Consider the following 46499-nt stretch of genomic DNA (forward strand, 5'->3'; position numbering starts at 1 on the left):
CCCCATGGGCGGCCCGCATGCCAGCACCGCCCCGGCCCCAGAACCACAAGGAAGTCCGGCCCATACAACGCACCACACACATAAAATACCGCAGGCTGGGTGTACGCCACGACCATGGCATTTGCGCCGCACGGCGGCCCCCGGTAGGGTAAGGGGCTTTGCATTCGCACCGCGACGGTTGTAAGTCCGGGGCTGCTTGTGTCACGCGTTACAGACGGATTTTGGCCAGAATGTCACTGAACAGCCCTCAGAGCGGTACAACAACAACGAGCGAGAGCGCCAATGTCCAATGGGGCGGGCGGTTTGCCGGTGGCCCCTCAGACATCATGATGGCCATCAACGCCTCCATCGGGTTTGACAAGGCCCTGTGGCGGCAGGATATCCGCGGCTCGCTCGCCCATGCTGCCATGCTCGCCCATGTCGGGATTATCACCCCCGAGGACGAAGCGGCCATCCGCGCCGGGCTGAACGAAATTGGGCAGGAAATCGAAGCAGGCCGGTTCGATTTTTCCGAAGTCCTTGAAGACATTCACATGAATATCGAGGCCCGCCTGTCCGACCGGATTGGCGAGGCGGGCAAGCGCCTGCACACCGCGCGCTCGCGCAATGACCAGGTCGCGACCGATTTCCGCCTGTGGGTGCGTGATGCCATTGACGGGCTGGACCAGCAGGTAGCCTCGCTCATGCGCGCCCTAGCCCGCCGGGCCAGCGAGCACGCAGCAGACCCGATGCCGGGCTTTACTCACCTGCAAACCGCGCAGCCCGTCACTTTCGGCCACCATCTGATGGCCTATGTGGAAATGCTTGCCCGCGACAGGGGCCGTCTGGCCGATACGCGCCGCCGCCTGAATGAATGTCCGCTGGGTTCGGCCGCACTCGCTGGCACCTCTTTCCCCATCGACCGGCGCATGACAGCCGAAGCACTGGCCTTCGACCGCCCCACGGCCAATTCGCTCGATGCGGTTTCCGACCGGGACTTCGCTCTGGAATATCTCTCGGCCCTGTCCATCATGGCCATGCACCTCTCCCGCTTTGCGGAAGAGATTGTCATCTGGTGTTCCTCGCCCTTCTCGTTCATCCGCCTGTCCGATGCCTTTACCACCGGCTCCTCCATCATGCCGCAGAAGCGCAACCCCGATGCCGCCGAACTGGTGCGCGCCAAGACAGGCCGCATTACTGGCAGCCTTGTCGGGCTGCTGACGGTCATGAAAGGCCTGCCGCTGGCCTATGCCAAGGACATGCAGGAAGACAAGGAACCGGTGTTTGCCGCCACGGATGCCGCCGCCCTTTCCCTTGCCGCGTGCGATGGCATGGTGCGCGACATGACCGCCAACACGGCGCAGATGCGCGCTCTGGCAGGCTCGGGCTACTCCACCGCCACCGATATTGCGGACTGGCTGGTGCGGGTGCTGCGCGTGCCTTTCCGCACGGCACATCATGTCACCGGGCGGCTGGTCGCCAAGGCCGAGGAAAAAAATATTGGTCTGGCTGACCTCAGCCTTGCTGAAATGCAGGCAGAAGAACCCGGCATTACCGATGATATTTACACCGTCCTGACTGTCGATGCCTCGATCGCTTCGCGCACCAGCGAAGGCGGCACGGCTGCTGACAATGTGCGAGCACAGGCCGCACGCTGGCTGGCCACACTGGACAGCACCACCACACCGGACAGCCACCCATGACCCTGCGCTTGCTGATTGGCCTTGCCCTGAGCACGGCCCTGCTCCTGCCGCTGGCCGCCTGCGGCAAAAAAGGCCCACCGCGCCAGCCCGGCCCAGAGGACAAGATCATCTATCCGCGCACCTACCCGGCACCGGATTAAGCTGGCGCCACACCGTTTTTCTCACCTGTCCTGCCCCTTACTTCAATCCAAGGCCCTACACGCCTCATGGCTGATCTTTCCGCCCCTACCGGCACAGACCCCACCCTGCCGGAACTGCTCCGCACCCACCCGCAGCTCAGCATGACGCCCACCACAGGGCTGATGTTTGAAGGCGTGGCCCTGAACGCCATAGCCGATGCCGTTGGCACCCCCTGCTGGGTCATGGGAGCAGGCACATTCAAACGCCGCCTGCGCCGTCTGGATCAGGCCATGCGCGATGCCGGGCTTGATGTGTCCATCCATTACGCCGTGAAGGCGAACGACCATCTGGCCATGCTCTCGCTCGTCGGGCGTGAAGGCCATGGGGCGGATATTGTCAGCGGTGGCGAGTTGGCCCGCACGCAAAAGGCAGGCATACAGGCCGGGCGTGTTGTGTTTTCGGGCGTGGGCAAGACCGATGCCGAGCTTGAGCAGGCCATTGCGCTGGATATTGGCCAGATCAACGTCGAAAGCGCTGAAGAACTCGATATCATTAGCGCCATTGCAACCCGCCTTGGCCGCATTGCGCGCGTGACCCTGCGCGTTAACCCTGATGTAGATGCGAAAACGCACGCCAAGATCACAACCGGGCTGGCCGCCAATAAATTCGGTATTCCTTTTGATGACGCGGCCGCCCTGTATGCCCGCGCGGCCAGCCTGCCCAGTATCGAGGCACGGGGTTTCGCTACACATATCGGCAGCCAGATCCTGTCCACTGGCCCTTACCGCGCCGCCTATGCCCGCGTTGCGGAACTAGTGAAAACCGTACGCACCGCAGGGCAGCGCGTGACCCATGTTGATTGTGGTGGCGGGCTGGGCATTGCCTACCGAGCTGAAGCCGAAGGCCAGCCCGAAGCCCTTGCAGCCGCCATCCGGGCTGAGCTGGGTGATCTGGGTGTCAAACTGGCGATAGAGCCGGGCCGCTGGCTGGCTGGCCCCTCGGGGGTTCTGCTCAGCAGCGTGATCCTGCGCAAGGAATACGGCATGCAAACCCCCTTTGTGGTGACGGACGCCGCAATGAACGACCTGCTGCGCCCCAGCATGTATGATGCATGGCACGGGATTGTGCCTCTTGCACCGCACAGTCTGGGCCAGCCCTGCGCACCCACGCATGTGGTCGGCCCGGTTTGTGAAAGCGGAGACACCTTTGCGCGTGACCGTGCCCTGCCCCCATTGCCACGGGGCGCGCGCGTCGCCATTCTGGACACCGGGGCTTACGGGGCGGTGATGAGTTCAACCTATAACAGCCGCCCTCTAGCGTCCGAAGTTCTGGTTGAAGACGGAGAATGGACGGTGATACGTCGCAGGCAGACCGTGGAAGAACTCTGGCAGGATGAAACCGTGCCAGCCTTTGCAGGCGGAACCATGTAAGCATGGGCGGCGTGCATGACAGCCTGAACGCCCCGAACACCCATACCGGGCCACATGCCGCCCGTCTGGCTTCGGTGCGCCGTCATGCGGCCCTTGTTCTTTATGTCGAGCGGGTATGGCCTGCGGTTCTGCCGGTTCTGGCAGCACTGGGCCTGTATGTGCTGGCAGGTCTGTGCCGCCTGCCGCAACACCTGCCAGACTTTGCCCGCTGGCTGATTTTACTGGGTTTTGCGGGCCTGTGTCTGGCCTATCTGCGCCGCCACCTGCGCGCTCTGCCTGCCATACCCCTCTCGGCCATTGACCGGCGGATCGAAAAAGCATCCGCCCTACCCAACCAGCCGCTGGCCGTGCTGGAAGATCAGCCGGTACCGCTCTCCACTGACGCCGAACGCACGCAAGCACTCTGGCAGGCCCATCAAGCCCGCAGCCTTGCGGCCCTTGAGCACCTGCGCGCAGGCTGGCCCGGCCTGCTGCCCGCCAGCGCCACCGCGCGCGCCGCCATGGGCGGGCTGCTCGGCTGCCTGTTCATTGCCACCCTGCTGGCCGGTTCCGCTGCACCGGGGCGGATACTTGCCGCCTTCATTCCCGGCCGGGATGACCCGGATGTGCCGCTGCCACATATCGAAGCGTGGATTACCCCCCCCTCCTACGCACCGGACGCCCCGGTTTTTCTTGGCGTAAACCAGAACCCCGCCAACCCACCGCGCATTGCACAGGCTGCACGGCTGAGCGTGGTTGTATCCGGCATGGCATCCGCCCCCACCCTGAGCGGCCTACATGGCGCGGTGCTGGACAGCCAGAGCGTGCAGACGCTTGACGCCCATAGCTGGAAACTGAGTGCTACAATCGAACAGGGTGGTGTCATCCGCCTGCGCGGGCGCGGACGCACCCTCGCCCTGTGGCCGCTGACCGTCCTGCCCGATGCAACCCCCAAGGTGGAATGGGGCGAATCCCCCGGCCCTCTGGCGGGCAGATGGCGCACACGCCTGCCCTATCAGGCCAGCCACGCCTATGGTCTGTCTGAACTGAGCGTTGTCCTGCACGCTGCCCACCCAGCACGGGGCGCTGATACCGCGCGCACGCTCACACTGCCCGTGCCCCTGACCGGACACCCACGCAGCGTACGTGGCGCACTGACACCCGACCTGTCGGAAGACCCATGGGCAGGCAGTGAAGTCGCGGGCCAGCTTGTCGCTCGCTCCGTCAGTAATCAGACTGGTGAAAGCCGCACCGTTACCTTCAAGCTCGGGGCACGCACCTTCCACTCCCCTCTGGCGCGGGCCGTGCTTGATGTGCGCAAACGTCTCGCTCTTGGGCAGGAAACCGCTGCTGATGCGGCGGGCGACCTTGACGCACTGGCCGACGCCCCCGGCCCCATCCAGAATATCACGGCCCTTTCTCTGAACCTCGCAGCCATTGTGGCCCTGCTGGACAACCCGCATGAAGACCCGCGCACGGCGCAGGATGGTGCCACCAACCTGCTATGGGACCTGGCACTCGATATAGAAGACCGCCGTTCGGGCGATACCGCCAGCGCACAGGCCTCGCTTGACGTGCGAGCCGCACAGGCGGCAGTGGCCCAGCAACTCGCCCGCCTGCACGCTCCCCACCCGGCGGACAAACAGGACGGTACACAAAACGGCGACGGGCAGGCTGAACTGGAAGAGCGGCTAAAAACCCTTTCCGATGCCATTAGCCGCAAAATGCAGGCTTTGGCCGACAATGCCCTGCGCAACCACACCGCCATACCGGACCTGCCCGGCCTGACCGCCGCGGGTAACAAGGCATTCTCACACCTGATGCAGCAGTTGCAGTCCGATGCCGCCAACGGCCATGCCGAAGATGCCATGAAGCGCCTGCAGGATATGGCAGACGCTACCGAACGCATGCGCAACGCCACCCCGCAGGATCTGGCCGCCATGGCTCAACAGATGGTGGCGCGCCAGCAGGCGCATGAGCAGATGGCAGCCCTCAAGGACGTAACAAACCGCCAGCTTTCGCTGCTGGATCATGCGCAGGCGCGACTTGAAGGACCAAAACGCGCACCTGCCCCCCCGCAGGATGACGGAACCGATGGCGATGCGCAGGAAGACGGCGCGCCGCTTGACCTCGCGCATATGCCCACATCCGAACTGCTCCGCCGGCTGGGCCTGCCAACGCCACCCGGCGCGGATGATAACCACCCCTTCCCTGACACTCCTTCCGGTCATGAACCGTCCAGCACACCGCCAGACCCGGCACTGGCCGAAGCGCAGGCCGCTGCCCGCCGGACAGAACGCGGCACACAGCACGCTCTGGAACGCGCGGTGGAAGAACTACAAAACGAAATTCACGACCTGACCAGTAAAAGCCCCGAGGCGCTGGGGGAAGCCCGCACACAAATGCGCGCCGCACGCAAGGCGCTGGCTGACGGCAACGACGCCGATGCCGCCAGCGCCGAACAGAAAGCCCTCGATGCCCTCCGCCAAGGCCGCCAGCAGATGCAGGAAGCCATGAAGGGCAGCCATAACAACAATGCGCCAAGCTTCCTGCCCTCCTTTGGCGGTCAGTCCGAAGGGGGCAGCCCCGGCCAGCAGGGCCAGAGCGCGCAGGGCGAAAACGGCGAAGGCACCCCTACGGATACCGATGACGGCGCGGATGATCAGGACAGCACAAACGACCAGCGTGACCCGTTGGGCCGCAAGCTGGGCGAAGGTCAGGATCAAGCCCCCGATGACGGCAGCACCCATGTGCCCGACACGGTAACACGCCAGCGCGCGCGCGAAATCGAGCAGGAACTGCGCCGCCGCGATTCCGACAGAACACGCCCTCCTCAGGAACTGGAATATCTGGACCGGTTGCTCAAACCGTTCTGATAAAATCGTTCTGATGCAGGCCCGATGGCCAGGGCACACACGCAATGTAAAAGGACACCCATGGCGCGTTTTCTGGTTACAGGGGGGGCTGGCTATGTCGGCAGCCATGTGGTGCTGGCCCTGCTGGATGATGGTCATGACGTAACCGTGCTGGACAGCCTGCGCACAGGACACCGGCAGGCCGTGCCCCCGGCAGCCACCTTCGTTCAGGGTGATCTGGCCGATGCCGCTTGCCTTGAACGGGTGCTCTCCTCCGGCCCATGGGATGCCGTACTACATTTTGCCGCTCTGTCGCTGGTGGGCGAAAGCATGCAGAATCCCCTGCTGTACATGCAGGCCAATGCGGGCTGCGGCTTCGCCCTGATTGATGCCTGTGTCCGCCATGGCGTAAAGCGCTTTGTGTTTTCCTCCACCGCCAATCTGTTTGGCTCGGCAGGGAAAGCGCTTATTGACGAAGACACCCCCATCGACCCCGGCTCCCCCTATGGGGAGAGCAAATACATGGTTGAACGCGCCCTACACTGGGCGGACAGAATTCACGGGCTGAAAAGTGCCTGCCTGCGCTACTTCAACGCGGCAGGGGCCGACCCGGCTGGTCGCGCGGGAGAGGACCACAGGCCTGAAACCCACCTCATTCCGCTGACTATTGATGCCGCTCTAGGCCGCCGCGCCGCACTCAGCCTGTTTGGCACGGACTACCCCACGCCCGACGGCACCTGTGTGCGTGACTATGTGCATGTAACAGATCTGGCCCGCGCGCATCTGGCGGTGCTGCCCCTTCTGAATGAGCGAAGCGTGGTGTTTAATATCGGCACCGGTCGTGGACACTCAAACCGCGAAATTATCGACGCCGTAGAGCGGGTTAGCGGACATCCGGTTCCATGGCACGCCGCACCACGCAGGGAGGGAGACCCGGCAAGCCTTGTTGCCAGCCCCGCACGGTTGATGGCCGCAACAGGCTGGGCACCAGAGTTCACGCGGATCGATCAGATTGTGGAAACCGCCTTCCTGTGGCGCCAGGCCCACCCGGACGGCTATACCAGTCAGTAACCTGGCATACAGGAGTCCCCGCTATGTTCGCCATGCGCCTGCACGCCCATCATACGCCCCTGCAATGGGAGGAATTGCCCGACCCCATACCGGGCGCGGGTGAAATCCGGGTTAAGGTTCTGGCCTGTGGCGTGTGCCGCACGGACCTGCATGTGGTTGATGGCGAACTGCCCCACCCCACGCTGCCCATTATTCCGGGACATGAAATCGTGGGCCGGATCGACCAGCTTGGCCCGGGTGTGGAGGGGCTTTCCATTGGGCAGCGTGTGGGTATTCCGTGGCTGGGGCATACCTGTGGGCATTGCCCCTATTGCGCTAGTCATCACGAAAACCTGTGCGACGCCCCTGAATTTACTGGTTTCACCCGCAATGGTGGCTACGCCACGCTGGCCATAGCCGATGCTCGCTTCGCCTTTCCTCTGGGGGATAGTGGTTCCGATGTGGAACTGGCCCCCCTGCTCTGCGCGGGGCTGATCGGCTGGCGCGCCTTGGGTAAGGCGGGCGATGCTAAAACAATCGGGCTTTATGGCTTTGGGGCCGCCGCGCATATTCTTGCTCAGGTGCTGACATGGCAGAAACGCCCGTTTTACGCCTTTACCCGCCCAGGTGATACGAAAACACAGGACTTTGCCCGCTCGCTAGGCGCGCAATGGGCAGGTGGTTCGGATGAACTGCCCCCCACGCCACTGGATGCCACCATTATCTTCGCCCCTGATGGCGGGTTGGTGCCAGCCGCACTCAAGGCCGTTCGCAAGGGTGGTCGTGTCGTGTGCGCGGGTATTCATATGAGCACCATTCCCGCTTTTTCCTACGATATCTTGTGGGAAGAGCGTGAAATTGTGTCCGTCGCCAATCTGACGCGTGAGGATGGGCTGGAATTTCTCTCACTGGCACCAAGGATCGGTATCCGCGCCACAACAACACCCTATGCTCTAAAAGACGCTAACACCGCGCTGGATGACCTGCGCCACGGCCGTTTTGATGGCGCGGCCGTGCTGGTGCCCTGAACCGCCGCCTACAATGCCACGGCAGGCTGTGCCGTGGCGAAGGGGTTTGAATCCGGCTCAAACGGGCTGTTTTCTACGTCACAGGCAGCCAGAATAGCGCTGAGCAAGCCGGGAAAGCGGGTGTCGAGTTCCTGCTCACGCAGGCTGTTCATGTGGGTGACCCCCACAACCTCTGTCCGCACCAATCCCGCCGCACGCAGTACCGCGAAATGATGCGAAACCGAGGATTTTGGTCGCCCACCCTGCAACGGCGCACAGGGCTGGGGCTGCAAGGCAGCCAGACGCCGGACAATGGACAGGCGGAACGGATCTGACAGGGCGTGCAGAATCTGGGTTACGGTAAAATCCGCAGCGCAGGGGTGATCATACTGTTTCATCTATGGGCCTATCGTTTATCCACTTGCCTAAACCAATAGTTCCATTAATATCGAACTATTGGCCCCGCACGGCCTGATCCTGAAGGAATCCCTCATGCCTAACTTGTTCGACTCCTACTCACTCAAGGGTAGCACACTCCGTAACCGGATTGCAGTCGGCCCCATGTGCCAGTACATGGCGCAGGACGGCGTACCCAACGACTGGCACAGCACACATTACACCTCCCTTGCACGTGGCGGGGCTGGACTGGTGACCATTGAGGCCACGGCGGTTTCTCCCGAAGGGCGCATCACCCCCAACTGCCTTGGCCTTTGGAACGACACGCAGGCAGAAGCCTTTGCCCCCATTGTTGCAGCCATGCACAAGGCCGGGACCGTGCCGGGTATCCAGATCGCGCATGCCGGGCGCAAGGCCAGCGCCAACATACCATGGGAAGGCGACAACCATATCGCGGCTGATGACCCGCGTGGCTGGCAGCCCATCGGCCCTTCAGCCATCGCTTTTGGCGCCCATCTGGACCGCGTACCGCAGGCGATGACGCTGGAAGACATTGCCCGTGTGCAGGCCGATTTTGTCCGTGCAGCCGAACGGGCCCGTGACCTCGGCTTTGGCTGGCTGATGCTCCATTTCGCCCATGGCTATCTGGCGCAGAGCTTCTGGTCCGCCCATTCCAACCAGCGGACAGATGCCTATGGCGGCAGCGTTGCCAACCGTGGCCGCTTCCTGCTCGAAACCCTGCGGGCCGTCCGTGCCGTATGGCCGGAAGATCGGCCGCTCTGCGCGCGTTTTGGCATCATCGAGTTTGATGGACAGGATGAGGAAACCCTGAGCAACTCGATCGACCTTATGCGGCAGATGAAAGCCGAAGGGCTGGATTTCATGGAAGTCAGCATCGGGTTTTCCACCCCGGATGCCAACATTCCGTGGGGGCCTGCCTTCATGGCGCCATATGCCCATCGCACCCGGCAGGAAACCGGGCTGCCTGTCAGCACATCATGGTATATCAGCGAAGGTCGTCAGGCAGATGCCCTGATCCGCAACGATATTCTGGATATCGCCACGATGGGTCGCCCTTTCCTGGCCAACCCACACTGGCCACATGAGGCCGCACGCATTCTGCACGCCAAGAATGCCGGGGATGTTCTGCCGCCTTCCTACGCTTACTGGCTGAGCCGCTACCAGTAACGCGCGGCTTTAAAGCCCCCTAAAAAACCATAACGGCGCGGCTCCCTGCCGCGCCGTTTCTGTATCCGCACTACCTGCCTTACGGCTTGTCTGCCGCCTGCTCTGTCGGCATGCCCACACATTCCTTAGCCGTCGGGAAGGCCCGTGTGCGTACGGCCTGCGCATACTCTGCCGCCGCCTGCTCTATATCAGCGCCCAGCGAAGCAAAGGTTTTAACAAAGCGTGGCGGCGTTGCGGTAATGCCCAGCATGTCATCCACCACTAGCACCTGCCCGTCACAAGCTGGCGATGCGCCGATCCCGATGGTGGGAATGGACAGTTTTTCCGTAATGGCGCGTGACAGCGGCTCCAGAGTGCTTTCGATCACGACCGAGAACGCCCCGGCCTGCTCCACGGCCAGCGCATCGCGCAGAACCTGTTCGGCTTCATCGCCCCGGCCAACGGTGCGAAAGCCACCATGTGCATGCACGGCCTGCGGCTTAAGGCCGATATGGCCCATGACCGGAATACCCCTTTCCACCAGAAACTGGATGGTTTCGGCCATTTCCTGCCCGCCTTCGAGCTTGACGCCCCCTGCCCCCGTGCGCGCCATGATCTCGGCTGCCGAACGGAAGGCCTGCTGCGGGCTTTCCTGATAGCTGCCAAAGGGCAGGTCCACCACCACACAGGCCTTCTGGCTCCCGCGCACGACAGCCTGACCATGGGCCACCATCATGTCCAGCGACACCGCCAGCGTGGAATCCATGCCATACACCACCATACCCAGTGAATCGCCCACCAGAAGCATGTCGCAATGGGGGTCAAGCAGGCGTGCCATGGGGGCGGTATAGGCTGTCAGCATCACAATGGGCGCTTCCAGCGCTGCGATGGAGCGCGGTGTGTGCCGCCTGACTATCTGCTGTTTGCTCATCGCTCCATCATCCCTTGTTATATCATCCATCAACAACCAGCCGCAGCTTTTGCCCGAAGCACTCCCCCTGTCCACCCCGGTGTGACCAAAAAACCGTGTGAACGGGCCATGCCCCCCCAGCCAAGCCCCTTAAATCGCAGGAAATAAAAACAATCCGTCATACGGCATTGACAAGGCCACGCTCAGGCTTTAGGTCAGTCTCCACACGATGGAGGGGTGCCCGAGTGGCTAAAGGGGGCGGACTGTAAATCCGCTGGCGTACGCCTACGTTGGTTCGAATCCAACCCCCTCCACCATGTTTCCCATTAAATTTAAAACTAATCATATTACGCCCAATACTATTGGGTAATAATATTAGTCATTAAAAAACTAATGAGTCTGCGATATGAAGAAAATATCGATCATTTTATTATCAATAATGGTGCTCTCGCTATATGCGGTGCTTTCGTTCCATATTTATGCCCCTTTCCAATCCGACTACAGTGAAGGATGGAATGCTAGCCGCCAAGTAATGGTCCTGAATAAGATTCCATTATACAACGCCCCCCCCTATTTTACCGCGACAAACTACCCGCCTCTCTGGTTTTATATAGTTTCTACGCTAACAACTCTCTCAGGTTACAGCCCCAACCTGATCGGACGCCTCGCATCACTCGCCTCCCTTCTGGGTCTCGCGGTCTTAGCCGCTCAACTTACACGAAATATAACCGACAGCTATCGCTCTGGCATAATAGCCGGATTATTGTTTTTGTTATTGTACGCAATCGAAGTTCCTGTTCGCGTCGCAGAAAATGACCCTCAACCTTTGGGTATGGCCCTAGAAATGCTAGGGCTTATTCTTGCCATTTCCAGCCGTGAGCACGACAGACGTTTATATATATCAGCAATATTGTTTGCATTATCCGTTTTCACAAAACCCAATTTAATCGGCATTCCAACTGGAGTAGGAATAGCTTTACTGGCAAATCGCAATTGGAAAAATTTTGTCATATGGTGCGCAATTGGCATTGTATCAGCTATTTTTCTTTATTTTATTGCAGTAACCCATGATGGTTCATATTTTTTTGCTCATCTATTTTTCCCGCGTGTTTACAGCCTACAAGAGGCATTTCATAAAGATATTCGTTTTATTTTAAGACGAAATGCTCCATTCATTGCCCTCGCAGCAATATGGTGCTGGCGATACAGAGCCAATCAAAACAAGCGAATTCTTATTTCTGCGTGGGTTTTCACCCATCTTTTTGCACTATATTTTTCTGGCGGAGATGGAGTAGATTTCAATATATACTTCGAATGCCTTTGGTTAGACAGCGTTTTGGCTATTATATCTCTATCTACCTTTAAAAAGGAATGGAAAATATTTAATAAATCAGCATTGAAAATATCTATATTGATATGCGCATCTGTTTTGGTCATGCGTTTTTCTGACTGCATGGCAAATAATATTGTGAAATGGTGCAACATCACATCAGATACAGAAGATTATATACGTGCAGAAAATATATTGCACAATATACACGGCAATATCGTTTGCGAAAATCTACTTATGTGTATCAATTCTGGCAAACCATCTATCTTTGATACTTATTTTTTACGTAGCCAGATAAAGAAAGGACTTTATCCGCAAGATATGATGGAGAAAATATTAAGCCTCCCCACCACTGAGGCAATTGAAATTGGTGACACCAATATCGCACCTGACCCTAAATATCGTTACAGCAGAGTATCCGAGGGCGTTAGAGATTTTCTACCCAGTCACTATGAAAAAATTTATCAGACACCCAGCATTATGATATGGATTCGCAAAAAAGAGAACTAAAAATAAGCACACATTGCTCCACAATTACTGTGGAGCAATACATCAAAACCGTCCTGAATTAATCGTGACTTTCATTCCGGATAAAACTTTCCACATGGTAGCGTGGTCTTTTTTTCGTTTCTAAATAAATTTTCCCGATATACTCTCCGATAATACCCAACGAAAGCATCTGCACACCCCCCATAAAGAAAATAGCCAACACAATAGATGACCAACCGTGCACAGTATTCCCAGAAAACTTCATAAAAAATACATAAATTATCGCAAAAAATGCAAAAATGCAGATACATGCCCCTAAAGCGGAAATGAATCTCAATGGAAAAACAGTTAACGATGTAATACCTTCTAAGGCCAATGCCAGCATTTTACGAAGAGGATATTTTGACTCCCCAGCGGTACGAGCATGTCGAACATAGAAAACTTCTGTAGATGCAAAACCAACCATAGGGACTAAGCCACGAATATAAACATTATGCTCAGGGTAAAGAAGCAATGCTTCCAAAGCTCGTTGGCTAAGAAGCCGAAAATCAGCATGGTTATGAACTTGCTCTATGCCCATCTTAGACATAAATCGATAAAAACTTAGAGCAGATGTCCGTTTAAACCATGTATCTGCTTGTCGATTTTCTCGAACGCCATATACCACATCGTAACCAGAGCGATATGCTTTCACCATACTACGTATCGCGTTTATATCATCCTGAAGATCAGCATCAATACTGACAACTGCATCAACCATTTTACAAATTGAAGATAATCCAGCCAACAAGGCAGATTGATGCCCCTCATTTCGAGAAAGCTTAAGTCCCTGGACACACGAACTATCAGACACTGCCTTTTGTATTAGTTTCCATGTAGCATCTTTACTTCCATCATCTACAAATAGAATAAAGCTTCCTGCTTGGATCAAGCCATCCTTCATCATATCCGCAAGGATAACCGTAAGTTCTCTTAAACAATAAGGAAAAATTTCTTCTTCATTGTAACAAGGAACAACGATTGCAAGTTTAGGCACCGAACGAAATAATGCAGACATCGACGCTAAGTTTCCGACACAAAAGACCATAAAATTTCAAAGTTATTCTAACACTTTTGGCCTCATCAAGCGACATTTTCTTTTTCAAAAACCTGCACACATTCCAAATCAATGAACAAGCCGCTCAAACATCAAGTAATCATTAGTAGAAATATCATGATTTATATAATAACTTCTATAAAAACCAGAAACCTTCGGATGCAACCCGATATAAAGTGCCGATAAATCAAACGCAAATAAGAAAACTATTATAAAAACCTTCATATCAACCAAACACTCCCACCATACCATGAAAAACTAACAAAAATTCGTAGCAAAAAAAGTATCGCAAAAATATACGCTAAAAAAAATCCGGATCTGGAAATTACCAAATAAGCCAAAAACTGAATAACGAGGGGGTTCCCAAAAAAATACCGTTCGACGGAAATAACCCCAGTAGAAATAGACAGCACTGCAGTGATAGCCATTAAGAATGCATTCACGCCCCAGCGCAATACGCACATCCCCCACACAGTGACCAAAACTGTCACGCAATAAAATAAGCTAATAAAATTACCATCGAAAGCGGACTTAACTATATTATATAAAAAGAAATGGAAGTCTTTACCCCATGCTATTTCAACATGCTTAAATGCAAATCCATCTCCCATCACATGAAAGAGGTATACAACATAAACGGACAATCCCGCACCGCTACCAGCAAGCAATAACAGACTATCCGTTATCCGCTTCCGCTGGATGCGAACAATAGAAAAACTATTATGCTCACCATCTTTTCTCAGCAACCACCAGATAGCGAGCGCACCCCCCATAAGGAAGCCTGTAGGCCGAGACATAGCTAATAAAAAACACAAAAAAGTCGAAAAATTCGTTTTATTTTTTCTCAATGCAACAATTGCACCCATCAACAAAAAACCATAAACAGCTTCTGAATACTGGGCATAGTACCAAATATTAAATGGGCATAAAATAAAAAATAAATAAAAAATAAACTTACTTACTTTTATTTCTCTAATTTTTAGATCAATCCAACACAAAACCACAATAGCTGGCCAAAGAATAATATTGATTAAAAATCCACTCAACCCAATACTAATATCAAAATATTTCGTCATTAAGTAAGTTAACAATGGGTATAGCGGAAAAAATGCCCAATTTGCCTGTGCAGGTCTAAAATCATCATACAATCGAGGTATACTTGAGTAACCGTTGCGAGCGATGTCTTGATACCAGAAACAATCCCACCTGCATGATGCAGCGACAATCCCCCCCCACCGCAAGGAAATAATTTCCTGAACTCCCAATGAAAGGGCATATATTAATATTAACGAAATATAAAAATACACCGGATTAATTTGAAAATTATCTATGATATTCTTTATATTTTTCATCTATCATCAACCAAAAAATTTGAGCACTTTCCATATGCGTGCTTTGGTTTCACCATCCAAAATTATAAATACTTCACTTCATGATTTTAAGAGTTTTACTTTAAGTGAATTAACAAAAAAGCTTGGATCAGTTGAACTGAGCCCTCTGATCCAAAGCCTAAACAATAACTTCAGCCTTACAGAACCCGACCTGCAACGGTTTTGAGTTTTGCAATCAGTTCCGGGTCACGCTTTTCGGGGGCAGTAATCACTGCGTATTCCAGTGAGCGGTCGCAGCCTGCATGGCAATGCGGACGGGCACTGCTGCCAAGGGCCGGGATAACCGCCTTAACCAGCGCCTTAGCCTTGGCCGAATTCGCCTGCATGATTTTAACCACGCTATCCACACTCACATTATCATGCTCTGTGTGCCAGCAGTCATAATCCGTCACCATGGCCACGGTGGCGTAGCAAATCTCAGCTTCGCGGGCGAGGCTTGCTTCGGGCATGTTGGTCATGCCGATAACGGAGCAACCCCATGTACGGTAGAGTTCGCTTTCCGCGCGGGTCGAGAACTGCGGGCCTTCCATAACCAGATACGTGCCGCCGCGCGCCACATCGATACCCAATGCGCGGGCCTGAGCTTCCAACGTGTCACCCACGCGGTTGCACAGCGGATCAGCCATGGAAACATGGGCTACGCAGCCTGTATCGAAAAAGCTTTTCTCACGGGCGATCGTGCGGTCGATAAACTGGTCGATCACAACAAAAGTGCCCGGCGGCAACTCTTCCTTGAGGGAGCCCACGGCAGACAACGAGACAATATCTGTCACGCCGGAAATCTTCATCGCGGCAATATTGGCCTTGTAGTTCAGCTTCGTGGGCGGAATGGGGTGGCCCCGGCCATGGCGGGGCAGAAACACGCAGCGCACGCCATCAAGCCGCCCGAACAGCAACTGATCCGAAGGGCTGCCCCACGGGGTTTCAACCGTGCGCCATTCCTTGTCCTGCAGGCCGTCAATATCATACAGACCCGAACCACCGATCAGGCCGATGACGGGTTCCACGGTTTCATTTTCTGACATGTGACCAGATTCTCCGGGTAAGGATCATAAACAGGGCCGCAAGAAAGCACAGATACAGCCCCGCGCCCACTCCCAGCCTGCGTCGCTCGTCCTGATGGGGGGCTGAAACCCACGCCAGAAAGGTGGTTACATCACGCGCTTGCTGGGCAACGGTTGCCGGTGTGCCATCTGCATACTGCACCGCGCCTTCATGCAAAGGAGGTGGCATGGCGGTAAAATTGGCGATGCCGTAAGGGTTTCTGAACCCCTTACCCTCCTGCCATTGGGCACCGGGGGCATAGCCTGTCAGCAGGCCATAAATGCGCGAGGCCCCGCCGGGTCGCACCATAACAATACGGGAAAGATCAGGCGGCACTACTCCACCATGCGCCGCCCGTGCTGCTGCCGGGCTGACATAGGGAGACAGAATCCTGTCATCGGGCCGGGCCGGACGGCGCTGCACGCGGCCTTGCGCATCCAGCCCATCTGCTATCTGGCGCGTGGCGGCCAAAGCCTGAATATCCTCTGCTTTCAGCCCTATGCCCGCAAGGTCGGAAAAATGCACCTGCTCCATGCCATGGCAGGCAGAGCAGACAGAAGCATACACAGCATAGCCACGCTGGACGGAAGCCAGATCGAAATGCCCTAGCGGACCACTGAACGACCATGCAGGAGCTGCCCCCGGCTTACCGCCTTCCGCCGCCGCCATACCGGGCACCCCCAGCAGCAACACGCCTACAAGGGCCAGCCACTTCCGACGCAGCAGGCTGGAAGACACCCGCGCCACCACAAAGCGGATCATGCGCAGGTCTCCTTTTCCTCGTCATCCTGCGTCAAGGGCAGGCCCTGCCCGCCCAGCCATGGTAGAAACAGCAGAAAATAGGCGTAATACACGCCAATAGCCACACGCCCAGCCAGAAGCCACGCACCCTGCGCATGGTGCCGCCCGGCACAGGCGGCCACAACAGCCGCCCCAACCAGCAGCGCCAGCGCCAGCAGACGTACAGCCGCACGCTCTCCAACACGCCCGCCCCTGTCCAGCCATGGCACGGCAAACAGCATGGCCACGGCCCCTCCGGCCAGCAGCACGCCGCCAAGCTGGTCGGGCACAACCTGCATCATTCCGTAAAAAGGCAGGAAATACCATTCAGGCTCGATATCGGTAGGCGTGTGCAGCGGGTTGGCGGGGCGATAATTGGCGGGTTCGGCAATCAGTTCCGGCCACAGGCCCATCACCAGTACAAAAGCCAGCGCCACCAGCACTACGGCCAGCATATCCCGCGCGGTAAAATAAGGATGGAACGGCAGCATACCGCCCCGCGCCGTAGGCTGCTGGCCAGACGGGCTGGAACTCCCACGTTTATGCAGCACCGCCACATGCAGTGCGATTGCGCCCACAATCACAAAGGCCAGCGCGAAATGCAGCACAAACATACGGTGCAGCGTGGCCGTGCCGGGGCTATCGCCCCCCAGCACCACCCGCCCCAGCCAGCCCCCGACCAGCGGCAGGGTGGCCACGGCACGCCCAGCTACATCCGCCCCCCAGTAGGACATCTGCCCCCATGGCAGCACGTACCCCGCAAAAGCAGTGATCATCAGCATGGCCATTAGGGCGCAACCAGTACCCCACACCGCACGGCGCGGAGGCAGGTAAGCCCGGTAATACAGACCGCGCAGGATGTGGACATACAATGCCGCCATGCAGAACGAGGCCCCGGTCATGTGCATGGCCCGCAGCAGCCAGCCATAGGGGATGCGCCGCTCGATACTCTCGACACTGGAGAATGCCAGCCCTGCATCTGGCGTGTAGGTGAGCGCCAGAAAAAGACCGCTGGCCAGCATGAGCCCCAGTATGGCTACAAGCACCGCGCCGAATGTCCACAGCCAGTTCAGATCAGCGGGCAAAGGCAGGTCGGCATAGGCCCGCGCAAAGGCCAGAGGCCCGGCATCGGCCTGCTGTGCGCCCGCGTTCCCCTGCTGCCAAGATGGCGTTTCATCGGCCATGCGGCTCTACTCCCTGCATCCGCCGCACCATGGCTGGCGGGCTTTGGGTATTAACGGCGAATTGAGCGGTCTTGCAATGACCCGCCGGGAAGGGCACCCCTACACACACTCTGCCGGGGCGCGAGTCCGCACCGGCCCACAGGACACACAACGGAAGAATGACACGCCATGACAGCCGTCCAACCCGCCTCCGTGCCGTCGCATGATCTGCTGAGGGACTCAGCGCGCGCGTGGTTTGAAACCCTGCGTGACCAAATCTGCGCCGCATTTGAACAGATTGAGGACGAAGCACTGGCGCAGTCCAGCCCTACCCTGCCGGGCCATGAGACCGCAGGCCGTTTCGAGCGGCAGGCATGGCAGCGCCCGACTGAAGACGGCACGCCGGGCGGTGGTGGCGTCATGAGCGTCATGCGCGGCCGGGTGTTTGAAAAGGTGGGGGTAAATGTTTCCACCGTGCAGGGCACGTTTTCCCCTGAATTTGCCGGTACCATCCCCGGCGCGTCAGACAATCCGCATTTCTTTGCAACAGGGATCAGTCTTGTGGCGCATATGTGCAGCCCGCTGGTGCCTGCGGCCCATTTCAACACCCGTATGATCATTACCACGCAGGGCTGGTTTGGCGGTGGCGGCGATATTACGCCCATGTTCCCCGCGAGCGAAGCGGCACAGGACGATGCAGCCCAGTTTCATGCAGCTTTCGCCAAGGCCTGTGCGGCGCATGACCCGGAATATTATCCGCGCTTCAAGGCCTGGTGCGACAAGTATTTCTACCTCCCCCACCGTGATGAACCGCGCGGACTGGGCGGGATTTTCTACGACCGTCTGGACACCGGCAAGGCCGATATGGACTTTGCCTTCACCCGCGATGTGGGGCTGGCCTTTCTGGATTCCTATCCGCGCATCATCCGTTCACGCATGATGGAACCTTGGACGCCCGAACAGCGCGAGGCCCAGCTGATCCGCCGGGGCCGGTATGTGGAGTTCAACCTCCTGCATGACCGGGGCACGCTGTTCGGGCTGAAAACCGGCGGCAATACCGAAGCCATTCTCATGAGCATGCCCCCCGAGGTCAAATGGCCCTGAGCCTGTCTGCCTGAGCGCCTTCATTGATACCCCGCGCAGGCTGCATCGCCCTGCCCTGACAGGCCGCGCAGAATCATGGTGGATAAATCTGCCGTGATTCTGCCGCCAATCTGGCCTACACTGCGTCAGAATGTCAGAAAAGGATCGTAAACGCTTGCCTGCCCCCGACGGAACCCGCTGCTTTTTCTCTCATGCCACAAAGATGGCCACAGATATGTCGCGCCGGTTTTTTCTTGGCGGGCTGGCAAGTGGCGCGGGAGCTGGCCTGCTTGCACCCGCATTTACGGGCAATGCGGCCCGGGCTGATAACAGCCTGAACGACTCCCTGCCAGCGCAGGCCAGATCACAGACACAACTGATTGTGGCGGGCACCCCGGAAACACCCTGTGGCCGGTGGGCCTCCCTGCTTACCCCGCTGCTGGAGGAAAGCCTCCAGCGCCCGAGCCCCTTCACCCTCAGCCACGCTCTGGGGTGGGATGGTGTAACCGGGGCCAACCTGTTCGATGCCCAGCAACAGGCCCCCGATGCCCCAACCGCCCTCATGGCACCGGGTACGGTCATGCTGGCCTCCATGATGGGCGATACGCGGGTCCATTATGATTATGAACGCTGGCTGCCCGTCTTCATGACCTGCCAGCCCAGTGTCACCATCGGGCATGTGTCGCTGCACCTTTCCTTCGGGGCCCTTTTAGGTAACCGCAAGACACGGGTGGCGGTCTCTCGCCCTACCGGGCCGGAACTCCCCACACTGCTAGCATTCGACCTGCTTGGCCTGCGTCCCCAGCCCATAAGCGGCTATGCAACGCCCGAAAGCGCCATGGACGCGCTCTATGCCGGCACGGTGGATGCAATACAGATCCCGCTGGACAGAGAATACGAAGCTCGCATTGCCACACTGGCCAAGCAGGGTTTTGTGCCATTGTTCATCAACACACCAAACGCCCTGCCGGTTTCCGAACCCACGCTGCCCCCCGGCTTCATGACCGTGCTGCAACGTGAACGCCGGAAAATGGCGCTGGCACCTCTGGCCAGTGCGTGGCAGGCACTGGCAACCGCCAGCAGTATCAAGGCCGTGCTGCTACTGCCCCTACTGACCCCGCCCGCCGCCGTTGCCCGGTGGCGACATGCGGCAGAAATCAGCGCAACACGCCCGGTGCTTGTAAACGCTGCGGCAGAAAACCGCGAAAGCATGAAAACCGGCGCGACCTGCATGGCGCTCTATAACGACACCATGCCCGATGTCAGCCTGATCATGGCCATTCGGCGCTGGCTGGCACTCAACCTGCCCCGCTGGCGCGACACCACGCACAACGGCTGAACAGATAACGCCTGAAGCCCCCTGACGCTTCAGGCTTTTGGGCCGTTTTTCCTGCGCCGGAGCAGAACACGGACAGAGCCTTTATTGCCAACATGCGGGTAAGCCAGCCCCAGAATTCTGGAGCGGATTTCCGGTCGTTCAAGCCACATGGGTAATTCGCGCCGCAGGACACCACCCTCTTGCCCCGAGCCAAGCCCGGTAATAATTTCAACACAGCGCGCATCGCGCCGGGTGGCTACGTCCAGAAACTCCATCAACCGGCGGAAAGCATCCTGCGCCACCATACCATGCAGATCCAGCCGCAGATCCGCACGCATGCCGCCCTGAGAAAAACGCCGCCAGTTATAGTCATCCACACCGGGCTGGCGCTTGCCGATCCTGTCTGCTGGGGCAGGCACCAGCGCCACCCGCACGGCAGGGCCCGGCACTCCGGCAAACCCCGTGGCCAGAAGCTCCTCCATGGATACACTAGCGCCTACGGCCTGCCCGCCCGGCATGGTGGCCTCAGACTGCTCCGGCAGAACACCACGCCGGAGCGCTTGAGGCGCCATATCCGGTAAAAGCTGGCGTTCGCGCCCGGTTTCCGCCTGCCGTGTATCCGCGCCGGGCGGCAGACGCCGGGCAGAGCGCAGGGGCGCTACATCGCGCGCCACCAGCGCCCAGAGCGCGCGCTCATCCTCTCTCAAGCTTCTGCGTCGTCCCGCCACGTTGTCTCCACCCCGGCCTTGGGCCGGTTCGTGTGCCAAATGATCCGGGCGCGACACAAACAAAAAACGGCCCGAACAGCTAGTGTATCACCCGCCGTCGAACCGTTTTTCAAGGCCAAAGGGCCGGAACAATGTGTTCCGGCCCCTCAACACCGCCTTATCAGGGCTTCATATCCGCCAGAGAATGCCCATCATAACGCCCCGTCAGGGTTTTGAGGAACGCCACGATATCCGTAACATCCTGCTCCGACGGGTTGGCATCGGGCGTCTGGTAATGAGCCATCTTGCGCACGGCTTCTTCCAGCGTGTTCGCGCTGCCATCGTGGAAATACGGCGCAGTCTGGTCGATATTGTGCAGGTTGGGCACCACGAAGCGGTAACGGTCGCCATCCGCATGGGTTACGGTGTAGCGCCCTTCATCCGCATCGGTTACCGGGCCACCACGATCCTTGAAGTAATCCCCTTCCAGACCCATGGCTTCATAAGCACCACCGCCCAGACCAATGCCGCTATGGCAACCAGAGCAGCCAATAGCCTTGAAACGCTCATAGCCACGGATCGCCTGCGGGCTGATCGCATCCTTCTTGCCCTTCAGGTAGTCATCAAACGGGCTGTCAGGGGTGATCAGGGTTTTTTCAAATTCCGCAATCGCCGTCGTAATGCTCTGCTGGTCGATCGCTACCGCAGGGCCAAACGCCGCCTTGAACAGACCTGCGTATTCGGGGTCGCCGTTCAGCTTGTCTGCAACTGCGCCCCAGTCATGCGAGCCCATTTCCACCGGGTTCATGACAGGCCCCGCAGCCTGTGCTGCCAGATCAGGCGCACGACCGTTCCAGAACTGGGCGATCTTGAAATAAGCGTCATAAACGCTGGGAACGTTGATCGGCCCTTTCTGCCCGCCAATGCCGGTTGCGGTTTTCAGATGATCCACCCCGCCGCGGTTCAGGTCATGGCAGCTTGCACAGCTCAGACCGTTATCACCAGACAGTTTGGTATCGAAAAACAGCTTGCGACCCAGCACGACCTGCGCGTTGTTGACAGCAATCTGCTCCGGCACGGGCCGGACAGGCTCACCAGCAAAAGCAGGGGCTGCCCCTGTATCTGCATAGTAGCGCTCACGGGTGTCGCGCACCCAGGTCAGCACGGCCTGCCTGTCGGCATTGGACAGATGGGCGTGCCAGTGCATCAGCAGATACAGCGTGGGCGGCATGCGGTTCTGGACAATGACTTCCTCGATGCGGGACAACTGCTCCTCGCTCGGGGGCACGCCTTTTTCAAAAGCCTCCAGAACAGGCTCTATACGGAAATGCCTGCGGCCCTGCACCAGATCCTTTTCCATCAACTGGTTGGCAACCGGCACATGGAAATAGAACGGCAGTTCACGCCCTGTGGCATGACAGTAATCGCACCGTGCATCGCTCAGCACATTGAAAGCGGCCAGTGCCACAGGGTTCTTGTTCGTGGGCGAAACCGCCGTGAGACGCGGGGCTGTCTCATGATCGAAATGCTGCAAAAAGGCGACAACCCCGCCATATGCAACAACTCCCGCTCCGACCAGACCAACAATTATCCGTTTCAAAACCCGCGCTCCCTCGTCTATTTGAGCGCCCTGTCAGAGCGCTCCCCCCGGCGTGCCTGATGCCGCCATGTGCTTGCATGGAGGACTCTGCTGGTCGCGGAATGAAATGTCAAAACGATTATCTTGGTCATAATCATTGAACAATTCGATAACAAACCAGCCTCCTTATTCCTGACACCATCTCAACCCATTGCGCATAATATTAACACAGGGCTGACATAAAAGTATTCGATCGTGTTGCTGACAATGCGGAGCACACAAACCATTCAAATCAAATCCTTTTGCAGCGAGAAAAACTGTCCGTAAAAAAAACATGTGAATTTTTTTCTACAGACCCCCTGTATATAAAAAATAAATTCATAGCATATGCCACTAGACAGCCGGGGATATTTGATTAAAAAGCCCCAGCACCATCTAGGGACTGCCTAAATACACAGGCGTTGCTCCCTCCACCCAGTTACGAACCGCTGCAACCCCATCATCCTGACGGGAAACCATTCCTCGTATCCGCCGCACATGCCTCAACCAAGGAGCCACACTCAATGCTGAAATCATTGCCGGGCGGATGGGCAGACGCAAAATCGACCCTGTCTGCCATTGAACGCTCGTTTGCGATCATTGAATTTGATCCGCAGGGAAAAATCCTGACCGCCAACGAAAATTTCTGCACCGCTACCGGTTACCGGCTTGAGGAAATCCGCGGACGGCACCACAGCATGTTTGTCGAACCGGATTATGCCAAAACGCCCGAATACGCGGCGTTCTGGAACAAGCTGGCAGACGGAATGTTCGATGCGCAGGAATATGTCCGTATTGGCAAGGATGGGCAGGAAGTCTGGCTTCAGGCGTCCTACAACCCGGTGAGTGACATCTCTGGCAAGGTGTACAAGGTGGTCAAGGTCGCCGCTGTCACCACGGATGCCGCCATCAGGGCAGCGGATACACAGGGCAAACTCGCGGCTATTTCACGCGCGCAGGCCATGATCGAGTTCACGCCAGATGGCCGTATTCTCGACGCCAATGACAAGTTTCTGCAAACCATGTCCTACGACCGCAGCGAAATCGTAGGCAAACACCACAGTATGTTTGTCGAACCCGGCTTTGCGGACAGCGCGGACTATGCGCTCTTCTGGAAAAAAATTCAGGCGGGTGAGTTCGTATCCGACGAGTTCAAGCGGATTGGCAAGAACGGCAAGGTTGTCTGGCTTCAGGCCTCTTACAACCCGATTTTTGACCACAAGAACCGGGTCATAAAAGTTGTCAAATTCGCCAACGATGTCACCAACCGTGTGCGCACCATCGCCGATATTGGCAGTGGTCTGGACAAACTGGCGCACTGCTCTCTGGCGCACCGGCTGGATAACGCGGTTGATCCCGCCTACCAGACCCTCTGCACCGATTTCAATTCCGCCATTGAAAATCTGGAACAGACGATCACCACTTTATCCGATTCGGTCGATATCGTAGGCAACGGGGCGCATGAAATTGCCGCCGCGTCGAACGATCTGGCCCGCCGCACGGAAAGGCAGGCCGCCAATCTGGAAGAAACCGCCTCCACCCTGAACCAGATCACCACAACCGTTGGCCACACTGCCGAAGGCGCTCGGCATGCAGCTCAGGCCGCGTCCACCGTGCGGGCCGATGCCGCACAGGCCGGAAACGTGGTCAATGACGCCATTCGCGCCATGGAGCAGATCAAGGAAACATCCAGAAAAATTTCCCAGATCACTGGCATGATCGAGCAGATCGCCTTTCAGACCAACCTGCTCGCCCTCAATGCAGGGGTAGAAGCCGCGCGTGCGGGTGAGGCAGGCAAGGGCTTTGCTGTTGTGGCAGCAGAGGTGCGCACACTGGCACAGCGTTCGGAAACCGCCTCAAAAGACATCCGCAACCTGATTTCCAACTCCGCCACCCAGATCGACCGGGGTGCGACGCTGGTGAGTTCAGCGGGGGACGCCCTGCATACCATTGCGGGGCAGATGGTCCAGATCGATACGCTGGTTTCGGAAATCGCTAGTGGTGCGAACGAGCAGGCCACAGGTCTGGGGCAGATCAATGAGGCCGTAAGCCAGCTTGATCAGGTTACCCAGCAGAATGCCGCCATGGTCGAGCAGGCCACGGCCTCGGCCAATAGTCTGGGGGCAGAAGCCAAAAACCTTATGGATCTGATAAGCCAGTTCCATACCGGGAGCGATAAACTATCTACCCTCGCCCCCACTCTCATGACGCAGCAGCGCGTGCTGGCTTCGTAAGCAGCAGACTTTTCTACCCGGCTTTGCGGCTTTCGCGCAGCCGGGCGCGGGCCACGTCCACATACTGGGGGTCAAGCTCGATCCCCGTTCCCTGACAGCCCAGCTTCTGGGCTGCTAGCAGGGTCGTGCCTGTGCCCATAAACGGGTCGAGCACAACGGCATGCGGCTGACCGTGCAGCAAAATGCACTGCTCGGGCAAGGCGACGGGGAATGTGCCGGGATGGTCGAATTTTTCCGCCCGGCCCCTTACCGTTTCATACGGAATAAACCACGCATCACCCCGGCAGCGACGGTCCTGACTATGCCCACGCCGGGTGATGTTGGACTTGTCCTTGTACGGCACGCCCGCGGCCAGCCTGTCGAGCATGACCTCTCCATCGCGCGTGAAATGAAAGATATGCTCATGCCCACGATGCAGGTAGCGCTGGCTGTTCATGGGCTTGAAATGACCGAAGCTGTCCTGCCCCACGGAAATGGATTTCACCCATGAAATATGGTTTTGCAGGGCAAACAGTTCACGCAGGCGCACAGCCAGCTCGAACGGCAACCATGGCTGGGTAGAAGACCCCGAGATATTGAGAAAAAACGACCCATCCGGCTTCAGCACACGGCGAAGCTGCGCTGCTACAGCCACCATCCAGTCCAGATAGTCTTCCTCGCCCCGCTGGTCTTCATAACTGCGGTAGGACAGTCCGATATTATAGGGGGGTGAGGTAACGATAACATCGACCGAGCCTGCCGCCATACGGCGGAGCACGCGCAGACAGTCACCAAGCACTATCTGCTGCTGCCCAACCCGATAACGCCTGACACGCGCGGGAGCCTCCGCCGGAGCACCACTGGCCTCGGTATCAGCCTTCACGCACTGCGTGCCGCCGCAAGACGCCAGCCATTGCCGCTCCCGCCCATTACACGCTCAAAGGTCCACAGGTCAGAAAATTCGGTCACGGCATCGGTGCCGGTGGCGGGCTGACCTTCACGGTCAAGCACAAGGCTGATCTGGTCGGAAACAATACGCACATCAATAGCGGCGGTATTGACCCCGTCACGCGTGTTCAGCCGCACATCTTCAATGGCGAGGGAGCGCAGGGCCTTGATTTCCGTACGCTGCTTTTCACCGGCCTCATCACGCGCCTTGATGGCGGCATCAAAGGTCTCGTACACGGCAGGCACCAGATAGGTCTGCAACACGGTACGGTTCCCTTCCGCATAGGCCATGACAACCTGCGGGAAAACCGTGCGTACATTGGCCAGAAACGGCTGGGGCGCAAAGGTGGCGTCCTGCTGGGTCAGGCTTTGCAACAACTGCCCAACCCGCGTGCCGGGGGTGGGAATATCATAGGCCACCGTCGAGGGTTCTGGGGTTTCAACCGGGGCATCCACCACGCGGGCCAGCATATCCGGCCGGGGTACAATTGGCAGAGGGGGAGCCTGCAGGCCTACCTTCTTGCCCAGCACACTCCGCAGGCGCAGCACCAGAAAAGCCGCCACCAGCGCCAGAAGCACCAGATCCACCGGGAAATGACCGGAAGTAAAAAACATCTCTCTTGTGTCCACCATCATCTCTGGAACGGCGCACCGCCATAGCCTTGCGGTATGGCCGCAACCCGTTCCTAACACATAGTCACACTACCGGGCTGACACAATGCCGCCGTGCCGCCAGCATGGTTCCACCATACCTGACAAGCCATACCACGCAACCAGTGATACGGGGCAACCAAGGGCAGCCCGGCCGTTCATATCCGCCATGATAAACCGCTGCATGCTCCGTAAGGGCGTAACAGGCGCGCCATGGCCCGGCCTGCCGGTTGGCGAAGGCGCGCAGGCGTGCTACCGCAGAAAGGTCTAAAGCCGACAGCAGGAAAATCGATAGACCATGTCTGAAACAGCACAGCCCACGCCGCCCGCACTGCCGCTTTCCGTCAACCTGCAGTACACGCGCGACCTGTCGTTCGAGGTTCCCGCAGGCGCTGAAATTTTCGCCACCCTGCGCAACCAGCCCCAGATTGGCGTGAACATCGACGTGCAGGCCAACCGCCTGCAGGACGACCAGATGATTTACGAGGTTGTCCTGACCATCAAGACCGAAGCCAAGGAAAGCCCCGAGACCGAAGGCGGCGCGCCCGGCCGGACCGTTTTCATTGCAGAACTGGTCTATGCCGCCGTTGTCACCCTGACCAACCCGCCGCAGGAACTCATCGAGCCGATCCTGCTGGTGGAAGTGCCACGCCTGATCTTCCCCTACGCGCGCAACATCATCAGCGATGTCACGCGCGATGGCGGCTTCCCGCCCATCGTGCTGCAGCCGATCGACTTTGTCGCACTCTGGCAGGCCCGCCGTGCAGAATTCCCGCAGGCTGCCGGTAACGCCTGATCCCGCACGGGTCATACGAACCGAAAAAACCCCTCCCCCTTGCCGGGGAGGGGTTTTTTATTACCCGCCGCTTCTCTCAAACCGTTAACGCCGGACCTGTTCCAGTGCTGCCAGCATGGAGTGCGCATCGGGCCGGGCTGCAACAATAATCGGCCCCTGCCAGCCCAGCGCCCGCACGCCCTGTTCAATCGCGGGAGAGAGCACAAGCGCCACAGTCCTGAGTGCTGCTGCGCGCAACGCGCCACCCCGTAGGCCAGCAAGCCAGCTTCTGGCACTTTGGGCGGAAAAAAACGTAACAACTTCAATACTGCCCGCCAGCAAGGCCCCGGCAACATCAGGCGGCGGGCTGCGCACAGGGCGGGTCTCATAGGCAATGCGGCGCAGAACCCGAAATCCATCGGCCCGCAAAGCCGTGGCCAGCGCACCACCCTGCCCTGCGCCACAGGCCAGCAATAACGGCCCCGTCTCAGGGGCAAGGCTTTGACGCAGCAGCATCACCAGAGCCACGGCATCACCATCCGCACTGTAAACCTGAGTAAACCCGGCAGCGCGGGCACGTTCGGCCGTGCGAGCTCCCACGGCAAAGACGGGCACCGCAAGGCTGATCCCCATAGGGAGAGCCTGCGCCACCGCGGCTACGGCTTGCCCGCTTGTGAGCAGCAGGGCCGCTACGCGCCGCCCCGGCCCCTCCGCCCCGCCAGAAACCATGCTGCGCGGGCGAACAACAAGGGCGGGCGATGCGTAAGCGCGCCACCCGGCCTGTTCCACCGCTGCCAGCGTTTCCCCCAGACCGGGCTCCGGCCGGGTAATGACTATGCCCCGGCTCACCCTACCCGGCAGGAAAAAACCGGACAGCCACTCATGCCGAGATCGTTTCCTCGAAAATATCATCCGGGCTGTCGCGCCGCAGGCTACGGCCCAGTTCATGCCCGAGCCGGGCCGCATCTTCTGGCGCGCCGCTGATAGCGCGTTTCAGAAGGAACGAGCCATCCTCGCGCGCGACAAGCCCGGTCAGGTGCAGTTCGGGCGCACCACCAGCCACAACCGGAATAAGCTGGGCATACCCACCAATAGGTGTTCGGCACGACCCATCAAGCTCGGCCAGCAAGGCGCGCTCGGCCGTGGCGACGGCACGGGCCTCGTAATCCTCGATAGCAGACAGCAGTTCGCGCAGTTCGATATCGTCCTCACGCACGGTCACACCCACAATGCCCTGCCCGGCGGCTGGCACCATCATGGTCGGGGCCAGAACCACACTGGCGCGCTCGGCCATGCCCAGACGCTTGAGCCCCGCAAGAGCCAGCAGTGTTGCATCGCACTGGCGGCCAGCCAGCTTGTCCAGACGGGTCTGCACATTGCCGCGCAGCAGGCCGAATTTCAGGTCAGGCCGGACATGGAGCATCTGTGCCTGCCTGCGCACGGAGGCACAGCCAACCATGGCCCCCTGAGGTAGGGCGGAATAGGGATCATCCGGGTCGGTGGGCGTAAGGCTGGGGCCGAGAATCAGCGCGTCGCGCGCATCCTCACGCTTGAGCGTGCAGGCCAGCACAAGGCCGGGCGGCAGCGTGGTTTCAAGATCCTTGAGGCTGTGCACCGCAAAGTCGATCCGGCCATCGGCCAGCGCTTCGTGGATTTCCTTGGCGAAAAGACCCTTGCCGCCAATTTCCGCCAGCCTGCGGTTCTGCACCTGATCACCCGTGGTGTTGATCTGGTGTTCCTGAAAAGCGCCCATATCGCGCAGGACAGGGCAGAACTTTGTCAGCGTTGTCAGGAAGGCGCGTGTCTGCACCAGCGCGAGCGGAGAACCGCGCGTACCGACCCTGAGGGGCAGCGAGTGACGGCCGGAATGACCACCTGCCTTTTTCTGGCGGGCGGCGGCTTCTGCCGCGATCTCCTGCAAGGCGGGAGAAAGGACGGCGGGAGAGGGGTGGGCTGAATCCATAAGATGTGTCTATTTACCGGGACGAACGAAAGGACAAGACGCAATGAAGCCCGGCTGGTTTGTAACGCCTGCGCGACCAGAAAAGCATTCCGCCCCTCTCAACCTGTTGCATGGGTGGCACAATACAGGCTTTTTGGAGGAGCGTCCATGAACGTCTCCACCGCATGCGCCATGGCACCCGGCCCCGTGCTGGCGATCGAGTCTTCCTGTGACGAAACAGCCTGTGCCATTCTTGCACCAGAGGGAACCATTCTGGCGCAACGGGTCATTTCGCAGGACGGCCATGCGGATTTCGGTGGTGTGGTGCCTGAAATCGCCGCACGTGCGCATCTGAGCCTGCTGCCCGAGTTGGTACACGCAACCCTGAAAGACGCAGGCCTGCCCCCTTCCGGGCTAGGGCTGGTGGCCGCCAGCACCGGGCCGGGGCTGATCGGCGGGCTGATTGTCGGCAGTGGCTTCGCCAAGGGGCTCGCCCTTGCGCTCAACCGGCCTTTTGTGGCGGTCAACCATGTCGAAGCTCACGCGCTGACCGCCCGCCTGCCCGGTCTGGTGGAAGGCGGCGCCCCTTTCCCTTACCTGCTGCTGCTGGTTTCGGGCGGGCATTGCCAGTGTATCGCCGTTGAGGGAATCGGGCGTTACCGCAAACTCGGCGGCACGATAGACGATGCGGCGGGTGAGGCTTTCGACAAGGTGGCCAAAATGCTGGGGCTGGGCTGGCCGGGTGGCCCCGCGCTGGAAAAACTGGCGCAGGAGGGCAACCCGGACGCCATTGCCCTGCCCCGTCCGCTGATCCGCCGCGCTGGTTGCGATTTTTCTTTCTCCGGCCTGAAAACTGCCATCGCCCAGAAGCTCGCCCCCTATGGACAAACACCCCTGCCCCGGTCTTTTGCGGCGGATCTGGCAGCGTCTTTTCAGCAGGCCGTGGCCGATGTCGTGGCCGACAGGATCAACCACGCACTGGATATGATGCCCTCAGCGCGCCTGCTGGTCGCTGCCGGTGGCGTGGCCGCCAATACGGTGCTGCGCGCCCGGCTGGAGGAAACCGCCCAGAGCCGGGGCTGCCGCTTTGTTGCCCCGCCGCTACGCCTGTGCACGGATAATGCTGTCATGGTCGGCTGGGCCGCGCTGGAAACATGGGCCGAAGCCGCCCGCCGCGGGCAGACACCTTTCACCGACATAGCCCTGCGCCCTCGCCCACGCTGGCCGCTGGAAGAAATGGCCAGCCGCTTTACCCCCACCGATAACCAGCCAGAGGCCGGGTCTTTTTCATGAATTATCGCCACGCCTACCATGCAGGCAATTTTGCCGACTGCATGAAGCACGCCCTGCTTGTCAGCCTGATTGGCTCTTTCCTGCGCAAGCCAACTCCTTTCATGGTGCTGGATACCCATGCGGGTATTGGCCGTTATGACCTGCACAGCCCCGAAGCTGAAAAAACCGCGGAATGGAAAGAGGGCATAGGCCGCCTTGAACACGAAGGCCCTGACAGCCCGCTGGCACCCTGGCTTGATCTGGTTCGCAAAGCAGGCGGGCCACGTTTTTACCCCGGCTCTCCCCTGCTGGCCTCGCTCATGCTGCGCGAGCAGGATCAACTGATCTGCTGCGAAAAACATCCCGAAGACAAGCGCACACTATACAGCCTGTTCGCCCGCACCCCCAACGTGCAGGTGCATGAGCGCGATGCCTATGAAAGCCTGCGTGCCCTGCTGCCCCCCGCACAGGCCCGCCGGGGACTTGTGCTGATGGACCCGCCTTTTGAGGAACCTAACGAGTTCGACCGCATGGCTCAGGGGCTGCACACCATTCAGCAGCGCTTTGCCCCTGCCGTAGTGGCGCTGTGGTACCCCATCAAACACCGCACCCCCGTGCGCACCTTTGAGCACGCCCTGATGGATGCCGGAACGCGCGATGTTCTGACAGCGGAATTGCTGATGCGCCCCCCCCACGACCCCGACCGGCTGAACGGCGCGGGGCTGATGGTGATCAAACCACCCTATGGTTTTGCACAGGAAGCCCAAGTGCTGCTTGACCGACTGTGCACTACACTGGGTGCATATGAAAGCACCGTCACCACGCTTATTCCCGAATAAGCACTGGCCCTGTTTTCGGGCCTGCCCCAAGCCCTGCCATAACCGGAGGATCAGCCCCGTGTGGCGGGAACGGTGCGGCTCATATGCTGCCAGATATCAAGAGCAAAGCCCTGTATGCCCGCCGCCATGATCTGCACACCAATACAGAGCAGCACCAACGCTGCCAAACGGCTGACAATGCGCGTGCCTGTCACCCCCAGCATGGTCACCAGTTTTTCAGCACTGGAATAGGCAATCCAGACCAGCAGCACCACACCCACGGCCCCAAGACTGATCCCCACACCATAGGCCCATGGCGAGGCCTCAGCCGGACTGGTCGAGCCCAGAGCAATGGCCACGGCAATGGTGCCCGGCCCGACAGTAAACGGCATGGCCAGCGGAAAAAACGCGCTTTCAGACCAGTTGGGGTTCTGAACCGTGCGGCCATCCTGCAAGGCCTGACGCTCCTTGCGGGCCTCGGTATTTTCCGGTTTTTGCAGCAGTTCCCATGCACTGACCGCCACAACCAGCCCGCCTGCTACGCGCAGGGCACTGACCGTAATGCCAAAAAACGCCAGAACCGCCCCGCCAAACCATAGCGAGACGATCATGAGCATGAAGGAATAGAACGAGACCAGACGCGCCAGCGCCTGAATTTCCGTTTTCGAGCGCCCTTCGGTGGCCTGCGCGAAAATCAGCGCGGCCCCAAACGGATTGACGATGGAAAACAGGGCCGGAAACGCAAGCAGAAAAGCCGATGTGGTCGTATGAACCGACCCGGAAGAAAAGAAACCGCCCAAAACGCTCATTGACCGCTGCGGCCTCCCATGCCGAATGCCGCCTGCCCGTTATGCAAAAATCAGGAAGCCTGTTCCCTGTATAGCCGGGCATGCTGCGACGCCAGACCAATATCCGCAGGAGGGTAACAGAAACTCAACCCGCTTTCATCCCCCACGGGCCAGATGCTCAGGCCGATATCGTCATAAATCCGCAGGAACGGCTCTCCCACACACCAGAAGGCGGGTTTCAACCCCTGTTGCAGCGCCAGATCACGCAGCCGCCATATGGCGGAAATGCTATCCGCCTCATCCCCTGCAGGGTCGCCCAGCCCAACCAGAAAACCACCCAACACCCGCAGTGGAATCATGGCCTCTCCGGCTTCGCCCATCACATAGCCTTCGGGGTGGAAGCCGGTCATGTCAGCCAGCGCATGCGGCAGAGCATGATAGCGTTGCAGGGCGTCTTCACCCCATGGTGAAACGGCGACACGGGCGGGCCAGAGCAGCCGCCCCACCACCGCCAGTGCCAAAAGCACCGCCAGCGCCACCGTCCACCGGGTGGCACCACGCATGGACGAAGCAAAAACCACCTGCCACCAGCTTGCCGAAAGGTCGTCGCGCGTGGCCAGCGCCACCACACAGCCCAGAAGCAGCAAGAGCGAAAGCAGCGTGCTGGTGGATAACGGCTCGCTCAGCAGGCGTGCATGCCTGTAGTAGCAGGCCCGATACGGCGCAATAAACAGGGTAGACAGACCCAGCACCACAGGCACGAACACCATATTGCCGCGCAGGAATGTCAGCACCGTGGCCAGCAACAGCAGGGCCAGCGCGCCCCGCCACGCCAGCGTAACCCGCTGCGAAAGCCCTATGGCCATGCTGATAAGGGCCACACCCAGCAAAGAGAGCAGATATGTGCCGCCAAGATGCAGCACGCCGGCCAGACTATCGGGCAGCATGGATTGACCGGGCGTATGATCAAACAGCACAAGCCCGATCAGCAGCACACCGCAGAGCGAGACCGTGCCGGTAGCCACGGCCACGGAAAACGTAGCCTCACTCTCGCGCACGACTTGACTGGGCCTGCGCACAACCGCCGCCGTGCCGGACAGGTCGGTATTTTTCTTGCGTGCAAGGGCGGCATCACCGCGCAGGAAAAGCTCGTGCCCGGCGAACATGAGCCCCGCCACAAACAGCGGGATGATGTAATAGAACAGCCGGAAAATAAGAATGACGCCCAGAATGCGCGGCGCAGCCATATATGGCCCGAGTGCCAGCAGCATAACGCCGTCAAAAACACCAAGCCCCCCCGGCACGCTGGCCACCAGCCCCGCCGTGTAGGCCGCGATATAAATCGCAAGGAAAGACCCGAAATCCACCCCTGCACCAGCAGGCAACAGGGCATAGGCGATACTGGCCGTGGCGGCCACTTCCGCCGTGGCCACAAGCGTTTGCAGCAACGCCATACGTGGCGAAGGCAGGTTAACCCGCCATTGCCGCACGCACACACTGGGCAGGCGGAAGGACAGCCCGATATACAGCGCCACCATGACCCATAGCCCCGCCCCGACAACCGCCAGCAGCCCCGGCGGCACGCGCCCGCCAATACCGGGCAGCATGGCCGGCTCCCAGATCAGCACCGCACCGATAAGGGCTGCCGCCCCCAGCAGATACGTGGCCGAACAGAACGCAATAATCTGGGTTATGGCAAAGGAATCCACCCCCCAGTTGCGATACAGCCGGTAGCGCACCGCAGCACCGGATACAGCCGAAAATCCAAGATTATGGGACAGGACATAAGAGCAGAAGGCTGCAAAAGCCGCACGGCGGAAGGGCAGATGCCCATAGCCCACCTGAATAAGGGCCAGCCTGTCGTAAAAAGACAGCACAAAATAGGAAAGCAGCGTGCAAGCCGCCGCCAGTGCCATTTGCCAGCCCGGAATACCCGTCATGGCCTGCCGGATATCGGCCATGTGCAGGTGGCGCAGCTCATGCCACACCACCCCTATAGCCGCTACCATCAGCACCATCCCCAGCAGGGCGGGCAGGTGCCTGAGCCACCGGCGCAGCCCTCCTGCCTCGCAGTGCAGGTCCGGCGGGGTGTTCCCGTCCGTATCCTGCTGCTCGGGTGGCAATGGCGCGCGCTGGATCATGCGAGGGCGGCCCCGTTCAGTCCTGCCGGTCTCGCAGGAGGGCCGCCTCAATCAGGGCGATGGTTTCACGCACCCCATACAGGGCGACAAAACCGCCGAACCGTGGCCCTTCCTTCTGCCCCAGCAGCACTTCGTACAGGCAGCCAAACCAACTACGCAGGGGTTCGAAACCATGGCGCTTGCCAACCTCGAACACCGCATTCTGCAAGGTCGCGGCATCCGGGGCTTCTGCCTCGTAGCCACGCAGCACGTCCGCCAGATCGACAAGAGCGCCGCGCTCCTGTTCGCTGGGTGCGCGGAATGTTTTGGCCGGTCTGACAAAGTCCGCGTAATAGGCCACGGCATAGCGCACCATGGCGGCCAGCATAGGGTGCGTTTCGGGCGAGACAGCCGCATCATACCGGCGGATAAAGCCCCACAGCACTTCGGGCGTTTCTGCATTAGCCACGCTGGCGAGGTTGAGCAGCATGCCAAACGGCACCGGGCTTGCGGCCTCGGCTCCCACCTGCCCACGCAGGATGAACCATGCCGGATTGGCCCGCAGTTCGGTCCCGGCGGGGTTATCAGCCTGCAGGCTCAGGGCCTTGTCCACATGGGCTAGATATTCATCCGCCGTTTTGGGAATGACATCGAAATACAGCCGCTTGGCGCGTTGCGGCTGGTTGAACATGAACTGGCCCAGACTTTCCGGCGGGGCATAACGCAGCCATTCCTCAACCGACAGGCCATTGCCCTTGGACTTGGAAATTTTCTGCCCCTGCTCATCCAGAAACAGCTCATAGGTAAGCCCGGCAGGCGGGGTACCACCAAGAATTTTGCAGATACGGCCCGACAGCCGCACACTATCGATCAAATCCTTGCCGGACATTTCGTAATCAACGCCCAGCGCATACCAGCGCATGGCCCAATCGGCCTTCCACTGCATTTTGGCGTGGCCGCCAGTCACGGGGGTTTCAAACACCTCGCCGGAGGCAGGGTCAGTCCAGCGCACGGTGCCTGCTACGGGGTCCATGGCGTCCATCTTGACCTGCATGACCTCACCCGTGCGCGGGTGCAGCGGCAGCACGGGGGAATAGGTGGCCCGGCGTTCGGCCCCGAGCGTGGGCAGAATAACCTCGAGAATTTCCTCGTGCACTTCCAGCACGCGCTTCAGAGCCGCATCGAACCGGCCCGATGTGTAATAGGCGGTAGAGGAAGCGAACTCGTATTCGAATCCAAAACTGTCCAGAAACGCGCACAGTCGGGCATTGTTATGCGCGGCAAACGACTCGTGCGTGCCAAACGGGTCCGGCACACGAGAAAGCGGCTGGCCAATATATTTTTCCAGCATTTCGCGCTGGGGCACGTTGTCGGGCACTTTGCGCAGGGCGTCCATGTCATCCGAGAACGCCAGCAGGCGCGAGGGCCGGCCGGTCAGCGCCGTATAGGCCTGCCGCACCCACGATGTGCGCGCCACCTCGCCAAATGTGCCGATATGCGGCAGGCCCGACGGGCCATAGCCGGTTTCCAGCAGGGCGGGGCGCGCATCATCCCCACCACTGGCATTGCCGCGTGTGGACACATGTTCGGCCAGTTTACGCGCTTCCTCAAAGGGCCATGCGCGCGGAATATCGGAGAGGGGGGCTGTGCGACTGTCTGACATGGGCGGAAGCTATGAACTGCTCCGCGCCCGGTCAATGCAAAAACACGCCCCCTATGAGGCATGGTGCATTTTTTCCTCCCCATTGACCCCCCGCGCCAGCCGTTTATCCTCCCTCCACCCCGGACAGCCACCACTGAAGGATCCCGTCTGCCCATGCGCCGTACATCCGCCCTGATCCTGATCGGCAATGAAATCCTGTCCGGCCGCACGCGCGACGACAATATCCAGTTTCTGGCTCTGAGGCTGGGCGAGCTGGGCATCCCGCTGCGTGAAATCCGGGTTATTCCCGACATCCGCGAGACCATCATCCGCACCGTAAGCGAACTGCGCGGTGCCTATGACGAAGTATTCACGACCGGCGGCATAGGCCCCACGCATGACGACATAACTGCCCCCTGCGTAGCCGAAGCCTTTGGCGTGCCGTGGGAAATCCACGCCCCCACCTTTGCGCTGCTCAGCGAATATTTCCGCCATACCGAATTCAACGCCGCCCGCCAGCGCATGGCACACCTGCCACGCGGGGCGGTGCCAATCGCCAACCCCATTTCGCATGCGCCGGGCTTTACTATCGGCAACGTGCATGTGCTCGCAGGCGTGCCGCGCATCATGCGCGCCATGTTTGATGAACTGGCCCCGACCCTGCAACGCGGCGCGCCGGTTTTCTCGCGCACATGGCACTGCACATCGCTTTATGAAGGCACGCTGGCCGCGGAACTGGAAGCCATACAGGCCCGCCATCCTGATCTGGATATTGGCTCATATCCCTTCCACCGCGAAGACGGCTACCGGGGCGTGGCCCTTGTGGCCAAAGGACAGGATGAAGAAGATGTCAGCCGCGCGGCGCAGGAAATCCACGATCTGATCAGCGCCAAAGGCGCTACACCCATCGAAGGTGAGCCCCAGCGCTAAGGGGGCTTACGGCCGCAGGCAAGAACGTCCGGGCCTGCGATAATCCCGGCTGAGCGCGTAACACGCGCCCAGCCGGTAGTCTGCTGTCAGTGAAGGGCTTCGCGGCCCATGGCGAGAAACTTCTCGCGGCGCAGTTCACGCAGGCGTTCGGGGGCGAGCGGCTGCAGTTCCTTCAGCGCTTCGCCCAGCACCTTGCCGACAGAAGCCATGGCCACTGCGGGGTCACGCTGGGCACCGCCAATCGGTTCGGGCACGATCTGGTCGATCAACCCAAGGCGCTTGAGGTCCTGTGCGGTCAGCCGCAGCGTTTCTGCCGCCGTGCTGGCCTGCTTGGGATCACGCCACAGGATGGAGGCACAGGCCTCGGGCGAAATAACCGAGTAAATGGCGTTCTCGAGCATGAACACCTTGTCCCCAGCCCCCAGCGCCACAGCCCCGCCAGAGCCGCCTTCGCCAATAACAGTCGCGATCAGCGGCACGGGCGCGTCAAAACAGGTGGCGATAGAACTGGCGATGGCCTCGGCCTGACCGCGCTGCTCCGCATCGATACCGGGCCATGCGCCCGCGGTATCGATAAAGGTGAGAATCGGCAGGCTGAAACGCCCGGCAAGCTGCATCAGCCGCTGGGCCTTGCGGTAGCCTTCGGGGCGGGCCATGCCGAAATTATGCTGTAGCCGCGTCTCAAGGTCTGAGCCGCGCTCGGTGCCGATCACCATCACAGGCGTGCCGTCAAAACGACCCATACCCCCGATAATGGCCTTGTCATCGGCATAGAGCCGGTCACCTGCCAGCGGGGTGAAGTCGCTCACCAGCGCGTTGATATAGTCCTGCGTGTGCGGACGCTGTGCATGACGGGCAACCTGCACTTTCTGCCATGGCGTAAGCTTGGCGTAGATGGCGCGCAGGTGTTTTTCCGCCTTTTCTGAAAGGCGGGCCGTTTCTTCTTCAATGTTGACCCCTTCGGGGTCAGCCATCTGCCGCAGTTCGTCGATCTTGTTCTCAAGTTCGGCGACGGGCTTTTCAAAATCCAGGAACTGACGCATGCCACAGCCGATAGCACACTGCCGCTGAAAACCAAGCCTCTATCATGCACAGGCACGCGTTTTTAACGCCTTTTACTGCGCACGCTATCCATTAGATGGCGGTTTTCCGGCCTCGGGCGCATCTTCGCCCCCCACCTGCGCCAGCGGGTGAGATGCCACTACCGCCTGCCTGAGCTGCTCGATCTGCACATGGGTGTAAATCTGGGTGGTGGCGATATCGGCATGGCCCAGCAGCATCTGCAACGCCCGCAGGTCTGCACCATGCGCCAGAAGATGCGTTGCAAACGAATGCCGCAGCACGTGGGGAGAAAGCCGGGCGGGGTCCAGCCCTGCCCTAAGGCCCACATCATGCAGAATCCGGTCAAAGGCCTGCCTCGTCATGGGCTGGGTTGGGTTGCGTCCGGGAAACAGGAACGGGCTGCCCAGCGCCTTATCTGTTTCCATCAAGGCCTTAACCGCCTCGCGCGCGCTGTCGGACAGGGGCACCAGCCGCTCCCGCCCGCCCTTGCCGCGCACCATGAGTGTCTGTGCCTCGCCCGCCAGAGCCACGCGAGTCAGTGACAGCAGTTCGGAAATCCGCAACCCCGAAGCATAAAGCAGTTCCAGCGCCGCCAGAGCCACCTGCCCGCGCCGTATCCGCGCAGGAGACGCCCCCTCGGGAGCTGGGCAGGCCTCCAGCAGGGCCAGCACTTCCGATTCGGATAAAAAACCGGGCAAGGAGCGCTCGGGCCGAGGGGTATCCAGATTGGCGGCGGGGTTATCCGTCCGCAGTCCTTCACGCAGGAGAAACAGATAGAACTGGCGAATACACGACAGCCGCCGCGCAACGCTGCGCCGGGCCTGCCCTTCCGCCGCCATATCCGCCATCCAGCCCCTCAGACCTTCCGGCGTAGCGTCCCTGAGGGTCTGCCCCTGCCCGGCGAGGCTCTGCGCGCAGGAAGACAAATCCGCTTCATACGCTGCCAGCGTATTGGGGGCGGCCGCACGCTCGGCGGCCAGCATTTCCAAAAACATGTCCATGCCGGACAGGTCAGACCTCATCCCGCCGCCTCCTTATGCAAAAGCGGCGCGGCGGGACCTGCATGGACCGACATGCTTACTCGGGAGCGGAATCAGCCGGCTGGGCCGCTGCTGGTGTGGACACACCCGGAGCCACCACAGGGCCGGTGGGCACGACCGGCACAAGAGCTGCTGCCGCAGGGGCCGCCGCCTCCGGCTGGGGTAGCGGTAGTACCCGGTGCACAGCCTGCGGCTCGGGAGCATGGGCCTTGAGCCCCAGCACCACCAGCCCACCCAGCGCGCCGAGAAAAACAACCGCGACAATAGCAAGGATACCGCGCCCCATTACCTGCTCCCAGAAAACAGACATCATGACAGACAGCGTCACGACAGATACCGTAGGTGTGTTCCCCCTGCTCTATGTTAAGCTAAGCCCCATGTCATCACGTATCTCCATTCCCCAACCTGAAACAACGGACCCGCCTCCCGTTCCGCTCAATCTTGAGCGCATTGTCCGCGCCCATGGCCCCGGCCTGCTGCAAACGGGCCGCAGCATCGTGCTCGTAGGGCTGATGGGTGCAGGCAAAACCACCATAGGCCGCATGCTGGCAGCGCGGCTCGGCCTGCCCTTCGTGGATGCGGATACAGAAATAGAACGCGCCGCGGGCTGCTCCATTGCCGATGTGTTCCGTCTGTATGGCGAGGCCGCCTTCCGCGATGGCGAACGCCGCGTTATCCGCCGCCTGCTTGAAGGCCCCCCCATGGTGCTGGCCACGGGCGGTGGCGCTTTCATGGCAGCCGACACGCGCAGGCTGGTGCGCGATCAGGCCATTTCGGTTTGGCTGCGCTGCCCGTTGCCCGTTCTTCTGCGCCGGGTTGCGGGGCGCACGCACCGCCCCCTGCTGAACACCGCATCCCCACGGGATGTACTGGAAAAACTGATTGCCATCCGCCACCCGGTCTATGCCGAGGCCGATGTGACGGTGGATTGTGGAGACAATAACGTGGAGCATACAACAACGCGCGTCATGGAAGCGCTGGCCCTTTCGCGCCGCCCGTTGCGCCTGCCCGTTGAACTGGAAAAAAGCCGCTACGATGTGGTGATCGGCACCGACCTGATCAGCCGCGCCGGTGCGCTGCTGGCGCCGGTTCTGCCGCGCCGCAATGTTATCGTCATTACCGATGAAACCGTGCGCCCGCTCTACCTACCCAGACTGCTCGCCTCCTTTCAGGAAACCGGAATCGAGGCACGATCCATAACCGTTGCCCCCGGTGAGCACACCAAATGCTGGGCCACCTATCAAAACGTGGTGGACACCATTCTGGAAGGTGGGGTGGAACGCCGCACCGCCATAATAGCCCTCGGTGGTGGCGTGGTGGGCGATCTGGCTGGCTTTGTGGCCGCCACCACGCTGCGTGGCCTGCCCTTCATTCAGATTCCCACCACACTGCTCTCGCAGGTCGATTCCTCCGTTGGCGGCAAAACGGGCATCAACTCGCGCTGGGGCAAGAATCTGATCGGCGCTTTCCATCAGCCTCTATGCGTGCTGGCGGATGTTTCCTCGCTCGCCACCCTCCCCCCGCGTGAGGTGGTGGCGGGTTATGCCGAAATTGTGAAGTCAGGGCTGATCGGGCAGGAATCGCTCTTTGCCTGGTGCGAAAAACACGGTGCCGCCGTGCTCTCGCGCGACCCCGAAGCTCTGGCCGAAGCCGTGCGTCAGGCCTGCGCCTTCAAGGCGGGCGTTGTCGCAGCCGATGAGCGCGAGGAGCAGAAAACCGATGGCCGCGCCCTGCTCAATCTGGGGCATACCTTTGGCCACGCACTGGAAGCCGAACTGGGATATGATGGCCGCCTGCTGCATGGCGAGGCCGTATCCATCGGCCTGACACTGGCGTTTTCCCTGTCTGTAAAGCTTGGATTCTGCCCGCAAGAAGACCTGATTCGCGTTACCAACCATTTGGAAAGCCTGCATATGCCCGCGCATATCAGTGACCTGCCCCATCGTTTCCGCATAACGGATCTGATGGCCCACATGCAGCGTGACAAAAAAATGCAGGATGGCAGGCTATCCTTCGTGCTCGCGCACGGAATCGGCAAGGCTTTCACCACGCGCGACGTGCCCGCAGAAGCCGTGCGCGAGGTGCTGCTGGCGGATGGGGCAACACCCTAAAAACAGTCTGAATCCGCCGGGCTTTTTAGGTGGCGCGGCAAAAAAGCCACCGTGCCGCAATTCTGCCTTAATGGAACAGGAGAGAGAGGCGGAACAGTTGCGTTTGCAATATGTTAACCAATACCCACGATATTGATGCCGCACGGCTATGCAGCAGGGACATATTCAGCCAACGAAATGAACTGTTGCAGATAAACCACGCTGATGACTTGTAGTGTCAAACAGTAGGGGCCGCCGGGTTCCTCTTTTGGAACCAATGGTTCTATACCGTTTTAAGGCATCTAGCTGGGCCTGTCCGCCGAATGGTTGGCGGGCAAGTCGAAACAGATGATACATTGAGGACGAAAATAATGCGTCTCCGCACGGCGTTACTTGCAACGACACTGATGGCAGCGGTTCCGGCTGTTGCCTCGGCCACCACCATCACCGGTCCGTATGTCGATCTGGGCGGCGGTTATGACCTGACCCAGACCCAGCATGCTCATGTCGGCCCCGACGGGACCCATCAGTCCATCAGCCACAAGACGGGCTGGACGGGTTATGCCTCCTTCGGCTGGGGCTTCGGCAACGGCCTGCGCGCTGAAGTTGAAGGCACCTACCTGCGCTCCAACGTTGGTGGCGGTACGGTTGGTGGTTCCACCGGCAACCCCACGGCTGGCAATGGCAAGGACTCCTCCTACGGCGGCTTCGTCAATGTCCTGTATGACATTGACCTGAAGCAGTTCGGTATCGACGCGCCTGTCACGCCGTTCGTCGGTGTTGGCGCCGGTTACCTGTGGACGGATGAACAGGTTAACTACTCCTATGCTGGCCATAGCGGCAGCATCCGCGGCACGACCGGCGGCTTCGCCTATCAGGGCATTGTCGGTGCGGCATTCGACACGGGCATCCCCGGCTTCCAGGTCACGGCTCAGTACCGCATGATCGGCCAGCCCGGCACGTTCCGTAACGGTGCATTCAACGACAGCGCCACGAACGGCAACGTCAACTTCGATCACCGCTTCAACCACCTGTTCATGGTTGGCCTGCGCTACGCCTTCGACACGGCTCCCCCGCCGCCGCCGCCGGCTCCGGCTGTGGTTGCCGCTCCGGCTCCGCTGCCCGCACGCTCCTACCTGGTGTTCTTCGATTGGGATAAGGCTGACCTGACCGCTCGTGCGCGCCAGATCGTGGCAGAAGCTGCTCAGGCTTCCACCCACGTGCAGACGACCCGTATCGAAGTTAACGGCTACACCGATAACTCCTCTGCTCACCCCGGCCCCCGCGGCGAAAAGTACAACCTGGGCCTGTCCCTGCGTCGTGCTAACAGCGTGAAGGCTGAACTGGTGCGTGATGGCGTTCCGGCAACCGCGATCGACATCCACGGGTACGGCGAAGCCCACCCGCTGGTGCCGACCGGCCCCAACACCCGCGAACCCCAGAACCGTCGCGTGGAAATCATCCTCCACTGATTGGTTCGCTTTCCGGTCTAACCGGAAATCGCGGAAAGAGGCGCCTTCGGGCGCCTCTTTTTTTATCCGTCTTTTCTGGCACCGGCTTTCACGCCATACTTGGCTTTACCATGCGCTCTCTTTTTTCCAGCCTGACAGGTCAGGGCCGCCTCGCGCCGCTGTTCAAATTCGGGGTTATCGGCTCACTCGGATTCGTCTGCGACAACACGGTCGTCTATACGATGCGCCCGCTCATCGGGCTGACAGCCGCAACCCTCGCGGCTTATTTCATCGCGGCAACCTTCAACTGGTTGCTTAACCGCCTCTGGACATTCCGGGGCCGGGGCCTACACCACCACCCGCTCGTGCAGTGGCTGCGCTTTCTGTGGGCTAACAGTCTTGGATTCTGCCTGAACCGGGGTGTGGTTTTTACCCTGTTCTATCTGTTCCCCTTCTGCGTACACCATCCGGTTGTCGCACTGGCGGCTGGCACGCTGGCGGGGCTTTTGTCCAATTTCAAACTCAGCCAGAAACTGGTTTTTCACGACCGCAAACCAGTGCCCCCCACAAGTGGTGCATCCGGCCGGTCATAATGCTGCCTCTTTCGGAGAAGGCGCGGCTGCGCTACAGCTAGGCCAGATATTCGACCACCATCACAGGTTCCGTCAGGGCACGGAGGCCTACCGTTCCGTTTTTGGCATTCCGCCTTGCACCAACCCGTTCAGGACTTCCAGCCCCACGCCATGCTGACAACAAACGAAATCCGCGCCTCTTTCCTGGAATATTTCGCCAGCAAAGAACACCAGATCGTCGCCTCGTCTTCCCTTGTTCCGCGGAACGACCCGACCCTGCTGTTCACCAATGCGGGCATGGTGCAGTTCAAGAACGTTTTCACCGGCCAGGAAACCCGCCCCTATTCTCGCGCCACAACAGCGCAGAAAGTGGTGCGCGCCGGCGGCAAGCATAACGATCTGGACAATGTCGGCTACACCGCCCGGCACCACACGTTCTTTGAAATGATGGGGAATTTCTCCTTCGGGGACTACTTCAAGGCCGAAGCCATTGAGCTGGCCTGGACACTGGTAACCAAGGGTTTTGGCCTGCCCAAGGACAAGCTGCTGGTCACCGTTTATGCCGAGGATGAAGAAGCCGCAGGCCTGTGGCGCAGCATTGCCGGGCTGGACGATAGCCGGATTATCCGCATTGCCACGTCTGACAATTTCTGGCGCATGGGCGATACGGGGCCGTGCGGTCCCTGCTCGGAAATCTTTTACGATCACGGCCCGGATGTTCCCGGTGGCCCGCCCGGATCACCGGATGAAGACGGCGACAGGTTTGTAGAAATCTGGAACCTCGTGTTCATGCAGTATTTCGAAGACCCGCCGGGCGTGCGCTCTCCCCTGCCCCGTCCGTCGATCGATACCGGGCTGGGTCTGGAACGCTTTGCCGCTATCCTGCAGGGCAAGCGCGACAACTACGACACCGATACCTTCGTGGCACTCACACAGGCTTCGGCCGATGTCAGCCATCAGGCAGTGGACGGCGCGTTCAAGTCCAGCCACCGCGTTGTGGCCGACCACCTGCGTTCAACCGCGTTCCTGATTGCTGATGGCGTGCTGCCCTCCAAGGACGGTCGTGGTTATGTGCTGCGCCGCATCATGCGCCGCGCCATGCGCCACCTGCACATGATGGGCACCAAAGACCCGGTTTTCTACAAACTGCTGCCCGCCCTTATCCAGCAGATGGGCAATGCCTATCCTGAGTTGGTGCATGGTGAGGCCCTGATCCGCGAAACCATGCGCGGTGAGGAAGAACGCTTCAAGGCCATGCTGGAACGCGGCCTGCACCTGCTGGACGAAGAAAAAGCCCGCCTGACACCCGGCGCGGCCCTGCCCGGTGATGTCGCCTTCCGTCTGTACGATACGTTTGGATTCCCGCTCGATCTGACACAGGATGCCCTACGCGGCAGCGGCCATGATGTGGATGTAAGCGGTTTTGAAGACGCCATGGCCATCCAGCGCCAGCGCGCACGTGCAGCCTGGTCTGGCTCGGGCGATGCGGCGGTTGAAACCATCTGGTTTGAAGCCCGCGACCGTTTTAGCGCGTCTGAATTCCTTGGCTATTCCACCGAACTGGCGGATGGTGAGGTGCAGGCCATCATTGCGGGCAATGCCTTCCTGCCTGAAGCCACGGTAGGTGCGGAAGTCGCCATTCTGCTCAATCAGACCCCCTTCTATGGCGAAAGCGGTGGGCAGGCCGGCGATACCGGCACCCTGCGCGCTGCCGGGCTGGAAATCGCGGTAACGGACACCCAGAAGAAAGCGGGTGACCTGATCGTGCATTACGGTACCATCATACTGGGCACACTCCGCCCCGGCATGGCGGTAACAGCCGATGTCAACCATGCGCGGCGCTCGGCCATTCGGGCGCATCACTCGGCTACCCACCTTCTGCACGAAGCCCTGCGCCGCCACCTTGGCGCACATGTGGCGCAGAAAGGCAGCCTGAACACGCCGGATCGCCTGCGGTTCGACATCAGCCAGCCCCGCCCGATTACGGCCGAGGAACTGGCCCTTGTGGAAGCCGAGGTGAATGAGCGTATCCGCGAGAATGCGCGCGTTGTAACCCGCTCCATGACCCCTGATGAAGCCGTGGAGGAAGGGGCAACGGCCCTGTTCGGCGAAAAATACGGTGATGAAGTGCGTGTCGTTTCCATGGGAGCGGGCGACGAAAACCGTAATGCCTGGTCTATGGAACTCTGCGGCGGCACGCATGTTGAACGCACGGGCGATATCGGCCAGTTCAAGATCGTAACCGAAAGCGGTGTGTCCGCTGGCGTCCGCCGTATTGAGGCCGTTGCCGGCAAAGCGGCCGAAAGCCTTGCCGTTGCCAATGAGCAGCGCCTGAGCCAGATGGCCGCCATGATGAAAGTTGGCGTGAACGAAGCGCCCGAACGCCTTGCCAGCCTGCTGGAAGAGCGCCGCGCGATGGAACGCCAGATTGCGCATCTGCAGCGTCAGCTTGCCACGGGCAGCGTGGCCGCCGCTGGTGTGGAGCAGGTTGGGGCATTCCGCCTCGCAACCCGCAATGTGGGTGAAACCCCCGCGCGCGAACTCAAGGGGCTGGCTGAAACCATTCTCAAGCAGGGCGAAGCCGATGTGGTGGTGCTGATTTCCACCGCAGAAGGCAAAGGCAGCGTTGTTGCGGCCATAGCCCCTGCACAGGCCGAAAAAGCCGATGCCGTGGCACTGGTCCGTGCGGCCAGCGTTGCCATGGGCGGCAAGGGTGGTGGCGGACGGCGCGACATGGCGCAGGCCGGTGGCCCCGATGGCCAGGCCGCAGATGCCGCCTTTGCCGCCGTGCGCGAAGCCCTGAAGGAACTGGCCTGATCCGTGTGATCAGGTAAGGAGAGCGTTATGTCCCTGTTATCATCTCTCAAACTTGTCGTATCCCGCCCGCACCCCGAAGCCCGGCCTTTCCTGCTGGCTTCTGGCGTGGCAACGACACTGGCCTATCTGGCAGGCGCACGCCTGCGCTGCCCGATGCTGCGCCGCGCAGGCCATGCCGGGCTCGGCTTTTTCGGCTTCTGCCTGTATTTCTTCCGCGACCCTGAGCGCGTAACCCCCTCGCGTAGCGATGTGGCGGTGGCTCCGGCGGACGGGCATATCGTCTCGGTTGAAAAAGTGGCCCCTCCCAAGGAACTGGACATGGGCACCACCCCGGTCTGGCGGATTGCCACCTTCCTGTCCGTGCTGGATGTGCACGTCAACCGTATCCCTGCGGCTGGCACTGTCACCCGGATTGCCTATCACCCCGGCCTCTTCCTGAACGCCAGTCTGGACAAGGCATCCGAACAGAATGAACGCAACGCCCTGAGCCTGACACTGCCCGATGGCCGCATGCTGGCTGTGGTGCAGATTGCCGGGCTGGTGGCCCGCCGGATTGTCTGCTCCGTAAAGGAAGGCGAAAAGCTGGAAGCCGGTGAACGCTTCGGGCTGATCCGCTTTGGCTCGCGCACCGACCTGTATCTGCCGCCGGGTGTCGAGCCGCTGGTAGCCGTGGGCCAGACCATGGTCGGCGGCGAAACGGTCATGGCGCGTCTCTGATCTCACGCATGACGACACAGCCCCCCCGCCCCGAAC

The 46499-nt window shown here is 59.7% G+C and carries 39 protein-coding genes and 1 tRNA gene; 21 read left to right on the top strand and 19 right to left on the bottom strand.

What is annotated here, in order from left to right; translation table 11 throughout:
• Window positions 1-230 precede the first annotated feature (230 nt).
• The 6 genes from argH to ABF757_RS07165 all read left to right on the top strand — a co-directional run bounded on the left by argH (window position 231) and on the right by ABF757_RS07165 (window position 8144).
• Window positions 231-1682, top strand: a complete 1452-nt coding sequence (gene argH / locus ABF757_RS07140; protein ID WP_415481543.1) for an argininosuccinate lyase — start codon at window positions 231-233, stop codon at window positions 1680-1682.
• Entirely contained in the window at window positions 1679-1822 is a 144-nt protein-coding gene (locus ABF757_RS07145; protein WP_199897909.1) for a hypothetical protein, read from the top strand. Before argH ends, ABF757_RS07145 begins: the two co-directional genes overlap by 4 nt.
• Window positions 1823-1888: 66 nt before the next feature.
• Complete coding sequence (gene lysA, locus ABF757_RS07150; protein WP_415481544.1) at window positions 1889-3232, top strand: diaminopimelate decarboxylase; 1344 nt, start codon at window positions 1889-1891, stop codon at window positions 3230-3232.
• 2 nt (window positions 3233-3234) lie between these two features.
• Complete coding sequence (locus ABF757_RS07155; protein WP_415481545.1) at window positions 3235-6087, top strand: DUF4175 domain-containing protein; 2853 nt, start codon at window positions 3235-3237, stop codon at window positions 6085-6087.
• Between the two features lie 60 nt (window positions 6088-6147).
• Window positions 6148-7137, top strand: coding sequence for a UDP-glucose 4-epimerase GalE (gene galE / locus ABF757_RS07160; RefSeq protein ID WP_415481546.1), 990 nt, complete (start codon window positions 6148-6150; stop codon window positions 7135-7137).
• A 23-nt stretch (window positions 7138-7160) separates the two neighbouring features.
• On the top strand, window positions 7161-8144 hold the full coding sequence (locus ABF757_RS07165) for a zinc-dependent alcohol dehydrogenase family protein (protein ID WP_415481547.1): 984 nt from the start codon (window positions 7161-7163) through the stop codon (window positions 8142-8144).
• An 8-nt stretch (window positions 8145-8152) separates the two neighbouring features.
• Here ABF757_RS07165 and ABF757_RS07170 read toward each other — a convergent pair whose 3' ends face one another.
• Complete coding sequence (locus tag ABF757_RS07170; RefSeq protein ID WP_415481548.1) at window positions 8153-8521, bottom strand: ArsR/SmtB family transcription factor; 369 nt, start codon at window positions 8519-8521, stop codon at window positions 8153-8155.
• A 94-nt stretch (window positions 8522-8615) separates the two neighbouring features.
• Here ABF757_RS07170 and ABF757_RS07175 point away from each other — a divergent pair, with 94 nt between their 5' ends.
• Window positions 8616-9707, top strand: coding sequence for an NADH:flavin oxidoreductase/NADH oxidase (locus ABF757_RS07175; protein ID WP_415481549.1), 1092 nt, complete (start codon window positions 8616-8618; stop codon window positions 9705-9707).
• 79 nt (window positions 9708-9786) lie between these two features.
• Here ABF757_RS07175 and panB read toward each other — a convergent pair whose 3' ends face one another.
• The gene (gene panB / locus ABF757_RS07180) at window positions 9787-10617 is read right to left on the bottom strand and encodes a 3-methyl-2-oxobutanoate hydroxymethyltransferase (protein ID WP_415481550.1); all 831 of its coding nucleotides are present in this window, start codon (window positions 10615-10617) and stop codon (window positions 9787-9789) included.
• A gap of 210 nt (window positions 10618-10827) precedes the next feature.
• On the opposite strand from panB, the gene ABF757_RS07185 reads away from it, so the two are divergent.
• Both ABF757_RS07185 and ABF757_RS07190 read left to right on the top strand, forming a co-directional pair.
• A tRNA-Tyr gene (locus ABF757_RS07185) sits at window positions 10828-10913 on the top strand.
• Window positions 10914-11002: 89 nt separating this feature from the next.
• Window positions 11003-12436 (top strand): glycosyltransferase family 39 protein, encoded by a 1434-nt coding sequence (locus ABF757_RS07190; RefSeq protein WP_415481551.1) that lies wholly within the window; start codon window positions 11003-11005, stop codon window positions 12434-12436.
• Between the two features lie 58 nt (window positions 12437-12494).
• Here the strand turns inward: ABF757_RS07190 and ABF757_RS07195 are convergent, their stop codons facing one another.
• The 5 genes from ABF757_RS07195 to ABF757_RS07215 form a co-directional block, all read right to left on the bottom strand.
• Complete coding sequence (locus ABF757_RS07195) at window positions 12495-13472, bottom strand: glycosyltransferase family 2 protein (RefSeq protein WP_415481552.1); 978 nt, start codon at window positions 13470-13472, stop codon at window positions 12495-12497.
• Window positions 13473-13732: 260 nt separating this feature from the next.
• Complete coding sequence (locus ABF757_RS07200; protein WP_415481553.1) at window positions 13733-14863, bottom strand: hypothetical protein; 1131 nt, start codon at window positions 14861-14863, stop codon at window positions 13733-13735.
• A gap of 176 nt (window positions 14864-15039) precedes the next feature.
• A complete protein-coding gene (locus ABF757_RS07205) occupies window positions 15040-15927 on the bottom strand; it encodes an S-methyl-5'-thioadenosine phosphorylase (protein WP_415481554.1) in 888 nt (295 codons plus the stop codon).
• Entirely contained in the window at window positions 15914-16708 is a 795-nt protein-coding gene (locus ABF757_RS07210) for a cytochrome c1 (protein ID WP_415481555.1), read from the bottom strand. The genes ABF757_RS07205 and ABF757_RS07210 overlap by 14 nt, the downstream gene beginning before the upstream one ends.
• The gene (locus ABF757_RS07215; protein ID WP_415481556.1) at window positions 16705-17910 is read right to left on the bottom strand and encodes a cytochrome b; all 1206 of its coding nucleotides are present in this window, start codon (window positions 17908-17910) and stop codon (window positions 16705-16707) included. The genes ABF757_RS07210 and ABF757_RS07215 overlap by 4 nt, the downstream gene beginning before the upstream one ends.
• A 168-nt stretch (window positions 17911-18078) precedes the next feature.
• Here ABF757_RS07215 and hemF point away from each other — a divergent pair, with 168 nt between their 5' ends.
• Both hemF and ABF757_RS07225 read left to right on the top strand, forming a co-directional pair.
• Entirely contained in the window at window positions 18079-18993 is a 915-nt protein-coding gene (gene hemF, locus ABF757_RS07220) for an oxygen-dependent coproporphyrinogen oxidase (RefSeq protein WP_415481557.1), read from the top strand.
• A gap of 214 nt (window positions 18994-19207) precedes the next feature.
• On the top strand, window positions 19208-20311 hold the full coding sequence (locus ABF757_RS07225; RefSeq protein ID WP_415481558.1) for a hypothetical protein: 1104 nt from the start codon (window positions 19208-19210) through the stop codon (window positions 20309-20311).
• Between the two features lie 29 nt (window positions 20312-20340).
• Here the strand turns inward: ABF757_RS07225 and ABF757_RS07230 are convergent, their stop codons facing one another.
• Together ABF757_RS07230 and ABF757_RS07235 are read right to left on the bottom strand one after the other, a co-directional pair.
• Window positions 20341-21018 carry a Smr/MutS family protein gene (locus ABF757_RS07230; protein ID WP_415481559.1) on the bottom strand — a complete coding sequence of 226 codons (678 nt, stop codon included), beginning with the start codon at window positions 21016-21018 and terminating at the stop codon, window positions 20341-20343.
• Between the two features lie 160 nt (window positions 21019-21178).
• The gene (locus ABF757_RS07235; protein WP_415481560.1) at window positions 21179-22597 is read right to left on the bottom strand and encodes a cytochrome-c peroxidase; all 1419 of its coding nucleotides are present in this window, start codon (window positions 22595-22597) and stop codon (window positions 21179-21181) included.
• A gap of 542 nt (window positions 22598-23139) precedes the next feature.
• Here ABF757_RS07235 and ABF757_RS07240 point away from each other — a divergent pair.
• Window positions 23140-24849, top strand: a complete 1710-nt coding sequence (locus ABF757_RS07240) for a methyl-accepting chemotaxis protein (RefSeq protein ID WP_415481561.1) — start codon at window positions 23140-23142, stop codon at window positions 24847-24849.
• Between the two features lie 13 nt (window positions 24850-24862).
• On the opposite strand, the gene ABF757_RS07245 is transcribed toward ABF757_RS07240, so the two are convergent.
• Together ABF757_RS07245 and ABF757_RS07250 are read right to left on the bottom strand one after the other, a co-directional pair.
• Window positions 24863-25711, bottom strand: coding sequence for a DNA-methyltransferase (locus ABF757_RS07245; RefSeq protein WP_415481562.1), 849 nt, complete (start codon window positions 25709-25711; stop codon window positions 24863-24865).
• Window positions 25708-26391 (bottom strand): Tim44/TimA family putative adaptor protein, encoded by a 684-nt coding sequence (locus ABF757_RS07250; RefSeq protein WP_415481563.1) that lies wholly within the window; start codon window positions 26389-26391, stop codon window positions 25708-25710. Before ABF757_RS07250 ends, ABF757_RS07245 begins: the two co-directional genes overlap by 4 nt.
• 334 nt (window positions 26392-26725) lie before the next feature.
• Between ABF757_RS07250 and secB the strand changes: the two genes are divergently transcribed.
• Entirely contained in the window at window positions 26726-27223 is a 498-nt protein-coding gene (gene secB, locus ABF757_RS07255) for a protein-export chaperone SecB (RefSeq protein WP_025860428.1), read from the top strand.
• Window positions 27224-27307: 84 nt separating this feature from the next.
• On the opposite strand, the gene ABF757_RS07260 is transcribed toward secB, so the two are convergent.
• Both ABF757_RS07260 and hemC read right to left on the bottom strand, forming a co-directional pair.
• Entirely contained in the window at window positions 27308-28051 is a 744-nt protein-coding gene (locus ABF757_RS07260; protein WP_415481564.1) for a uroporphyrinogen-III synthase, read from the bottom strand.
• 31 nt (window positions 28052-28082) lie between these two features.
• Window positions 28083-29165, bottom strand: a complete 1083-nt coding sequence (gene hemC, locus ABF757_RS07265) for a hydroxymethylbilane synthase (RefSeq protein ID WP_415481565.1) — start codon at window positions 29163-29165, stop codon at window positions 28083-28085.
• Between the two features lie 147 nt (window positions 29166-29312).
• On the opposite strand from hemC, the gene tsaD reads away from it, so the two are divergent.
• Together tsaD and ABF757_RS07275 are read left to right on the top strand one after the other, a co-directional pair.
• Window positions 29313-30437, top strand: a complete 1125-nt coding sequence (gene tsaD / locus ABF757_RS07270; RefSeq protein WP_415481566.1) for a tRNA (adenosine(37)-N6)-threonylcarbamoyltransferase complex transferase subunit TsaD — start codon at window positions 29313-29315, stop codon at window positions 30435-30437.
• Complete coding sequence (locus ABF757_RS07275) at window positions 30434-31255, top strand: 23S rRNA (adenine(2030)-N(6))-methyltransferase RlmJ (protein ID WP_415481567.1); 822 nt, start codon at window positions 30434-30436, stop codon at window positions 31253-31255. The genes tsaD and ABF757_RS07275 overlap by 4 nt, the downstream gene beginning before the upstream one ends.
• Window positions 31256-31305: 50 nt before the next feature.
• Here the strand turns inward: ABF757_RS07275 and ABF757_RS07280 are convergent, their stop codons facing one another.
• From ABF757_RS07280 to ABF757_RS07290, 3 genes are read right to left on the bottom strand one after another with little or no spacing between them, the layout of a single operon-like run.
• Window positions 31306-32043: a MarC family protein gene (locus ABF757_RS07280; RefSeq protein ID WP_415481568.1), complete on the bottom strand. Its 738-nt coding sequence runs from the start codon at window positions 32041-32043 to the stop codon at window positions 31306-31308.
• Between the two features lie 50 nt (window positions 32044-32093).
• Window positions 32094-34163, bottom strand: a complete 2070-nt coding sequence (locus ABF757_RS07285; RefSeq protein WP_415481569.1) for a lysylphosphatidylglycerol synthase domain-containing protein — start codon at window positions 34161-34163, stop codon at window positions 32094-32096.
• Between the two features lie 16 nt (window positions 34164-34179).
• Window positions 34180-35805: a lysine--tRNA ligase gene (locus tag ABF757_RS07290; RefSeq protein ID WP_415481570.1), complete on the bottom strand. Its 1626-nt coding sequence runs from the start codon at window positions 35803-35805 to the stop codon at window positions 34180-34182.
• A gap of 153 nt (window positions 35806-35958) precedes the next feature.
• On the opposite strand from ABF757_RS07290, the gene ABF757_RS07295 reads away from it, so the two are divergent.
• Window positions 35959-36714: a competence/damage-inducible protein A gene (locus ABF757_RS07295; protein WP_025860436.1), complete on the top strand. Its 756-nt coding sequence runs from the start codon at window positions 35959-35961 to the stop codon at window positions 36712-36714.
• A gap of 86 nt (window positions 36715-36800) precedes the next feature.
• On the opposite strand, the gene ABF757_RS07300 is transcribed toward ABF757_RS07295, so the two are convergent.
• The 3 genes from ABF757_RS07300 to ABF757_RS07310 all read right to left on the bottom strand — a co-directional run bounded on the left by ABF757_RS07300 (window position 36801) and on the right by ABF757_RS07310 (window position 39129).
• Entirely contained in the window at window positions 36801-37757 is a 957-nt protein-coding gene (locus tag ABF757_RS07300; RefSeq protein WP_415481571.1) for an acetyl-CoA carboxylase carboxyltransferase subunit alpha, read from the bottom strand.
• Window positions 37758-37841: 84 nt separating this feature from the next.
• Complete coding sequence (locus ABF757_RS07305; protein WP_415481572.1) at window positions 37842-38798, bottom strand: tyrosine recombinase; 957 nt, start codon at window positions 38796-38798, stop codon at window positions 37842-37844.
• 55 nt (window positions 38799-38853) lie between these two features.
• Window positions 38854-39129, bottom strand: a complete 276-nt coding sequence (locus ABF757_RS07310) for a hypothetical protein (protein WP_415481573.1) — start codon at window positions 39127-39129, stop codon at window positions 38854-38856.
• A 64-nt stretch (window positions 39130-39193) separates the two neighbouring features.
• On the opposite strand from ABF757_RS07310, the gene aroB reads away from it, so the two are divergent.
• From aroB to ABF757_RS07335, 5 genes are all read left to right on the top strand, one after another.
• Window positions 39194-40927: a 3-dehydroquinate synthase gene (aroB, locus tag ABF757_RS07315; protein ID WP_415481577.1), complete on the top strand. Its 1734-nt coding sequence runs from the start codon at window positions 39194-39196 to the stop codon at window positions 40925-40927.
• 350 nt (window positions 40928-41277) lie between these two features.
• Window positions 41278-42378: an OmpA family protein gene (locus tag ABF757_RS07320; protein ID WP_415481574.1), complete on the top strand. Its 1101-nt coding sequence runs from the start codon at window positions 41278-41280 to the stop codon at window positions 42376-42378.
• Window positions 42379-42488: 110 nt separating this feature from the next.
• Entirely contained in the window at window positions 42489-42950 is a 462-nt protein-coding gene (locus ABF757_RS07325; RefSeq protein WP_025860441.1) for a GtrA family protein, read from the top strand.
• Between the two features lie 150 nt (window positions 42951-43100).
• On the top strand, window positions 43101-45746 hold the full coding sequence (alaS, locus tag ABF757_RS07330) for an alanine--tRNA ligase (RefSeq protein ID WP_415481578.1): 2646 nt from the start codon (window positions 43101-43103) through the stop codon (window positions 45744-45746).
• A 27-nt stretch (window positions 45747-45773) separates the two neighbouring features.
• On the top strand, window positions 45774-46463 hold the full coding sequence (locus ABF757_RS07335; protein ID WP_415481576.1) for a phosphatidylserine decarboxylase: 690 nt from the start codon (window positions 45774-45776) through the stop codon (window positions 46461-46463).
• Window positions 46464-46499 lie beyond the last annotated feature (36 nt).

Source organism: Acetobacter papayae, from assembly GCF_047721125.1.
Taxonomy (GTDB): Bacteria; Pseudomonadota; Alphaproteobacteria; order Acetobacterales; family Acetobacteraceae; genus Acetobacter; species Acetobacter papayae.

Bases quoted from the DNA above. Each gene is read 5' to 3' on its own strand.
- ABF757_RS07320 (WP_415481574.1), top strand. From the start codon at position 41,278: ATGCGTCTCCGCACGGCGTTACTTGCAACGACACTGATGGCAGCGGTT.
- ABF757_RS07195 (WP_415481552.1), bottom strand. From the start codon at position 13,472: ATGTCTGCATTATTTCGTTCGGTGCCTAAACTTGCAATCGTTGTTCCT.
- ABF757_RS07165 (WP_415481547.1), top strand. From the start codon at position 7,161: ATGTTCGCCATGCGCCTGCACGCCCATCATACGCCCCTGCAATGGGAG.
- ABF757_RS07205 (WP_415481554.1), bottom strand. From the start codon at position 15,927: ATGTCAGAAAATGAAACCGTGGAACCCGTCATCGGCCTGATCGGTGGT.
- aroB (WP_415481577.1), top strand. From the start codon at position 39,194: ATGTCATCACGTATCTCCATTCCCCAACCTGAAACAACGGACCCGCCT.
- ABF757_RS07305 (WP_415481572.1), bottom strand. From the start codon at position 38,798: ATGAGGTCTGACCTGTCCGGCATGGACATGTTTTTGGAAATGCTGGCC.
- ABF757_RS07310 (WP_415481573.1), bottom strand. From the start codon at position 39,129: ATGATGTCTGTTTTCTGGGAGCAGGTAATGGGGCGCGGTATCCTTGCT.
- panB (WP_415481550.1), bottom strand. From the start codon at position 10,617: ATGAGCAAACAGCAGATAGTCAGGCGGCACACACCGCGCTCCATCGCA.
- ABF757_RS07280 (WP_415481568.1), bottom strand. From the start codon at position 32,043: ATGAGCGTTTTGGGCGGTTTCTTTTCTTCCGGGTCGGTTCATACGACC.
- ABF757_RS07240 (WP_415481561.1), top strand. From the start codon at position 23,140: ATGCTGAAATCATTGCCGGGCGGATGGGCAGACGCAAAATCGACCCTG.
- ABF757_RS07215 (WP_415481556.1), bottom strand. From the start codon at position 17,910: ATGGCCGATGAAACGCCATCTTGGCAGCAGGGGAACGCGGGCGCACAG.
- ABF757_RS07285 (WP_415481569.1), bottom strand. From the start codon at position 34,163: ATGATCCAGCGCGCGCCATTGCCACCCGAGCAGCAGGATACGGACGGG.
- alaS (WP_415481578.1), top strand. From the start codon at position 43,101: ATGCTGACAACAAACGAAATCCGCGCCTCTTTCCTGGAATATTTCGCC.
- lysA (WP_415481544.1), top strand. From the start codon at position 1,889: ATGGCTGATCTTTCCGCCCCTACCGGCACAGACCCCACCCTGCCGGAA.
- hemF (WP_415481557.1), top strand. From the start codon at position 18,079: ATGACAGCCGTCCAACCCGCCTCCGTGCCGTCGCATGATCTGCTGAGG.
- ABF757_RS07225 (WP_415481558.1), top strand. From the start codon at position 19,208: ATGTCGCGCCGGTTTTTTCTTGGCGGGCTGGCAAGTGGCGCGGGAGCT.
- tsaD (WP_415481566.1), top strand. From the start codon at position 29,313: ATGAACGTCTCCACCGCATGCGCCATGGCACCCGGCCCCGTGCTGGCG.
- ABF757_RS07190 (WP_415481551.1), top strand. From the start codon at position 11,003: ATGAAGAAAATATCGATCATTTTATTATCAATAATGGTGCTCTCGCTA.
- ABF757_RS07335 (WP_415481576.1), top strand. From the start codon at position 45,774: ATGTCCCTGTTATCATCTCTCAAACTTGTCGTATCCCGCCCGCACCCC.
- argH (WP_415481543.1), top strand. From the start codon at position 231: ATGTCACTGAACAGCCCTCAGAGCGGTACAACAACAACGAGCGAGAGC.
- ABF757_RS07170 (WP_415481548.1), bottom strand. From the start codon at position 8,521: ATGAAACAGTATGATCACCCCTGCGCTGCGGATTTTACCGTAACCCAG.
- galE (WP_415481546.1), top strand. From the start codon at position 6,148: ATGGCGCGTTTTCTGGTTACAGGGGGGGCTGGCTATGTCGGCAGCCAT.
- ABF757_RS07145 (WP_199897909.1), top strand. From the start codon at position 1,679: ATGACCCTGCGCTTGCTGATTGGCCTTGCCCTGAGCACGGCCCTGCTC.
- ABF757_RS07155 (WP_415481545.1), top strand. From the start codon at position 3,235: ATGGGCGGCGTGCATGACAGCCTGAACGCCCCGAACACCCATACCGGG.
- ABF757_RS07295 (WP_025860436.1), top strand. From the start codon at position 35,959: ATGCGCCGTACATCCGCCCTGATCCTGATCGGCAATGAAATCCTGTCC.
- ABF757_RS07210 (WP_415481555.1), bottom strand. From the start codon at position 16,708: ATGATCCGCTTTGTGGTGGCGCGGGTGTCTTCCAGCCTGCTGCGTCGG.
- hemC (WP_415481565.1), bottom strand. From the start codon at position 29,165: ATGGATTCAGCCCACCCCTCTCCCGCCGTCCTTTCTCCCGCCTTGCAG.
- ABF757_RS07300 (WP_415481571.1), bottom strand. From the start codon at position 37,757: ATGCGTCAGTTCCTGGATTTTGAAAAGCCCGTCGCCGAACTTGAGAAC.
- ABF757_RS07325 (WP_025860441.1), top strand. From the start codon at position 42,489: ATGCGCTCTCTTTTTTCCAGCCTGACAGGTCAGGGCCGCCTCGCGCCG.
- ABF757_RS07200 (WP_415481553.1), bottom strand. From the start codon at position 14,863: ATGAAAAATATAAAGAATATCATAGATAATTTTCAAATTAATCCGGTG.
- ABF757_RS07275 (WP_415481567.1), top strand. From the start codon at position 30,434: ATGAATTATCGCCACGCCTACCATGCAGGCAATTTTGCCGACTGCATG.
- ABF757_RS07250 (WP_415481563.1), bottom strand. From the start codon at position 26,391: ATGTTTTTTACTTCCGGTCATTTCCCGGTGGATCTGGTGCTTCTGGCG.
- ABF757_RS07290 (WP_415481570.1), bottom strand. From the start codon at position 35,805: ATGTCAGACAGTCGCACAGCCCCCCTCTCCGATATTCCGCGCGCATGG.
- ABF757_RS07175 (WP_415481549.1), top strand. From the start codon at position 8,616: ATGCCTAACTTGTTCGACTCCTACTCACTCAAGGGTAGCACACTCCGT.
- secB (WP_025860428.1), top strand. From the start codon at position 26,726: ATGTCTGAAACAGCACAGCCCACGCCGCCCGCACTGCCGCTTTCCGTC.